Origin of the sequence: Pandoraea sp. CB10b_02, from assembly GCF_002216225.1 — a bacterium.
In the GTDB taxonomy this organism is placed as follows: domain Bacteria; phylum Pseudomonadota; class Gammaproteobacteria; order Burkholderiales; family Burkholderiaceae; genus Pandoraea; species Pandoraea nosoerga.
This window is the reverse complement of sequence record NZ_NJGW02000014.1, coordinates 1-57,290: the sequence shown is the minus strand read 5'-3', so window position 1 is coordinate 57,290 and position 57,290 is coordinate 1. Positions and strand designations below refer to the sequence as shown.

53 protein-coding genes and 2 pseudogenes (1 of these 55 running past the window's edge) are annotated in these 57,290 nt (G+C 64.8%); 12 read left to right on the top strand and 43 right to left on the bottom strand.

Translation table 11 applies throughout. From position 1 onward, the window contains the following. The 3 genes in view from CDN36_RS15500 to macA are tightly spaced (at most 37 nt apart) and all read right to left on the bottom strand, a layout consistent with a single transcriptional unit that may run on beyond the window. Window positions 1-763, bottom strand: partial view of an efflux transporter outer membrane subunit gene (locus tag CDN36_RS15500; protein ID WP_502920374.1) — the 5' portion only. 752 nt of this gene lie to the left of the window's left edge; the window shows 763 of its 1,515 coding nt (coding positions 1-763); the start codon lies at window positions 761-763; its stop codon lies beyond the left edge, outside the window. A gap of 11 nt (window positions 764-774) precedes the next feature. Beyond that, a complete protein-coding gene (locus tag CDN36_RS15495; protein ID WP_287497203.1) occupies window positions 775-2,850 on the bottom strand; it encodes a MacB family efflux pump subunit in 2,076 nt (691 codons plus the stop codon). Between the two features lie 37 nt (window positions 2,851-2,887). After that, a complete protein-coding gene (macA, locus tag CDN36_RS15490; RefSeq protein WP_287497202.1) occupies window positions 2,888-4,096 on the bottom strand; it encodes a macrolide transporter subunit MacA in 1,209 nt (402 codons plus the stop codon). Window positions 4,097-4,451: 355 nt separating this feature from the next. Between macA and CDN36_RS15485 the strand changes: the two genes are divergently transcribed. Continuing rightward, a complete protein-coding gene (locus CDN36_RS15485) occupies window positions 4,452-5,087 on the top strand; it encodes a trimeric intracellular cation channel family protein (protein WP_150556231.1) in 636 nt (211 codons plus the stop codon). 51 nt (window positions 5,088-5,138) lie between these two features. On the opposite strand, the gene CDN36_RS15480 is transcribed toward CDN36_RS15485, so the two are convergent. The 9 genes from CDN36_RS15480 to CDN36_RS15440 form a co-directional block, all read right to left on the bottom strand. Next, complete coding sequence (locus CDN36_RS15480) at window positions 5,139-17,324, bottom strand: filamentous hemagglutinin family protein (protein WP_502920373.1); 12,186 nt, start codon at window positions 17,322-17,324, stop codon at window positions 5,139-5,141. Window positions 17,325-17,565: 241 nt separating this feature from the next. Then, window positions 17,566-18,606, bottom strand: coding sequence for a FecR family protein (locus tag CDN36_RS15475; RefSeq protein WP_150556233.1), 1,041 nt, complete (start codon window positions 18,604-18,606; stop codon window positions 17,566-17,568). A gap of 91 nt (window positions 18,607-18,697) precedes the next feature. Beyond that, the gene (locus CDN36_RS15470) at window positions 18,698-19,264 is read right to left on the bottom strand and encodes an RNA polymerase sigma factor (RefSeq protein ID WP_150556234.1); all 567 of its coding nucleotides are present in this window, start codon (window positions 19,262-19,264) and stop codon (window positions 18,698-18,700) included. After that, window positions 19,261-19,992, bottom strand: a complete 732-nt coding sequence (locus tag CDN36_RS15465) for an STN domain-containing protein (protein WP_287497200.1) — start codon at window positions 19,990-19,992, stop codon at window positions 19,261-19,263. Before CDN36_RS15465 ends, CDN36_RS15470 begins: the two co-directional genes overlap by 4 nt. Before the next feature lie 246 nt (window positions 19,993-20,238). Further along, on the bottom strand, window positions 20,239-21,006 hold the full coding sequence (locus CDN36_RS15460) for an RNA polymerase sigma factor (protein ID WP_287497199.1): 768 nt from the start codon (window positions 21,004-21,006) through the stop codon (window positions 20,239-20,241). Between the two features lie 361 nt (window positions 21,007-21,367). Continuing rightward, window positions 21,368-21,817, bottom strand: coding sequence for a hypothetical protein (locus CDN36_RS15455; protein ID WP_287497198.1), 450 nt, complete (start codon window positions 21,815-21,817; stop codon window positions 21,368-21,370). Window positions 21,818-22,078: 261 nt separating this feature from the next. Beyond that, complete coding sequence (gene pdxA / locus CDN36_RS15450) at window positions 22,079-23,080, bottom strand: 4-hydroxythreonine-4-phosphate dehydrogenase PdxA (RefSeq protein ID WP_241013963.1); 1,002 nt, start codon at window positions 23,078-23,080, stop codon at window positions 22,079-22,081. Window positions 23,081-23,185: 105 nt separating this feature from the next. Further along, entirely contained in the window at window positions 23,186-24,475 is a 1,290-nt protein-coding gene (locus tag CDN36_RS15445) for a four-carbon acid sugar kinase family protein (protein WP_244958180.1), read from the bottom strand. Continuing rightward, window positions 24,472-25,455 carry a 2-keto-3-deoxygluconate permease gene (locus CDN36_RS15440; protein WP_150556238.1) on the bottom strand — a complete coding sequence of 328 codons (984 nt, stop codon included), beginning with the start codon at window positions 25,453-25,455 and terminating at the stop codon, window positions 24,472-24,474. Before CDN36_RS15440 ends, CDN36_RS15445 begins: the two co-directional genes overlap by 4 nt. A gap of 355 nt (window positions 25,456-25,810) precedes the next feature. Between CDN36_RS15440 and CDN36_RS15435 the strand changes: the two genes are divergently transcribed. Both CDN36_RS15435 and CDN36_RS15430 read left to right on the top strand, forming a co-directional pair. Next, on the top strand, window positions 25,811-26,575 hold the full coding sequence (locus CDN36_RS15435) for a DeoR/GlpR family DNA-binding transcription regulator (protein ID WP_287497197.1): 765 nt from the start codon (window positions 25,811-25,813) through the stop codon (window positions 26,573-26,575). A 146-nt stretch (window positions 26,576-26,721) separates the two neighbouring features. Continuing rightward, window positions 26,722-27,447, top strand: coding sequence for an ABC transporter substrate-binding protein (locus CDN36_RS15430; protein WP_287497196.1), 726 nt, complete (start codon window positions 26,722-26,724; stop codon window positions 27,445-27,447). 104 nt (window positions 27,448-27,551) lie between these two features. Here CDN36_RS15430 and mctP read toward each other — a convergent pair whose 3' ends face one another. The 3 genes from mctP to CDN36_RS15415 all read right to left on the bottom strand — a co-directional run bounded on the left by mctP (window position 27,552) and on the right by CDN36_RS15415 (window position 29,590). Continuing rightward, window positions 27,552-29,048, bottom strand: coding sequence for a monocarboxylate uptake permease MctP (gene mctP / locus CDN36_RS15425; RefSeq protein ID WP_150556241.1), 1,497 nt, complete (start codon window positions 29,046-29,048; stop codon window positions 27,552-27,554). Continuing rightward, window positions 29,049-29,228 carry a DUF3311 domain-containing protein gene (locus CDN36_RS15420; protein ID WP_150556242.1) on the bottom strand — a complete coding sequence of 60 codons (180 nt, stop codon included), beginning with the start codon at window positions 29,226-29,228 and terminating at the stop codon, window positions 29,049-29,051. Between the two features lie 221 nt (window positions 29,229-29,449). Then, complete coding sequence (locus tag CDN36_RS15415; protein WP_287497195.1) at window positions 29,450-29,590, bottom strand: hypothetical protein; 141 nt, start codon at window positions 29,588-29,590, stop codon at window positions 29,450-29,452. Window positions 29,591-29,610: 20 nt separating this feature from the next. Here CDN36_RS15415 and CDN36_RS15410 point away from each other — a divergent pair, with 20 nt between their 5' ends. The 5 genes from CDN36_RS15410 (at window position 29,611) to CDN36_RS15390 (ending at window position 33,492) form a co-directional block, all read left to right on the top strand. Next, window positions 29,611-30,045, top strand: a complete 435-nt coding sequence (locus tag CDN36_RS15410) for a porin (RefSeq protein WP_353846864.1) — start codon at window positions 29,611-29,613, stop codon at window positions 30,043-30,045. Beyond that, window positions 30,042-30,368, top strand: coding sequence for a porin (locus CDN36_RS15405; RefSeq protein ID WP_287497194.1), 327 nt, complete (start codon window positions 30,042-30,044; stop codon window positions 30,366-30,368). The genes CDN36_RS15410 and CDN36_RS15405 overlap by 4 nt, the downstream gene beginning before the upstream one ends. Window positions 30,369-30,638: 270 nt before the next feature. Then, entirely contained in the window at window positions 30,639-31,727 is a 1,089-nt protein-coding gene (locus CDN36_RS15400; protein WP_150556245.1) for a helix-turn-helix transcriptional regulator, read from the top strand. A gap of 98 nt (window positions 31,728-31,825) precedes the next feature. Continuing rightward, the gene (locus CDN36_RS15395; protein ID WP_287497193.1) at window positions 31,826-32,584 is read left to right on the top strand and encodes a hypothetical protein; all 759 of its coding nucleotides are present in this window, start codon (window positions 31,826-31,828) and stop codon (window positions 32,582-32,584) included. Next, the gene (locus CDN36_RS15390; RefSeq protein WP_287497192.1) at window positions 32,566-33,492 is read left to right on the top strand and encodes a hypothetical protein; all 927 of its coding nucleotides are present in this window, start codon (window positions 32,566-32,568) and stop codon (window positions 33,490-33,492) included. The genes CDN36_RS15395 and CDN36_RS15390 overlap by 19 nt, the downstream gene beginning before the upstream one ends. An 11-nt stretch (window positions 33,493-33,503) precedes the next feature. On the opposite strand, the gene CDN36_RS15385 is transcribed toward CDN36_RS15390, so the two are convergent. From CDN36_RS15385 to CDN36_RS15360, 6 genes are all read right to left on the bottom strand, one after another. Beyond that, a complete protein-coding gene (locus CDN36_RS15385; protein ID WP_287497191.1) occupies window positions 33,504-34,574 on the bottom strand; it encodes an SRPBCC domain-containing protein in 1,071 nt (356 codons plus the stop codon). Next, a complete protein-coding gene (locus CDN36_RS15380) occupies window positions 34,571-34,948 on the bottom strand; it encodes an ArsR/SmtB family transcription factor (protein WP_287497190.1) in 378 nt (125 codons plus the stop codon). Before CDN36_RS15380 ends, CDN36_RS15385 begins: the two co-directional genes overlap by 4 nt. 118 nt (window positions 34,949-35,066) lie before the next feature. Then, a complete protein-coding gene (locus CDN36_RS15375; RefSeq protein ID WP_287497189.1) occupies window positions 35,067-35,963 on the bottom strand; it encodes an oxidoreductase in 897 nt (298 codons plus the stop codon). 13 nt (window positions 35,964-35,976) lie between these two features. After that, on the bottom strand, window positions 35,977-36,804 hold the full coding sequence (locus CDN36_RS15370; RefSeq protein ID WP_287497188.1) for an EamA family transporter: 828 nt from the start codon (window positions 36,802-36,804) through the stop codon (window positions 35,977-35,979). 68 nt (window positions 36,805-36,872) lie between these two features. Continuing rightward, entirely contained in the window at window positions 36,873-37,784 is a 912-nt protein-coding gene (gcvA, locus tag CDN36_RS15365; RefSeq protein WP_150556336.1) for a transcriptional regulator GcvA, read from the bottom strand. 132 nt (window positions 37,785-37,916) lie between these two features. After that, window positions 37,917-38,837: an NAD-dependent epimerase/dehydratase family protein gene (locus CDN36_RS15360; RefSeq protein WP_287497187.1), complete on the bottom strand. Its 921-nt coding sequence runs from the start codon at window positions 38,835-38,837 to the stop codon at window positions 37,917-37,919. A gap of 104 nt (window positions 38,838-38,941) precedes the next feature. Between CDN36_RS15360 and CDN36_RS15355 the strand changes: the two are divergent. From CDN36_RS15355 to CDN36_RS15345, 3 genes and pseudogenes are all read left to right on the top strand, one after another. After that, a pseudogene (locus tag CDN36_RS15355) lies at window positions 38,942-39,388 on the top strand (MerR family transcriptional regulator). A 160-nt stretch (window positions 39,389-39,548) separates the two neighbouring features. Next, window positions 39,549-40,241 (top strand): type 1 glutamine amidotransferase domain-containing protein, encoded by a 693-nt coding sequence (locus tag CDN36_RS15350; RefSeq protein ID WP_287497186.1) that lies wholly within the window; start codon window positions 39,549-39,551, stop codon window positions 40,239-40,241. A 48-nt stretch (window positions 40,242-40,289) separates the two neighbouring features. After that, window positions 40,290-40,557, top strand: a pseudogene (locus CDN36_RS15345) (integrase core domain-containing protein); the annotation flags it as partial. Between the two features lie 533 nt (window positions 40,558-41,090). Here CDN36_RS15345 and CDN36_RS15340 read toward each other — a convergent pair. Further along, window positions 41,091-41,582: a hypothetical protein gene (locus CDN36_RS15340; RefSeq protein WP_287497185.1), complete on the bottom strand. Its 492-nt coding sequence runs from the start codon at window positions 41,580-41,582 to the stop codon at window positions 41,091-41,093. Between the two features lie 46 nt (window positions 41,583-41,628). Between CDN36_RS15340 and CDN36_RS15335 the strand changes: the two genes are divergently transcribed. Further along, window positions 41,629-41,928, top strand: a complete 300-nt coding sequence (locus CDN36_RS15335) for a hypothetical protein (RefSeq protein WP_287497184.1) — start codon at window positions 41,629-41,631, stop codon at window positions 41,926-41,928. A 95-nt stretch (window positions 41,929-42,023) separates the two neighbouring features. On the opposite strand, the gene CDN36_RS15330 is transcribed toward CDN36_RS15335, so the two are convergent. The 21 genes from CDN36_RS15330 to CDN36_RS15230 all read right to left on the bottom strand — a co-directional run. Next, window positions 42,024-42,434, bottom strand: coding sequence for a PIN-like domain-containing protein (locus CDN36_RS15330; protein ID WP_278648503.1), 411 nt, complete (start codon window positions 42,432-42,434; stop codon window positions 42,024-42,026). Further along, window positions 42,431-43,096: a DUF433 domain-containing protein gene (locus tag CDN36_RS15325; RefSeq protein WP_287497183.1), complete on the bottom strand. Its 666-nt coding sequence runs from the start codon at window positions 43,094-43,096 to the stop codon at window positions 42,431-42,433. Before CDN36_RS15325 ends, CDN36_RS15330 begins: the two co-directional genes overlap by 4 nt. A 46-nt stretch (window positions 43,097-43,142) precedes the next feature. Further along, window positions 43,143-43,646, bottom strand: coding sequence for a DUF2514 family protein (locus CDN36_RS15320; RefSeq protein ID WP_287497182.1), 504 nt, complete (start codon window positions 43,644-43,646; stop codon window positions 43,143-43,145). Beyond that, entirely contained in the window at window positions 43,643-44,119 is a 477-nt protein-coding gene (locus CDN36_RS15315) for a glycoside hydrolase family 24 protein (RefSeq protein ID WP_287497181.1), read from the bottom strand. Before CDN36_RS15315 ends, CDN36_RS15320 begins: the two co-directional genes overlap by 4 nt. Beyond that, window positions 44,106-44,387 (bottom strand): holin, encoded by a 282-nt coding sequence (locus CDN36_RS15310; RefSeq protein ID WP_287497180.1) that lies wholly within the window; start codon window positions 44,385-44,387, stop codon window positions 44,106-44,108. The genes CDN36_RS15315 and CDN36_RS15310 overlap by 14 nt, the downstream gene beginning before the upstream one ends. Continuing rightward, window positions 44,384-44,725, bottom strand: coding sequence for a holin (locus CDN36_RS15305; RefSeq protein WP_287497179.1), 342 nt, complete (start codon window positions 44,723-44,725; stop codon window positions 44,384-44,386). The genes CDN36_RS15310 and CDN36_RS15305 overlap by 4 nt, the downstream gene beginning before the upstream one ends. A gap of 69 nt (window positions 44,726-44,794) precedes the next feature. Beyond that, entirely contained in the window at window positions 44,795-45,550 is a 756-nt protein-coding gene (locus tag CDN36_RS15300; RefSeq protein WP_287497178.1) for a hypothetical protein, read from the bottom strand. Next, entirely contained in the window at window positions 45,550-45,852 is a 303-nt protein-coding gene (locus tag CDN36_RS15295) for a hypothetical protein (RefSeq protein WP_141571379.1), read from the bottom strand. The genes CDN36_RS15300 and CDN36_RS15295 overlap by 1 nt, the downstream gene beginning before the upstream one ends. Further along, window positions 45,852-49,016, bottom strand: coding sequence for a TipJ family phage tail tip protein (locus tag CDN36_RS15290; protein ID WP_287497177.1), 3,165 nt, complete (start codon window positions 49,014-49,016; stop codon window positions 45,852-45,854). The genes CDN36_RS15295 and CDN36_RS15290 overlap by 1 nt, the downstream gene beginning before the upstream one ends. A gap of 390 nt (window positions 49,017-49,406) precedes the next feature. Further along, window positions 49,407-50,015, bottom strand: a complete 609-nt coding sequence (locus CDN36_RS15285) for a tail assembly protein (RefSeq protein ID WP_287497176.1) — start codon at window positions 50,013-50,015, stop codon at window positions 49,407-49,409. Between the two features lie 48 nt (window positions 50,016-50,063). After that, entirely contained in the window at window positions 50,064-50,468 is a 405-nt protein-coding gene (locus CDN36_RS15280) for a hypothetical protein (protein ID WP_287497175.1), read from the bottom strand. 35 nt (window positions 50,469-50,503) lie between these two features. Next, a complete protein-coding gene (locus tag CDN36_RS15275; RefSeq protein ID WP_287497174.1) occupies window positions 50,504-51,217 on the bottom strand; it encodes a C40 family peptidase in 714 nt (237 codons plus the stop codon). Continuing rightward, window positions 51,217-51,921: a phage minor tail protein L gene (locus CDN36_RS15270; protein WP_287497173.1), complete on the bottom strand. Its 705-nt coding sequence runs from the start codon at window positions 51,919-51,921 to the stop codon at window positions 51,217-51,219. Before CDN36_RS15270 ends, CDN36_RS15275 begins: the two co-directional genes overlap by 1 nt. 6 nt (window positions 51,922-51,927) lie before the next feature. Continuing rightward, window positions 51,928-52,131, bottom strand: coding sequence for a hypothetical protein (locus tag CDN36_RS15265; protein ID WP_287497172.1), 204 nt, complete (start codon window positions 52,129-52,131; stop codon window positions 51,928-51,930). Next, window positions 52,128-53,162, bottom strand: coding sequence for a glycine-rich domain-containing protein (locus tag CDN36_RS15260; protein WP_287497171.1), 1,035 nt, complete (start codon window positions 53,160-53,162; stop codon window positions 52,128-52,130). Before CDN36_RS15260 ends, CDN36_RS15265 begins: the two co-directional genes overlap by 4 nt. Then, the gene (locus CDN36_RS15255) at window positions 53,163-53,501 is read right to left on the bottom strand and encodes a phage tail protein (RefSeq protein WP_287497170.1); all 339 of its coding nucleotides are present in this window, start codon (window positions 53,499-53,501) and stop codon (window positions 53,163-53,165) included. It abuts the gene before it with no gap. After that, window positions 53,501-55,606: a hypothetical protein gene (locus CDN36_RS15250; protein ID WP_287497169.1), complete on the bottom strand. Its 2,106-nt coding sequence runs from the start codon at window positions 55,604-55,606 to the stop codon at window positions 53,501-53,503. The genes CDN36_RS15255 and CDN36_RS15250 overlap by 1 nt, the downstream gene beginning before the upstream one ends. Next, window positions 55,603-55,836, bottom strand: coding sequence for a hypothetical protein (locus CDN36_RS15245; protein WP_287497168.1), 234 nt, complete (start codon window positions 55,834-55,836; stop codon window positions 55,603-55,605). The genes CDN36_RS15250 and CDN36_RS15245 overlap by 4 nt, the downstream gene beginning before the upstream one ends. Before the next feature lie 80 nt (window positions 55,837-55,916). Then, window positions 55,917-56,240: a hypothetical protein gene (locus CDN36_RS15240; RefSeq protein ID WP_287497167.1), complete on the bottom strand. Its 324-nt coding sequence runs from the start codon at window positions 56,238-56,240 to the stop codon at window positions 55,917-55,919. A 7-nt stretch (window positions 56,241-56,247) separates the two neighbouring features. Then, window positions 56,248-56,730, bottom strand: coding sequence for a phage tail tube protein (locus tag CDN36_RS15235; RefSeq protein ID WP_287497166.1), 483 nt, complete (start codon window positions 56,728-56,730; stop codon window positions 56,248-56,250). 63 nt (window positions 56,731-56,793) lie between these two features. After that, window positions 56,794-57,290, bottom strand: a 497-nt coding sequence (locus tag CDN36_RS15230; protein ID WP_287497165.1) for a DUF3168 domain-containing protein, incomplete at its 5' end; no start/stop codon positions are given.

The following is a 57,290-nucleotide window of genomic DNA, read 5'->3' as shown; positions in this document are numbered from 1 at the left end:
GCGTGAGCGCCGCGCGCTGATCGGCCAGCGCCTGTTCGGCCTGCGCCACGTCGAGCGCGGAGACCGCGCCCGCCGCATGGCGTGAGCGCACGAGGGCCAGCACGCGCTCGCCGTAGGCGATGTTGCTCTCGGAGTAGGCGATGATCTGGTTCAGATAGCCGATCGTCCAGTAGTACTGCGCTGTCTGGCTGATGATGGACAGCCGGGCGGCCTGCAGATCGGCTTCGGTCGCCTCGAACTCCCAGCGCGCCGCGTCGCGCTGCGCGGCGAGCTTGCCCCACAGATCGAGCTCGTAGCTCGCCGTCGCGTTGAGCGCACTGCTGCGCGACATGGCGTGGGTGTCGAGGCTGCGCGAGACGCCGCCCTTGCCCTCGATGGCGAGCGACGGCGTGAGGTTGGTGTCCGCCAGGCCCGCCTGCAACCGAGCGCGATAAGCGCGAATGCCCGCCGCCGCCAGATCGTTGTTGACGGCCAGGACGTCGGCGATCAGTCCGTCCAGTACGGGGTCGCCGAAGGCGCGCCAGAACTCGGGCGCCGTCACGTCGCTTGCTGCGGGGCCGCCGGCCTGCGAGGCGGCGGCTGTCACCGCGGTTGTCGCTGCATTGGGCGTCGCGCCGGCCCACTGCGCCGGAACAGGCACCGCCGGCAGCGGATCGTGGCGCACGCCGCCGGCACAGCCGACCAGCAGGGCGGCCGCGCTCGCCAGCGCGAGCGCCGTCCGGGACAGGCCCCGCGTGCGGATCATGGGAATCGTTCGGATCATCGGGCCATACCTCAATCGCGCGCCAGCGCTTCGACCGGATCCAGCCGCGCGGCATTGCGCGCCGGCATGAAGCCGAATACCACCCCGATGAACGTCGAGCACAGGAATGCCGTGACGACCGAGCCCATCGAGAACACCATCTTCCACTTGGCGACGAACAGCGAGAAGACGAAACTCGCGCCGAAAGACAACGCGATACCGATCGCGCCGCCCATCAGGCACACCATCACGGCTTCGACCAGAAACTGCTGCATGATGTCGCTCTGGCGCGCGCCGACCGCCATGCGAATGCCGATCTCGCGCGTGCGCTCGGTCACCGACACGATCATGATGTTCATCACGCCGATACCGCCCACCACCAGCGAAATCACGGCAATCAGCGAGAGCAGCAGCGTGAGCGACTGGCTCGTCTTCTCGACCGTCTTGACGATGCTGTCCATGTTGTACGTGAAGAAATCCTTGCGGCCGTGGCGCTGCGTCATGAGCGTCTCCAGGCTCTTCTCTGCCGCCTTGCTCGGCTGCCCGTCGCGCACGCGCACGGTGATGCTGTCCACGTTGCGCTGACCGAACAGGCGGCCGGCCGCCGTGGTGTACGGCACCCAGATGTTCAGGCTCTTCATGTCGCCGAACGCGCTTTTCTTCTCGGCCGTCACGCCGATCACCACGCACGGCAGGTTGCCCACGAAGATCACTTCGCCCAGCGGGTCAGGATTGGCGCCGAAGAGCTTGCGGCGCGTGTTCTCGTCGATGACGGCCACCTGGGCCTGCCGGCGCACCTCGTCCGCGCCGAAGGCAATGCCCTGTGCGATATTGAGGCCGCGCACCTGGAAGAAATGCTCGCCCACGCCGGTGACCATCGCGCTCGCGTCGATGTTGCGATAGCGCAGCAACAGGCTGCGCGCCGTCTCGGGCGTGGCGCTGTCGACGTAGACCTGCTCGGCGAGCGCCGCCGCGTCTTCGGGCACGAGCGTCTGGATGGTCGTGGCGCGGTTGTCGCCCCAATCCTTGCCGGGGTAGACGTTGATCGTGTTCGTGCCGATGCTGCCGATCTCGGCCAGCATGTAGCGTTTGGCGCCCTCGCCGATGGCCACGATGGAGACGACAGACGTAATGCCGATGATGATCCCGAGCATCGTCAGGAACGTGCGCAGACGGTGCGAGACCAGCGCGATCCACGCCATGCGGAACGCCTCGGCGAAGCGACCGATGCCGCCGGTCCAGCGCCGCGGCGGCACGGCGCCGCCGTGACTGGCGTCGGCCGCCGCCGGATCGGCGCCCTGCGCGGCAGCGGCGGCGCGCGCCTGCTCGACCGGCGTTTCCTCGGCCTCGTCCATCGGGCCAGGCGGCGACGCTTCGGCCGTCGGCGTATTGGGCCGGTCGGCCACGATCTCGCCGTCGCGAATCTCGATGATGCGGCGGGCATGCGCGGCGACGTTCTCGTCGTGCGTGACGATGATGACCGTATGCCCGAGTGCGTTGAGCGCTTTCAGAATGCGGATCACCTCGGTGCCGCTGCGCGAGTCGAGCGCGCCGGTCGGCTCGTCCGCGAGAATCACCTCGCCGCCGTTCATCAGCGCACGCGCGATACTCACGCGCTGCTGCTGGCCGCCCGAGAGCTGGCTCGGCCGGTGGCCGGTGCGCTCGGCCAGCCCCAGCCGCTCGAGCAGCTTCACCGAGCGCGCGCGGCGCACCGCGTGCGGCGTGCCCGTGTAGACGGACGGCATCTCGACGTTCGATGCGGCGTCCAGGTGCGGCAACAGGTGATAGCGCTGGAAGATGAAGCCGAAATGCTCGCGACGCAACTGCGCCAGCGCATCCGCATCGAGCTCGCGCGTCTCGCGCCCGGCCACGCGGTAGCTGCCCTCGCTCGGGTGATCGAGACACCCGAGGATATTCATCAGCGTGGACTTGCCCGAGCCGGACGCCCCCATGATGGCGACGATCTCGCCGGCCTCGATCGTCAGATGCACGTCGCGCAGCACGACGACATCGCGCTCGCCCGCCGGAAAGCGCCGGGTGACGCCCGTCAGTTCCAGCATGGGATGCGGGCTGGCTCGCGCGGCGGTGGGGTCGATGGTGCTCGACATGCTCGACATCCTTTATGTCCTTGACGATGCTCGACGGTTACTGCCCCTGCCCCGCGCCGGATGACCTCTCGGACCCTTGCGCACCGGCCGGTGTGGACTCGCCCGCCTCGCCGATCACCACGCGCTCGCCCTGCGCGAGGCCTTCGCGCACTTGCACCCGCACGTTGTTGTTCAGCCCCGTCACGATCTGGCGCGTGCTCGCCTTGCCGTCGGCGCCGAGCACGCGCACTTCGTAACGATTGGGCGCAACGCGCTTGCCCAGCGCCGCCACCGGCACGCTCAGCGCCTGCTTCGCGGTGCCGAGCAGCACGTTGACCTGCGCCGTCATCGAAATGCGCAGGCGATGGTCGGGGTTGGGCACGTCGAACAGCGCGTTGTAGAACACGGCCGTATTGTTGCGCGCGGCGCCGCCGCCCAGCGTGCTCTGCGTGTCGAGGTAGTTCTGCGGCGCGGGCTCGATGGCGCGCAGGTTGCCGTAGTAGCGCTTGTCGGCGTCGCCCAGGATCGTGAAATAGGCCGTCTGCCCCGGCTCCACGCGGATCACGTCGGCCTCCGAGACCTGCGCCTTGACGGTGATCGTGTTGAGGTCGGCGAGTTTCAGAATCACCGGTGCCTGCTGCTGTGCGACCACGGTCTGACCTTCCTGCGTGACGATGGCGACGACTTCGCCGTCGATCGGCGCCTCGATGCGCGTATAGCCGACATTGGCCTTGGCCGTCTCGATGGCCACAGCCGCCTTGAGAATCTGGGCGTCGAGCCCGGCAAGCGCGGCCCGCTGCGTGTCGAGCGCCGCCTGCGCGGCCTCGAAGTCCTGCCGCGAGGTCGACTCGTCGGGCAGCATCTGGCGCTGGCGGGCAAACGCCAGTTCGGCCTGCCTGAGCTGGGCCTGTGTCGAGCGTTTCTGCGCCTGCAGGTTCTGCATGTCGGCTTCGGCCGAGCGCAGGCCGTTCTGCGCGAGCACGGGGTCGATCTGCGCGAGCCACTGCCCCTTCCTGACCTTGTCGCCCAGCTTCACCTTGAGCGACTTGAGCTGACCGGTGACCTGTGCGCCCACGTCCACCTGCTGGAAGGCGCCCAGCGTGCCAGTGGCAAGTACGGTGTTCTCGAGGTCGCCGCGCTCGACGCTGGCGCTGATGTATTGCGGCGGCTTCGGGCTCGCGAGGCTGCGCAGCCCAAGCACCACGAGAACGAGGAGCACGACGAGGCTGGCGGCGAGATAGCGTCGGCGGCGAATGAACTGGATCATGGAACGAAGTGGGTGATCAAAAGGGCACGTCGAAAAGCGCGCTTGCCGGGTCCGCTGCCGCACAAGCGCCGGTCGATCCGCCGGCCGCACGCCAGGGCCGGATCACCGCTTCGAGGCATCGTTCGGGGCACAAAAGGCGGAGCCAAAAGTGGAGCCAAAGGTGGAGATTCTAAGGGCTTTGGCGCCCTTGCAGGCCATTGCCCCATAAATACCGCGGCAACGATATCCCGCCGACGATGGCGACGAACAAGGCGTGCGCGCGAAAATACGTGCGCATCACGGGGCCGGATGCGCCGCACGCCGCCGATCGATCTCTCGCAAAGTGATATATTCGCCCGGCAATCGAAGGGACATCATGAAAACAGAGATTTTCTACGCGCTGTACCTGATCGCCATCGTGACCGAGGCGATGTCGGGCGCCATCATGGGGATGCAACGCGGCATGGACCGCTTCGGTCTCGCCTTCGTCGGCATGGTCACCGCCCTGGGCGGCGGCACGATCCGCGACGTCCTGTTCGGGCGCCATCCGCTCGTCTGGATTGCGCACCCCGAATATCTGCTGCTCACGCTCGGGGCGGCCACGCTCACTTCCATCATCGCGCGCCACATTCACCGGCTGCGCATGACCTTCGTCACGGTGGACGCCATCGGCCTGGCCGCGTTCACCATCCTCGGCTGCGACATCGGCATGACCGTGAGTACGAGCCCAGTCATCGTGGTACTCGCCGGCGTACTGACGGGCATTGGCGGCGGCATGCTGCGCGACCTGCTGTGCGGCCAGGTGCCGCTGGTGCTGCGCCGTGAAATGTATGCAAGCGTGGCGTGCATCGCAGGCGCCATGTATGTCGGCATGCTGCACTGGGGCGTGGACAATGGCATCGCGACGGGCATCGGCTTCGTGGCCGGCTTCGTCATCCGCATGCTGGCCGTCTGGTTCGGCTGGCGCTTGCGCACGTTCGAAGACGAAACCCCGGCCGACCCGATGCACTGACGACCGACGGGCCGCGACCGCGTGTCCGCAGCCCGTCGATCGATCACCCGCTCAGCGCTCCGCCTGAAGCGCCGCACGCTCCGCAGGCGTGAGCAGCGACATCGCGCGAGAGCTGAGCTCGGCGCCATGCCCCACGATCTGCACGCGGCTGCGCCGGTCGTAGGCGCTTGCCTGCGGGCCCGCCCCGGAGCCGCCGCCGTCGTCCTGCCCACCGCCCGGGCCTGCACCTCGCTCTCCCGTCCCGCTCGCCGTACCGAGCATTCGCACGGTGAATATCGACGGCTGGTTCTGGCGCTGCGCGACGCGCTCGCGCGCCATCGCGTCCTGAGCGGCCGCGGCGGCCTGCGCTGCCGTGGCACTCGCGTTGGTCAGCGCACCGACGTTGACCGCCGCCACGAGCGGCAGTCCCACCGACTTGCCCTGCACCTGCACGTTGGCCGCATTGACCACCGCCAACGCCGCGAAGTTGACGTTGCCCGACACGCGAATCCCCGCTTCGCCGGCGTCGATGGTGCCCAGCGGCGCCACCAGGTCGACGTCGCCGGGCCTGACCTCGGGAATCGGATTGAGCGTGGCGATCCCCGCGCCCGAGGTCGGCACGTTCGGCGAGAGCGTGACGTTGCCCCACGCGTCGTACACGCGCCTGGGCGGCGTGTAGAGCACGGTGGTCTTCGAGCCGCGGCCCGCGTTGATGTCGCCTTCGGCCGACCAGCCCTGAATATCGCCGCCGAAGGTCGTCATCACGCGCGAGAGGCCGAGCAGGATGCTGCCCAGGCTGTACATCCGAATCGCGCCCTCGCCCTGCGTGAGCAGACCGGCCGGCACGGTGGCCGGGTCGGCGGAGGGCGTCACGCCTTCCACGCCCAGCGTGGTCTGTCCGGCAGGCACGAGCAGTTCGATGTCGCCGCCGGAGACGGTGCGGATCCCGCCGTTGGACGTTGCCCCCTGGAACAGGGTCAAGCCGCCGCTGCGGGCGATTGGCCGTGCGTTCGCATCGGTTTGCGGGAACAGCGTGGCGATGGCCTCGCGCCCGCGCAGGTAGCTGCCCGAGCGCTTGCCCGACGCGTCGTTGTACTCGCGGCCTGAGGCCAGCAGTTCCGCGTAGTACGCCTCGCGCACCATCACGCGCTGCTGTTCTGCCGGCAGCGTCAGGAACCAGGCGAGCGCGGCAGCGCCACCCTGCCCCGTGTACCCGAACCGCGTGCGAAGCCAGTCGAGCAGTTCCGCCTCATAGGTCTTTGCCACCTTGCCGGGCTGTGCGGCGAGCGGCTGCGACGGGTCGGCGAGGTTGGCCGGATCGAAATAGCGGCGCGCGAACGCTGCCACGTCGGTCTGCCCCTGGCCCGGCGCGCCGGCGCCCAGCCCCGCCTGCACGACGATGTTCGCGCCGGGTCGCTTGTCGCCCGCCACGAGCGGCCCGAGGCTGGTAAAGCCCGCGACGTTGCCGAGGTAGATGTCGCCGCCGGCGGACACTTCGAAGGTGCCCGGCCCGGCGATGGTGAAGCCGGTGTTGTTGTACGGGCCGTAGAGGATATCGCCTGCGGCCGCCATCATCGACACGTCGGATTCGCGCGTCTGATTGATCAGGCCGTTGGTGTTGACGATGTCGCCGCCCGCCTTGATCTGCACCGGCTTCGACGCCAGATAGTGGGAGGCGTAGCCGGAGGGCGTGTAGAACGTGCGGATCTCGCCGATGCGCGCACTCTGGACGCTGCCGTTTACCGCATAGAGGCGCGACAGGGCGCCGTTGCCGTCTGCGCTCGTGTCGGTGAGCGTGTTCGGACCGAATATCGCGAGTCCGCCGCCAAGTCCCGTGTAGGCGCCATAGCCCGGGTTGTAATCGGTGTTGTAGATGTTCTCGTAGGTGTTGCTGTCGTGATCGGTTCCGCCGCCCCAGTAGTTCGACGCGTTCGCCGTCTGCCAACCGGGCTGAGCGGGCGTCGCCAGAGACGACAAAGAGGTGCCGAGCGTGCCGAACGGGAACGCGCTCACGCTCGCGTTGTTGCGGTTCACGCCGGAGATTGCGTCGCGAGCAAGGAACTGGAAACGGCTGTCCGGCGACGGCATGAGGTAGTCGTAAAACTGCCGCGGTGCGAAGTAGATGCTGCCGCCGGCGGCCGTCACGTCGAGTATCGGCGGCAGATACGTCGTGATGCCGAAGTTGGACGTCACGTTGCCCAGCGGCGACGCGCTGCCTCCGGCCGCGAACAGCCGGATCGCGGTGTCGTCGCGCCACAGCGTGAACCAGCTTGCCGCGTTCGTGCTCACCCCGGCGAGCGTGGCCTGCGTCTGTACGCGCTCCTCGGCGCGCCCGGGGTCGACGACCTTGCCCATCACCACGTCGCCCAGCGCCTGCAGGACGACGTTGCCGTCGCCGGGTGCGACATCCGCGCCATTGCGGCTCAGCGCGGAATACGGCGTGTGGCTGTCCAGACCGCGCGGGTCCGATTGCAGGGCGACGCCGTAGTCACGCAGCAGCATCGCGCCGATATTGCCGTCGGCCGAGACCTTCGTGTCACCGCGAATATCGGCGTAGAGGCCGCCGAAGACGTTCCCGCCGGCCGAGACATTGAGCGAGCCGCCGCCCGTCTGCACGATGCCGGCATCGGTCACGCGGCCGGACCCGCCGACCGCCACGACCACGTTGCGGCTGGCCGTCGCGTCGTCCACGCCGATATTGCCGCCCGCGCGCACGTTGACGTTGCCGCCGCCGAGCGCGCCCATGCCCGAGAACGCCGAGAGGCCCAACGTCGCGGTATAGATGTTGCCGTCGAGCGCATAGGTGCCGAAGTTCACGCCCCATGCCGTCGGCTGGTTCAACGCCGCGCCGCCCTGGCGCAGCACCCAGTTGCCGACCATTTCGCTGTTGGGCTCCTGCCAGCCGAGAATGTTGCCGCCGGCCGAGAGCGTGAAGTCGCCGCCGTCCTGCGTGTACCACATGCGCTGGGCGTTGAGCGTCGCCTCGTAGCCCGCGCGCGCCGGCGTGCCGCTGCCCAGATACGTGCCATCCGGCGCCAGAGCGCGCGGCGCATTCCATGCCGTGCCGGCGCCGGTGCCCGCCACCGGGGTGCCCGCCGTGTACACGCCGAACGGCGAGAGCTGCTGGTAGTCACCGCCCGCATACAGCTCGAGGTCCCCGGTACCGGTGCGCACGACGCTGATGCCGGCCGCCGGGGTGCCGAGGCCCTTGCCCTGCACGTTCACGGTAAACGGATCGTTGAGCACGATGTCGCCGCCCTGGGCCGCGCCGTGCACGGCGCGCGAATCGGGGCTGGCAAGATCGCTGCCCCCAACGAGCCGCATCGACCACGATTGCACGCCCGGCTCGAGCATTGGTGCAATCGCCCAGATCGGCCGTTCTCCCACCTGCGCCTGCGCGGTCGAAACATACATGCCGCCAGGCAGAATCGCGCCCTGCGGGAGATCGAGCGGATTCGCGAGGGCGTAGTTCTTGATGGGCGCGACCGACGTGTTGGCAGGCCACTGCATCTCGGCGAGTCGCATGATGTACGGCCCGCTGTCCGAGAACTGGATCGCGTTCATGCCGGCCTTGAGGATCGTGCCGGGCGGCAGCAGCATGTTCGATGCCGTCGTGCCGACGATGCCCACCAGCGACGAGGTGTTCGTACCGGCCGCGATCCGATAGCCGCCGGGGCCGACGGTCGTACCGTTCTTGAGCCGATAGCCTTCGGGGAGAATGATATCGGCCGTGGTGACCACGTTGGCCTTGATCCGGTTCGAGTTCATATTCCCCCCGAGCACCACGTCGATGGGCAATCGGCTCGTGTCCGACAGGTAAAGCGGTGTGTTCGCGGCCAGATCCAGGCTGAAATTGAGCGTGCCGGTCGCCGGCAGCTTGCTTCCCACCCCGAGCGTGAGCCCGCCGGCCGCCACCGTGTACGGTCCGGTGAGCGTGACGGCCGAAAGTACCGTCTGGTACACCGCGCCGTCGGGTGAGGCCACCGGCGCCCCGAAGCCGTCCGTGATGCTGCCGTTGACCTTCAGGTCGCCGCCTGCGCGCAGCACGAGCACACCGGGCTCGCCCGCGCCGCGCACGCCGGCCGCCGCGCCCGGGCCATACCGGTAGCCCGACAAATCGAGGTCGCCCTTGGTGTTGATATCCGCCGCGCTCGCGATCTCGACGCCGGGCCGCAGGTGAAACGCGTCGCCGTAGCTGGCGAGCCCGGCAAGACGCGACTGCAGCGAGGCGTTGCGCGTCGCATTGTCGATGAATTGGCGGCTGCGCGCGTCGATCTGGGCGAGGCCGACCACGCCGTCGCCGCCCACGGGCGCGCCGGCGGCGTCGCCATTGTCCTGCGTCACGGTGCCATTGGCGTCGGTCGGCGAGTACTTCCAGAAGCCGTTCACGGCGATGCTGCGCGCGCCGGCAATGTCGGGCCGCGCCGACGCATCGATGCGAATGTCGCCGCTGGTTTCGTCCGCGCGCGGCGCGTTGATGTCGATCCGGCCGCGCGCCACGCCGTCCGGCGAACGCATGTCGAAGCGCACTCCGTCGCCGAGCCGCACCGTGCCGGTGCTCGACGTGAGCGCAACATGGCCGCGGTTCGACGCGTCGATGCTCGCGCCGTAACTGTCGGTCACGAGGCGGGTGGCATGCGTGTCGAGTACGGCGCCGCGACCGAGCGCGAGGTCCCCCAGCGCCGAGAGGATGATGGCGCCCGGCGTGGCGCCCGACGCGTCGATCGTGCCGATGACGGCGAGGCTGCCGTTGTCGGTCGCAATGCTCACGTTGCCGGCCCGTACCCCGTCGCCCACGGTGAGATCGCCCTGGCGCAAGCGGAACGCACGCGAGCCGAAGAAGCCGCCGTCGTTGAGCGACTGGTTGAGCGCGGCGAAGCCCTCGCCGCTCAACGAGCCGACGTCCAGGGCGAACTGAGCGCCGGTCTGCCCGGGCTCTGCCATGCCGAGTACGCTCGCATCGACGCTCACCTGTCCCTGCGGTGCACTGAGGCCGAGCGAGCCGGCTGCCGCATGCGGCGACGAGACGTCGATGACGGCGCCGCGTTGCAGCGCGATGTTGCCGTTGGCGCTCGCGAGCTGGATCTTGCCGCCCCAGCTCGGCTGCGTCACGTCGAAAAAGGCCGTATCGCGGCCGGCGAGATCGAGACTGGCCTGCGGGCCGATGACGATCGCCCCGTCCGCATCGATCGAGAGCTTGCCGCTCGGCAGGGCCAGGGCGGTCTGCACGTCGACACTGCGCCCTCTGAACGCCAGCGACGCGCCGAGATCCTGTACAGCCGCCGTGGGCGCCGGGCTTCCTCCTGCGGGCGCCGTGAGCGAGATGGTTCCGCCCGCGTCGTAGCGCATCGACGAACCGGCCTTGCCGGTGACGAGCGGCGCGACGATGTGCAGGTCGCCGCCACGGCGCGAGCCGTCAGCCGCCTGCGTGCCCCCTACCGTGAGTGTGCCGAGGTGGTTTGCCGTGACCCGTTCGGAGGCTTGCAGCGTCACGTCGGAGAATCCAAGCGTCAGGCGATCGAGCGCGCTCTGGCGTTGCGCCTGGCTCAGCTCGTCGTAGCCGAACTCGATCGTGCGCGCGTCCACGACGAGTTTGCCGGTACCGGTGCCGGGTCCGCCCGCGAGCACTGCGGCGGGCGCTTGCGAGCCGAACGGACTGTCCGTCGTGCCCGAGCCGGTCGAGACGCCGTTCCACAGGAAGTGCGACGTCGACAGGCGCACGACATCGGTGCTGCTGCCCAGTCCGTAGAACGCCGGCGAGTTGAACACCATCTGCACGGGGGAGTCGCCCGTGTCGAGGGTCGTCGTGCCGAAGAAGTTGAACGAGCCGCCGGCTGTCAGCGTCAGGCGCTCGAGCGCCGGAACGCCCGACGAAGCCGAGGGCCGCAGGAGGGTGTCGAGCGCATCCTGCGTGAGCTTCCAGCCAGCCGGCGCGCTCGCCATGGCGGCCGGCTCGCCGATGTTGATCTGGTCCTGCGACACGGTCAGATAGCGCGCGCCGAGATTGACGTCACCGAGTGACAGCGCCCCGGGCGCCGCAAAGGCGATGGTGCCCCGCGTGAGCAACGACGCCCCGTCGCCGACGCTCACCGTACCGTAGCCGTCCGATGGCAGGAACTCGAGCCATCCATTGCCGACGGCAAGCAGGCCCGGGTGATCGGCGAGGTACTTCCCTGCGGCCAGTCCCGTGGCATAGACATAGCCATAGCGCGAATCGATGACGTTCCCGTCAAAGCCGCGCGTGTCGATGCTTGCACCACTCTCGACGTTGACCGCCTTGCCGACGAGGAACACCTGTCCGGCGCGCAGCGCCGCGCCGCTGCGCACCGTCACACCGTTGTACAGCAACCCGTCGTTGCCGAAATACAGGCGTGCGCTGTCGCCCAGCGAGCTCTGTCCGTCGAAATACGTCCAGTACCCGCCCAGTCCGAGCGAGGGTGCCGCAAACGCGTTCAGATCGCGATCGACGAGCGAGACCATGCCTGCCGTTGGCGCCGCGCCCGGCGTGCGCACTTCGATGAGCGACGCGCCGCCCGTGACGAACAGCGCGCCGTCCACGCCCGTCACCTCGGGTGTCTGCACGCCGCCGAAGCGCACGGTGCCGGCAAAGTCGAGCGCGGGGCCGGCCGTCGTGGCGGGCTGGAACGCGATGTTGAGCAGTTTGCCGTCCTCGGGCAGACGCGCGCGCACCGTGCCGAACTGCTTTGCCTGCGAGAGCAGGAATTCGCTGAGCGTCGTCTCGTTGAATTGCGAGAGCTTGCGCACCGCCGCGCCGGGCGTGACGATCAGGCGCGTGAGCTGGTTGTCGTACTGCCCCGTGCCCGCCGTGCGCTGCGTGCCGGCGGCCGTCCACGAGCCGTCGCCGGTCGGCATGGCCGCTAACGCGGCGCCTTCACGCAGCGGGACCGTACCGGCCAGTTCCACGCGATACGCGCCGGGCATGAGCGCAAAGCTCGACGGCATCAACGTATAGGTGCCGGCGGGCAGCCCTGGCACGCCGTCGCCGATGGTGATCTGCCGGCCGACGGCGGGGTCGCCCGCGCCGTTGTCGAGCACCACCGGCGCATATTGGCTCTTGTAGCCCGGCAGGATCGCGTACACCCGGTTGCCGGCCGAGCTGTAAGCGTTGGCCGCCGGGTTCGCGTTGGCCAGTGGCGTGGCCAGCACGTTGACGGAGCCGCCGCGCCCGGAGACGAACCCCTCACCGTGCAGCGTGCCGCCGCCCGACAGGTCGATCACGGCGCCGGCTTCGCCCACGAGATGCGCGGCGCCGATGTTCACGCCCGTCGCAAGCACGCGTGTATCGCCGGACTTCACGCCGCTCGTGTCGCCGCGCGACACGAAGGTGTCGGCAAGGTTGTATTGCGTCGCATACCGGCCGCCGACGTTCAGACCGCGGTAAGTCACGCCGTCGGTCGTGCCGCCGTAGGGCATCTCGAGTCCCGCCGCGCTCACCGACGTCAGACTGCCGTTGCGCAGAATGACCGTGGGGTCGGTCTGCACGGCGTTGAGCACGCCGTTCTGGCCGAGCAACAGCACCTGTTGCCAGTCCGTGCCCAGATTGCCGCCCACGGTATTGAGCGAAATCACGCCGAGCGGCGCACGCACCACGCCGCCCTGATCGATGGCGCCGCCCATCAGAATGAGCTGCCCGAACACCGAGTACGGGGTGTCCGGCGTGCCCGCGCCGTTCGCGCGGATCGTCAGACGGCTGTCCGGCGCGATGCCCGTGTACCGGTCGCCCGCGATCACCGCGGCGTAGCCCGACGAGACCGGATAGACCTGCGCGGCCGTGAGGTTGATGTTGCCCTGCGCGTTCAGGCCGCCGGCAAGACGAATGTCGCCGGCGCTCACGAGCGACAGGTCGGCAAAGCCGTCTTGCGCCACGAACGTCGAAGGCACGGACGTACCGGCGATGTTACCGACCCCCTCCCATGCCGACGCGCCCGAGACCACGCGCCCCGCCACGTCGATGAGATTGCCCGAGAACGTGAGTGCGCTGTGGCCGGCCGACGCCTGCCCCGCACGCGGGCTGTAGACGCCCGGCACGAACGTGTCGTTGTCGAGCAGCGTGGGCGCGTCCCACGAGCCGCCGTCCAGACGGATGTATGGCGCCGCGATCCGGACCTGCGCGTCCGGCGTCCGGTCCGACACGGTGAGCAAGCCGCCCTTGAGATTCACGCTGCCCGCCAGCGACAGATCGAGGTCGCCCTGGAAAACGAAGCGATCGTGCGTGGAGAGCACCAGGTTGTCGAAGGCGCCCGCCCGCAGCTTGTCCACGCCGATGACCGCCTTGCCGTATTGCAGCGGGCTGACCGATGCGTCCGATGCCGGCGCATTCTGCACGAGCGTGATGTCATGCACGTTCGCGAACTGCGTGGGCAGATTCGCCGAATCGGTGTAGGTGCGGGTGTCGAAGTAAACGCCGAGCGTGCCGCCCGTGGCGCCCGCGCCGGCGGCGCCGGCCGCGGCCCGCAGCGTGCCCTCGAGCGCAAAGCCGTTGTTCGAATGCAGCGTGATGCTGCCGCCGTCTCCCGCGAGCGTCACGCCGTCCGGCGCGCCGGACGCCGCCGTGCCGGCGGTACGATCGACGCGCGCCGCTGCGCCCGACACGTCGAGCACCGCCCCCGGGCGGACCACGACATACGCGTCGCTGGGGTTCACGGTGATGCTGCCGCCATCGGGCGCGATACCGTAGGCCCGGCCGAGCGTGTCGTGGGCCACGTAGGCGCGCGCCGCGGCGTCGAGCCGCGCATCGTCGCCGATCCAGATCGCGCGCGTCGGGTCGTTCGCGTAGCCGATGCCGGCACTCTGCCCCGTCGCAGCCAGCGCAATGCTGCCGCCCCAGGCGTTGAGCGTGCCGTCGATCGTCAGTTGTCCTTCGCTGCTCAGGCGAATCGATTGCCCGGGGTCCACCGTGATCGTGGCGCCGCGACCGATCGTGAGCGGCGCGAGACCGTTCGAGCCGTCGTAACCGGCGCTGAGCGCCGCGCTCGCGCCCGCACGCCGGGCGAGCGTGGCGCCGAGCGGGTTCTCGGTGTACTGCGGCGGCGTCCACACGCTCAGCACGCGCATCGGATCGCTGCCGGTGGCCGCGCGCCCCGCGAGTTCGGGATCCGCACGCAGGACCGGCATAATCACCTCGAGCGCCGTGTTCTCGGCGACGACCAGCCCGTCGTGCCCGTTCACGCGATAGTTCGAGAACCCCCGCTGGAAGATCGCCGGATCCACGCGGACCTGAGACGGCGTCGCCGCATCCGCCTGCGGCGCCGGGCCGATGGCAAGCGCGCCTCCGGTCGAAAGACTCAGTGTGCCCCCGCCATTGACGCCATAGCCGCGCACGTCGCCAAGCCAGCTCAGGCGCCCCTGCGTGGGCACGCTGCCCACGCTGTGCCCGGCCTCTAGCGTGACATCGCCGCCGGAGCCGCCATCCACCGATCCGTTGGCGCGCATCACGGCGCCCGAGGACACGTCGATGCGCGCGCCTGCGCCGATGCCGACGTCGCCCGTGCTCACGACCGATACATCGCCCCCATTGACGAAGGGCAGCGCCGCCGTGCCGTTGCCGTCGAGCGCCAGATTGCTCCACAAGCCCGTCGTGTCGAGACGCACGCCGTCGGCGGCGGACACGGCGGCGGACACGGCGGCGGTGCCGGCCGCGCCGCCCGGGTCCGCCGCCGGCGGCAACACGATCTCGGTGCTTACGCCGCTCTCGCCCACATGCGAGACGACGTTGCCGAGCGCAATCGTGCCGCCGTGCGCAGTGAGGCCAGCGGCCACGCTCACGTGCGGTGCATACAAGGCGATCGTGCCGCCCGGCGTCACGCTCAGCGCCCCTTCGACGCGCAGCGAGTCGCTCGCGGCCGCACGAATGGCCCCCACGCCGAAGAGGCTCACGTAGCGGCTGTCGAGGGCGAGCGTGGTGCCCGCATCGCGCGCGGCGGCCTCGGCCGCCGGCGCATCGCCGGTGAAGACGATCGTGCTGGCGACAGGCGACAGATTGTAGAAAACGCCCGTCGCGCCGAGCGATGGCGTCCAGTTTGCAGCGGACTGATAGCTGCCCAGTATCAGCTCGGCGCCCCGAGCCGCCGCCTGCTGGGCTTGCAGGTAGCCATCCGCCAGGGTCGCGTCGGCGGCCTTGACCTGCGACGGGCCCTGATACGTGGCGGCGACCACGTCGCCGGCGAGCGACGCGGTGGGCGTCGAGATGATGAGACGTCCTGCGTCGCGGCCTACGGTGTAGCCGTTTTGCAGCACGCGTTGCGGCGCGATGAGCGGGCTCGCATACGACTCCGTCGCGCTCGTGCCCCAGCGCGGGTGCAGGGCGTCGAAGCCTGTGTAGACGCCGCTGTACGCGACATTCGCGGGCGCCGCGTTGGCGTTGTAGATCTGGCCGTCCGCACCGCGCAGCCACGTCTGGTTCAGATAGCCCGTCTGCACGTCGAGCGAGCCGCCCGACACGTTGATGGTCGACCCCGCCTGCGTCACGGCATTGCCGCCGCTGAACGCCACCGTGCCGCCCTGCGCGGCCCATTCGCCGATGCGATGGCCGATGTTGTCCAGATAACCGCCGACCTCGAGCAGCCCGCCTGGCGTGTAGTAGCGGTCCTTGTCGTAGCCGCCGGCGCCGGCCGCCGTGTGCAGCAGGCGCCGCCGGTCGATCCAGATGTTGGCATTGTTGAGCGCGGCCCGGTCGCGGTTGGTGGGCGAGTCGCGCTGCTCGTTGCCCTGCACGTTGATCTTGACGTTGTTGCTGTCCATCGACAGTGACACGCCCACCGCGCCCGAGACGTCGAGCTGCGCACCGGTCGCCACGAAACTGCGGCCCGTCGCGCTCACGGCGAGCTGGCCGCCCGTGGCGAGCGTCAGCGAGTTGCCCTGGAATTCGACGTTGCCGCCGCTCACGATTTCCACGCGCGACTGATCGCGGCGGTCGTCGAGACGAGACAGGTTGTCGAACAGGTCGACGGGGCTCTGACGACGGATGAAGTCCTGCGCCGCCGAGTCCTTGATGATGGCCGAGCGCTGGCTGTCGAGCGCCGTGGCGCCGTTGTCGCTGATCAGGACCGAGGTGAGCGCGCCGTTGCCGAGCGTCACCTTGCCTTGCGTGTCGCTTGCCGAGTTGAGCAGGTGGATCGTGCCGCGCGTATTGACCGTCGTCGTCGACACCGCCACGCCGAGTTGCTGCACGTCTCGGCCCGCCAACGTGATGTCGCCCTCCGGCGCCATCAACAGCCCCGTGTTGACGACTTTTCCTGCCGTGCTGTCTGCCACGAGCTGCGGCGAGATTTCGTTGCCGCGCGTGGTCGACGATGTGTTCGCATCCGTGCCCACACCCTTGCGGATCACGAAGCTGTCGCCGGCAGCGAGCGCGACCTGCCCTTGCGGCGTGACGATCGTCCCCGCGTTGCTCACGTCCTTGCCGAGCAACAGCACGTAGCCGCCGCCCTGCGTCACCGACGTGGGCGTGCGTGTCGTGATGCTCGCGCCGGCCTGCACCTCGACCTTGCCCAGCGCGTCGGTGAAGCTCGGCGTCGTTCCATTCGCGCCGTAGAGCCCACCGGTCTTGAACTGCGCGTCGCTCATGTTCGCCGCCGCAACTACCAGATTGCGCGTATCGACTTGACTGGCGCCGCCGAAGATCACGCCGTTGCGGTTGAGCACCAGCACGGTGCCGTCGCCGTGAATCTGCCCCTGGATCCGGCTCGGCCGCGCCTGCGGATCGTTCACGCGGTTGAGCACCGCCCAATCGCTTTGTTGCGCGAAGTTCACCGACGTGTTGCGACCGACGTTGAACGTCTCCCAGTTCAGGATCGCCTTGTCGGCCGTCTGCTGGATGTTGACGTTGGTCTTGCCGTTCGAGGTGCTTTGCGTGGGCGCCTGCGCGTTGATCCAGCCCTTGGTGAGGCTATTGGTATCGACCTTGAGACCGCCTTCGGCGAGGCCATCCGGAATCGTGGCATCGCTGTTGGCCGCGGCCGCACGCGCGCTCGCCTGCGCCGCCTGCATCGCGGCAATGCCCTGCGCCGCCGAGCCCAGATTCGCAATCGAGCGCTGCAGTTGGGCATTGGCCTGTTGCTGCTGCGCCGAGGGGTCCATGAGCGCGGTGACCGGCATGCCGTTCGGCAGGCGTCCCGTCTGTGAGGCCGTCGTCTGCGCCGCGCCGCGCGCCGCGAACCATGCACTGCTGAACGCTTGTTGCGCGTGGGCGCTGCTCCACAACCCGCTGCTGGCCAGAAAGACGGCCACGGCCCGCATGGTCGGGGAGATGATGGACGAAGGGATAGGAGAGCTGGCCGTGACGCGCCTGCGCGTCCGGAGGGGATGGCGTCGTCGGTTCGTTGCTGCGCCCTGGTGCCCGCGTGAGTTCATCTGGAATTCAGCCTGTGGTGGATGCGTCCTCCTAAAGACACGCGCACTGCACGAAATCCCCCAACTTTTTCGATGCCGCTCGAACGCAATTCCGCTGCGCCCCGCGCCAGACGCGAGCGCAGGGACTTCAACTCAGGATCAGCACACCGCCGGGCAACGCGCGTGACGTGAGGCCGAACGAGCGCTCGATCTGCAGCAGCGCTTCGTTCAGGATGGCGATGGAAAAACGTCCGCTCACGGGTTCGCCGCGGCGCGATTCGGCGAGCAGCACGACACGCCCGGGACGATAGCGGTTGATCTCGTCGATGACCTTCGCCAGCGGCGTCTGGCGAAACACCAGTTCGCCGCGCCGCCACGCCGACACGGCCGCCGGTTCGACGCCCGTCACGCCGCCGATCGCATCGTCGCGATAGACCGTCTGCTCGCGCGCTGCGAGCCGTCGTTCCCCAGCCGGATGCACGACGCGCACCGTGCCCTCCAGGCAGCTCACGCACACCCGGCCGTCGAGATAGCGCACTTCGAAGCGGCCTGCCCGCGCCACACTGCGCCCCACCCCGGCGCTCACGCCAAAGGGCTCGCGCGCGGACGCCAGATCGACGGCGACTTCCCCCGTAAGCAGATCGAGGCCGTTGGTGCGCCCGTCGCGCGTGTGTCGGCGCACGCTCGTCTGCGTGTTGAGCATGACGTCGACGCGCCCCGCAGCCGACGCCAGCGCGATATCGCGCTGCTCGCCGGTCGCGGTACGGTAATCGGCGGACCATGTGCCCACGGATGGCCACAGGCCCAGCGGCGGATACACCGCCGCCACGCCCGCCACCGCCGCTGCGCTCAGCCCCACACCGAGAAACGCCCGCCGGCTGGCCAATCCATTGCCGCGGGCGGCGCGCGAGCCGGCCGGGGGCCGACTCGCCAGACGACGATGGCGCGCCGCAGCCTCCGGGTCCGCACGCAGCCACTCGCCGATGGCCGGCCGCATCGCATGCCATTGCCGTTTGGCGTCGTCGAACGCCTCGGCGTGCGCCGCGCTCGTCCCCTGCCAGCGGCGAAATGCGTGCAGGTCCACCTGCCGCACGTCGCCACCGCTCAGACGGGCGAGCCAGATCCGTGCTTCCTGGCGAAGCACGTCGTCGTGATCGGTCCGCTCACGGGTTGCCTGCGGTGTGGTCATGGCGCGGTGTCTGCACTGGCAAGTCGATGACGTCGCACATTTTGCGCATGCGGCGCCGAAATATTTTTTGTCTTCATCGAGATGACATCTTTCATGGCGCGTTTCCGCCAACTTTTTTTGCGAGCCCGCGCCCGCCCGCCCGCGCAGGCCCCTCGCGGCGGGCCATCTGCTCGGCGCAGAAGTCCTGCGCGCGCCGCAGCTCGTGCTCCACGACGCTGACAGTTACCCCGAGGCGGGCAGCCACCTCCTTTTGCGACAGGCCCTCCCAGCGCACGAGCAGCAGCACGTCGCGTCGGCGCTGCGGCAGACGCTCGATGGCGCGCACGAGGGCGGCCATGTCCGCTCGCGCGCCGGTCGTCTGCTCCGGCCCGGGCGAGGCGTCCGGCATCTCGAGAATCTCGTCGATTTCGCTCGCGCTCGCCTGCTGGCTGTTGCTGCGCAGGTGGTTGATGGCGATGTTGGTCGCCATGCGCAAGAGGAACCCGTGCGGATTGAGGACCGTGGCCTGGTCCTCGAGGCGCGTCAGCCGCAGCCATGTGTCGTGCAGCGCGTCTTCGGCCAGCTCCGGGCTGCGCAGCGAGCGCACGAGATGCCGCTTCAGATCCAGATAGCGGGTGGACAGATAGGCCATGAGGGCCAGCCGGACTTCTTCCGTCATGACGCACGGGCCCCGGTGCGGCACGCCGGGCCGCCCCGCGAGGCCGGCAGGATCAGCATGGCGAACGGCTGCGGCATGTCGGGCAGCGGCGGCTGCGACACGCGCACGCGCGAGAGCGTGTCGACGAGCGTGCGGGCCATCGGCGTCTCGCTCGTCTCGGAGAGCACACGGACGTCGACCACCCGGCCGTCCGGCGCGACACGAAAGCGAAGCAGCGCGCGATAGCGCGTCGCCGACGTGCGCGTGTCGGCGCAGATCGCCTGCCAGACCTCCGTTTGCACGAGCGCATCGTAGTCGGCGAACCGCACGGCGGGGTCGGGCTCGTCGGACGGCGTGCGCGTGGCGTCCCGCGCCGCGGGCACCAGCACGAACGTCGACACGCCTGAGGTACTGGCCGTCTCCACCGCGAGACCGGTGCCGTCCACCAGACGACGCAACGCCTCGAGCGCCGTGTACTGGCCGGAGACGGGTGAGGCCGTGCGCCCGGCAACGAGCGCGCTGCTGAACAGCGCCGAGCGTCCGGAAACGGTGGAGAACAATTCCAGTGCCATGTCGAGGGGTTGCGCGGGGATATCGAACGTGAATCGTCTGTCGCCGGCGCCCGCCGCGGCCTGCGTGGCAGTCGTCTGCGCCTGTGCGCGGACGATCCCGGGAGCGCCCGCCAGGCTCAAGCCGCACACGAGGCCTGCCAGCACGAGCGCGCGGGCCGATGGCGGATTGCCTGTCATCTCGAGGGAACGATCGTCGGGGTACCGGGTGGGCGTCGAGCCGCTGTCTCGCCTGAAATGTCGTTGAATATTGTGACTTTTCAGTGACAAACGACATTCTTGCGGGGCGCGCCCCGTCTATACGCCAGCGGCTTCTCGCCGCGAGGCGACGGGCGTGCGCGTGCGCGTCGCCACGCAGGCAGGCACGTTGGCAGTCGTCGGGCCGCCGCGGACATGGACTTCCTCGTGCGGCGGCATTGCCGCTCGTCACGCGTCGGCGTGCGAGCCAGGCGGTTGGCGGCGCGCGGCAGAAGGCGCCGTCGGCGCCGTCGCCGCCTTCGGAGCGCTTGTGGCCATGCCGCGCCTGATGGGACGGCGCGACTCGCTGATCCCGCCGCTGGCGGTGCGCCCGGTGCGCGTGGCGCAGTAGTCGAGTGTCTGGCGCAGCAGCGTGTCCACCTTGCGCACCGACAGGCCGTGACGCGCGGCGACCTCCTCGCGGGTCAGATCCTCGACGCGCAACTCCATCAGCACGCGCCGGTGGTACCCCGACATGTCCTCCAGCGCCCGGGCCAGCGCGGCCAGCTCCGACCGGGCGCCGGCGACCGCCTCCGGCCCCGGGCCGCGATCGGGCAGCGCATCGAACACTTCGTTCTCGTCGGCGATCGACGCCCACATGCGACGACCGCGCATCTGATCGACGGCAAGGTTGTACGCCATCCGGAACACATACGTCTCGGCGCTGTGTACGGCATCGGGCAACGTGGCGCTGCCGAGCCGCACCCACGCCTCGTGCAGGCTGTCGCTGGCCGTGTCGGCGCAACCGATGCGCCGCGACAGCCGGCGCAGCAGCCTGTCGTAGTTCGACGCCAGGCATTCGCGCAGCGCCTGCGTGGCCGCACTCTCCAGCGCCGCCCCGTCGACATCTGATGGTTCCGTCCCATCCGGTGGTTCCGACCCATCCGGTGCTTCCGTGGCTTCCGACGCCCCGCACGCCTTTGCTGCGCCGCCGCGCACGCCGTGTGCCGTACTCATCCCCACGTCAGCATCCCCGTCGCCCGGAGTTCCCCGGACTTCCCCGTACCGCGCGTGCGCGAACATTGTGTGCCCCCGATACCCATGAACGCCTGTGTCTGTCATCCATTGCAGACCTCAATGACATGACGGATATCAAAGGGCAAATCCGCACACTATTTTTTGTAACGCGATGCCGGAGTCACGGGCGCGCCCGGAACGGCACGGCGAAAACGCGAAAATGCGAAAACGCCCCTCCTGCCCCTCCTGCCCCTCCTGCCCCTCCTGTCCCTCCTGTCCGCGTCATCGAGCGCCCCTGGACGCTGTGGAAAGCGTCAGGCAGCGGCGCTGCGGCGCGATTGACGCGGAGCGGGGTGCACGCTTAGCGTCCGAGCGCCCCGCATTGCACCTGGCCGGACACCGGGTCCTTGCGACACGCGGTGGCGCCCTGCCCGTCGAACGAAATCGAGCCCTGTGCATTGGCCGGCTCGCCGGGAAAACGTCCCGGCGGCGAGCGCTGCGGATCGGCCAGCTCGCGCATCTGCATGCTGCTGGCGGCGGACATCTCGCGCTGACGAAGCATGTCGCGCTCACCCTGCGCCATGCCCTGGCCGAATTGTGCGCCAACGCCAGTCGGGCGTTCTTGGCGAGGCGCCGGCGGCGTGAGCGCAATGCCCGGAGCGCCGTCCCCTGCGCTCTGGTTGGACTGCCGAATGCTGTCGAGCTCCCCGCTCTGCAAGTAGGACTGGGCTGCGGCAGGGCCGGCGACGCAGGCGCTCGCGGCGCCGAGACACACGCACAGCAGCGCTCTCGTGGACAGGTTTCGAGTCATTTTCGCTTCGGTTTCATGTCGCTTCGGTTTCATCTCGCCCCGGGCGCATCCGCAGATGCGTGAATCGAATTTTCGGGCGCACAGTTTAGCGTTTTGCGCCATGGAGTCCCGAACATCCCCAGAGGGGCGAAAAGAGCGACCGTGCGACGCCGGTGTTCGCCGCCTCACGAAAACGAAAAGCGCCTCGCGGGATACCCCGGAGGCGCTTGGGTGAGCGTCGGCAGCGCCGTTTTCTCGCGTGGCTGGCGCGGCCGGCGCTTCTCAGCCGCGACGCGTTGCGAGCTCGGCGCCCTGGCGCAGCGCTTCGAGCATGCTGCCTTCGTCGGCGATGCCCTTGCCGGCGATGTCGAACGCCGTGCCATGATCGACCGACGTGCGCACGACCTGCAGGCCGACGGTGACGTTCACGCCCGCTTCGAGGCCCAGCACCTTGACCGGACCATGGCCCTGATCGTGATACATGGCGACGACCAGATCGAAGTCGCCGCGCCCGGCACGGAAGAACAGCGTGTCGGCAGGCAGCGGCCCCTCGATGTCCCAGCCGCGCTCGCGCAATCGCTCTACCGCCGGCACGATCTTCTCTTCCTCTTCCCCGTAGCCGAACAGGCCGTTTTCGCCAGCGTGCGGGTTGATGCCGCAAACGGCGATGCGCGGCTTGGCGATGCCGGCCTTCACGAGCGTGGCATGACCGCGCTCGATCGTGCGCTGCACCAGGCCTGGCTCGATCTTGCGGATCGCGTCGATGATGCCGATATGGGTCGTCACGTGAATCACGCGCAGTTGCGGCGCGACCAGCATCATCGACACTTCGTCCACACCGGTCAGGTGCGCGAGCATTTCCGTGTGCCCGGGGAATTTGTGGCCGCCCGCATGCAGGGCTTCCTTGTTCAGCGGTGCGGTGCAGATCGCGTCGATCTCGCCCGCCTCGGCCAGCTTTGCCGCGACCGCGATGTATTGATACGCCGCGTCGCCCGCCACGGCCGAGAGTTCGCCGAATGGCAGATCTTCCGGAATGAGGTTCAGGTCGATGCACTCGATCACGCCAGGCGTGAAGGTCGCGTCGGCGATCTTCTCGATGCGACGCACCGTGAGCGCGCCCTTGACGATCGCGATCGCCCGTTCGAGACGGCGCGCGTCGCCGATGACGACCGGACGGCATTGCGCGTACACGCTGTCGTGCGCCAGGCTCTTGACGATGATTTCCGGGCCGACGCCGGCCGCGTCACCCATCGTGATGCCAATGACAGGGAGGTATTGATTCATGGCGTATCCGTTGGTATCCGTTTCGTTGAGGCTGCCCGGAGCGTTCTCCAGGCCATGGTGTTCTGTTGTCGCTTCAGGCCGCCGGCCGCACGCGATACGCGGCGCTCACCCGCCGGCCATGCCCGCGCGCAAATGGCGATAGGCGCTGTGCAGCGCGGCTTCACCGCCGAAGGCGCCGGCCTTCGTGACGATATGCACGGGGGAGCCGTCGGCCGGCCGCCCCACTGCCACGCCCGGCTCGACCTCCGAGAGCAGTTCCAGCGCACCGATCCCGGCCGCGCTCAGCATGGCGCGCGCCGTCTCGCCGCCGGTGACGACAAGGCCCGACAGGCGTGCGAAGTGCGGCGCGATCAGCGCTGCGAGCGCCGCGGACAGTTGCGCGCCTTCTGCAGGATCGAAGGCGTCGTCCCGGCCGATTCGCACAAGCAGGTCCGTTCCCGCGTCGATCGCCTCGCCGATGCGCTCGCACCAGCGTGCGGCGTCGGGGTGAGCGGCTCCTGCGCGCAACACCGCGGGCGGCACAATCCACTCGACCACCGCGTTCTCGGCGCACAGTCGCGCGCACTGCTGTTGCGCCACCTCCGAGAGGCTGCCGACCAGCGTGAGCACACGCGCGCCGCTAGGCGCGGGAGACGGGGCGGCCTCCGTGTCGTCGTGATGTGCGCGGTCTGCCTGGTTCGCGTGGTCCGCATGGTGGGCCGGGCCGAACAGAACCGGCAGCGCGGCCAGCTCCCGCGCGAGGCCGCCCGAACCTACCCAGAAGACGTCCGTCAGCGTCGCGCTCGCGCGCGCCAGCATGGCCAGATCGTCGTGCGTCTGCGCGTCGACGATCAAGGCCGTCACGCCTTGCTCGCGCGCCTGTGAAACAATCGCGGCGAACGATTCGATCACGGCGTCGGCATCGCCGCGCAAGCGATTTACGGACACCGTGCGCGTGCGCAAGCCGGCAGCGGCGAGCATCGGTGCGAGACGCGCTTCCTGGCCTTCGTGCTCCAGGCGCCACGTGTCCGTTCGTGCGAGCGGCACACCGCGCACAAACACTTCGCCGTTTTCCACCGTGCGTCCGGTCGCCGGAAATGCAGGCGCGACAATTGCCAGTCCCGCGAGCGGCTGCAGCGCCGCCACTTCCGCGACCCAGTTGCCGCGCAAGGTCGAGTCGATCTTCTTGTAGAGCCGACGCCCCGGCGCGGCCAGCCGCTGCCACGCGGCGACTGCGCGCAACGCCGCTTCGGCAGGCTTCAGGCGACGCGTATCCGTATCGATCGCCACCACCTGGGCGGCCGCACTGAAGCCGTCGACGTCGAGCGACACCACGCTGCGGCGGCCGGCATTGGTGAATCCGATCGCGCAGTCGGCGGCGCCCGACAGATCGTCGGCGACAATCAGCATGCTCACTGCACCGCTCCCTTGGCCGCGAGGCCGCGGGCGGCGACACGCCTGGCGACGGCCGCCGTCAGGATCGGCGAGACGATGGCCGTCACGACCACGCAGGCGGCCACCAGCAGCGTGGCGCTCTTGGCGGCCTCTTCGTAGACCGGATTGGCCGCCGCGATGAGCGCGGGTACGGCAGCGGCATTGCCCGCCGTGTTCGCCGCCGCAGTGCCGGCCACGCCCGTGCCGCCCGTAAGACGGTCGACGATATACAGCGGAATGCCCGTCACCACGACCACCGCGAAGCCGAGCAGGATGCCCAGCAGCCCGGCCTGCCAGACCTTGTGCAGATCGAGACCGGCGCCCAGCGCGAGCGCGAAGAACGGAATCATCACCGGCACGGCGCGGCCCAGGAAATCGCGCATCTCGCGATCGAGGTTGCCGAGCAGCATGCCTACAGCGAGCGGCAGGATACTGCCCACCAGCGTCGGCCACGGGAAAGCGGACAAGCCCGCCACACCCAGCGTCACCATCGTCAGGAACGGACCGGACTCGAGGGACATGATCGTGTAGGCGCCCACATCTTCCGAGCGGCCGTACTGCCCCATCAGCGCCATGTACAAGCCGCCATTGGTGTCGTTCATTGCCGCGACGACGGCCAGCGTGGAGATGCCCGCGAACAGGCCGGACGAGACCGGCGCCTCGCCAAGGAAGTGCCCGAGCACCACGCCGACGACAATGGCCGCGCCGACCTTGGCCGCGAACAGCGCGCCGCCCTTCTTGACGAGATACGGCGTGGCCTTCACATCGATGCTCGCGCCCATGCAGACGTAGAACACCGCCAGAATCGGCAACGCGCCGGTGAAGAGTGCGTTGGTAAACGAGCCGAAGAACTTCGGCATGCCCGGCATGAACGTGGCAATGAGCGAGCCGATCAGCAGCGGGACAATCATCATCCCGCCCGGCACGCGCTCGATGGCGCGCTTGATTCGAATTTGAGCCATTGTTGTCTCCCGACTGATTAATTTTGACAAATCAATCATTATTTTGATCGATTCGAGCAAACCGAAGTCTAATCGTTGCCAGAAATTTGTGCAAATTTTGTGAATCGGGGTTTATCCTCGGTGTTCCCCGCTCTGCCCCCGGTTTTCCAGAGGCAGCACCACGCAAAAATGATTGAATCGATCATTTTCGGGACGTCACGCGATCATCGCCGCACGGCGCGCTCGGGGCGGCCGGCATCGCGCGATCGGCGCTCGCCTCGGGCTACACTATGCGCGCGGCGCGGCCATCGCGGCGGCCGGCCGTCTCCTGTCACGCTACGACCGCAATGACCGCTACCGCATCCGTCCTGTCTTCATGAAAGTTGCCAACCGCCGCGAGGCGATCTACAAAGCCGTTCTGACGGGCATGACCGACGTTGCCGCGCTGTGCGCCCACTTCGGCATGTCGGAAGCCACCGTGCGCCGCGACCTGCGCGCATTGGCCGACGAGCGTCGCATCGTGCGCACGTATGGCGGCGCCGCCGCACCGGTGCGCATGCACGAACCCGAAGAGTCGCTCGAATTGCGCCGCGAGAGCTTTCGTGAACAGAAGGACGCCATCGCGCGCGCCGCCGTGGCGCACGTGGACGACGGCGACACCATCTTTCTCGACGGCGGCACCACGACCGAAGCCATGGCGCAGTTCCTCGCCGGACGCGAAGCCGTGCATGTCATCACGAACAACCTGCTGGCCGTGGGCGCGCTCGCGGCAAACAAGGTGCCCGTCACGCTCATCGGCGGCGACGTGCGCCCGTCGAGCATGAGCGTGCTCGGCCCGCTCGCGCAGCTGGCGCTCTCGCGGGTGTCCGTCGACAAGGCCTTTCTCGGCGCGGACGGCGTAGTCGCCGGCCGCGGACTGTGCGAAGCGTCGGCCGAACAGGCCTGGCTCAAGGAGTGCATCATCCGCCAGTCGGCGAGCGTCTACGTTCTGGTCACGGCGAACAAACTCGACCGGGCGAGCCAGCAGCACTGGACGCCGCTCGAGCGCATGTGGACGCTTGTCACCGACGCGCGGCGCGAGGATGCGGCGCTCGCGGGTTTCGTGGCACGCCCGGAGATCACCATCGAATCGGTGGGTTGATCCGGCCTCGATCCGGCCTGGGTCCCGCCCTGACCGGCTGTCGACATCACCGGACGCCCGTCGCGCGCCCGGTATGATGGCGACGGTGCCGCCCATGCTTCGCACCCATTTCCCCCGACTTCGCCTCATTCACTTCGACGACAGCCATGACACAAGACGCCTCGCTCATTGCCGCATTCGCGCCAACCGGCGTACTGCGCGCGTGCATCAATCTCGGCAACCCGGTGCTCGCCGGACGCGACGCGCAATCGCGACCGATCGGCATCTCGGTGGACCTGGCCGCCGCGCTGGCGCAACGTCTTGGCGTCGCGCTCGAACCGATCGTCGTCGACACCGCCGCCCGAGCCGTGGAGACCGTCTCCGCCGGCGACGCGGACGTGGGGTTCTTCGCGGTCGATCCGCGCCGCGCCACCGCCATCGCGTTCACCGAACCGTACCTGCTCATCGAAGGCTATTACCTCGTGCCGAAGTGCTCGCCGGTGCAGACGAACGCGGACGTGGACCGCAGCGGCACACGGGTGGTCGTCGGCAAGGGCAGCGCATACGACCTGTTCCTGACCCGCGAGCTGCAACACGCGGAAATCGTGCGCGCACCAACGTCGCCCGCCGTCGTGAGAACATTCCTCGACGGCGGCTACGAAGTGGCCGCCGGCGTGAAGCAGCAGCTTGAGGCGGACATTCAGGGCACGCCCGGCTATCGACTGCTCGGCGAACGCTTCATGGTGATCCGGCAGGCGATGGGCTTGCCGATCGGGCGCGGCGAAGCGGCGGCGAAGTATCTCGCGACGTTCGTCGACGAAATGAAAACGTCGGGCTACGTCGCACAGGCGCTGCAGCGCCACCGTATCTCCGGCGTATCGGTCGCGCCGTAAGCTGCATTCAGCCGCGTTCAGCCGCATTCAGCCCATTCAGCCATTCGGACTTCGCCAGGCTGCACACGGACTCATGCCATTCGCCGCCTGCGCTCCTACTTCCGTCAGGCTTCGCGCAAGGCCGGGTGGGAGCCCTTGCCCAGCACGACATTCGCCGCTACGGCAACGACGATGTTTGCCGCCAGCGCAATGAGACCGGTGTAGAGGGAAACCTTGTCGCCACCGAGCGTGAACGTGTGTACCGGCTTGATGCCATCCACGAACGCGAGCCAGCTTCCGCACACGATGCCGACCGCCCATCCGCACAACAGCGCGCGCGCACCGAACCAGCTCACGAACACGCCGAAGACGAGCGCCGGGAACGTCTGCAGGATCCACACGCCGCCAAGCAATTGCAGATCCAGCGCGAATTGCGTCGGCAGAAACAGGATGAACACCAGTGCACCGAACTTCACGACGAGCGAGACGATCTTGGCGACCTTCGCCTCTCCTTCATGCGAGATGTCGGGGTTGACGTAAGGCTTCCAGAAGTTGCGCGTGAACAGGTTCGATGCGCCAATGGACATCACCGCCGCCGGCACCAGCGCGCCGATCGCGATGGCGGCAAACGCAAAGCCCGCGAACCAGCTCGGAAACAAGCCGTTGAACAGTGCCGGGACAACGTCGTTGTTCGTCTGCACTTTCACGCCCGCGGCGTATGCCATGAAGCCGAGCAGCGCGATCAGCCCGAGCAGTACCGTGTAGGCCGGCAGGAACACCGCGTTCTTGCGAATCGTATTGGCGTTCTTCGCAGCGAACACGCCCGTCAGCGTGTGGGGATACATGAACGCGGCAAGCGCGGAGCCGATCGCCAACGTCGCAAAGGGCAGGAATTGCGCAGGTTGGAGCGTCAGCCCCGTCGCGCCGCCCTTCTTCGCGAAGACATCGCGCGCGGTATCGAACACGACGCCGTAACCGCCCAGCTTGGCCGGCACCACGATCACCGCGACGAGCACGACGATGTAGATCATCAGATCCTTGACGAACGCGATCAGCGCCGGCGCACGCAGCCCGGCGGTGTACGTGTACAGCGCCAGGATAACGAATGCCGCGAGCAGCGGGATCTCGCCCGCCAGGCCAAGCGCCTTGATGACGACCTCCATCCCGATCAGTTGCAGCGCGATGTAGGGCATCGTCGCCACGACGCCGGTGAGTGCCACGGCGAATTCCAGCGGACGCGACTGATAGCGCCCGTACACGACGTCCGCCGCGGTGACGTGCCCCGCTTTGTGCGCCGCGTGCCACAGCTTCGGCATGATCAGGAAGACGATCGGGTAGACGAGAATCGTGTAGGGCAGCGCGAAGAATCCGTAGGCGCCAACCGCGTAGACCAGTGCCGGCACGGCAATCACGGTGTACGCGGTGTAAAAGTCGCCGCCGACGAGAAACCAGGTAATCCACGTGCCGAAGTTGCGCCCGCCCAGCCCCCATTCATTGAGATTGGCGCCCTTGGGTCCGCCACCCGCCATCCAGCGCGAGGCCCAGAAACCCATCACGGTCACGAGGACAAAGAAAAACACGAAGACCGACAACGCGGTCCAGTTGATCGCGGAGGCGGCCATTTATTCCTCTCCCTTCCTCAGACCGTCGCGAAACACGATCCAGATGATCAGCGACGTGAGCGGCACCCAGGCAAACTGATACCAGTAGAAGAACGGAAAACCCCACAGCGACGGCAACTCCCGGTTGTAGAAAGGGACCCACAACAGGCCGATGAACGGCAGCAATAGCAATAACCGCATTTGAGCGTCTCTCCTCGCTTTCTGGTTGGACTCGTGCGTATCGACTCGCCACTGTTTTTCACTCTAGTCCAACGGCATGGAGTTTGCTCAGCACCCCGCAAAGCCCCGACGCACGGGGGCTGGCGGGATCTTGCCGGTGTTGCGCGTGTTGAAACGATCGGGTAGGTCCGGCCCGGTCCTGCGCCTCGCTTTTGCAGCGCGATCAGGCCGGTCGGTCTGCGTCAGGACAACGTCTGCGGCGCCTTGCGTTTTCGCCGGCCGTCTCCGGGCGTCGCCGCGCTCGCCACTGCCTTGCTCCCGGCGCGGTGTCTCGCGGCGCAGGCTTCGCCAAGGGCGACCATGGCGTCGGTGAGCTGCGCCATGCGGCATCCAGTCGCCCAACATGTTCGGTATCCGCGGTGATGAGGACCTGGGTGGCGGCACGCACCTCACCTTCGATCTCGTGAATCAGTTTTCGGTGGGCACTGGCGCCGTACAGCCGCCCACCAAAGGGCTATTCGGCCGCAATGCGTGGATCGGCATGAACAACGAGCGGTATGGATCGCTCAGGCTCGGAAATCAGTACGACTTCATGATCGACGCGCTCTTCTTCGGGCGAACCGACGCCGCACTGGCCGTGGGCGGCCTGTACAACTTTCGGGCCGGCCCGTTCCAGAAGCTCGCGCTGCCTTACAACCCGCCGTATGCCAGCCAGTTCGACTGGGACCGCATGTCGGGGCAGACGGTGACGAATTCGGTCAAGTATCTATCGCCGTCGCTCAGGGGACTTCGCTTCGGCGCTACGATCTCGGCTCGGTGGGCCTCAATGCCCTGGTGACAACGGTCCGCAACACCGCCAACGGAGCGGCCGTCGCACAGGGACAGGTCGGCGTGACCTACCAGTGGGACCCGCAGATGCAGGCTGGCGTGGATTACATGTACATGAAAGGCAACGGCTATCTGGACAACAACCACGCCCACCAGATTTCCGCCATCCTCAACTACTTCCTGTCCAAACGCACGAAGGCTTATACGGAAGTGGTGTATCAACGCACGAACGCCAGCGCACAAGCCCTGGTGAGCGGCATCGTCGAGCCGAACGGCACGTCCGGCGGGCCCACCCAGCTCGTCGTCCGGGTGGGCGTGTTGACGAGGTTCTGAGCATCGAAAGCCGGCGTAACGCCTCCCTCGCGAATGGCTGAAGGATCCTCGCGCGGGCTGTCAATACGGAGCTCACCTACCGTGTCGGCGCCGCCTCGGCGGCCGCCGGCGTCCGTTCGGGCTTGGTAAAATTCGCGTCGGCGGCCGGCGCAACATTGAGGACTGGCCGTTTATCACGGGTCCGATCGCGCGTGCGATCCCGCATCCGATCGCGCGTCCGATCCCGCATCCGAGCTAGTATTGAGGTGAGTGCCCTTCAGAGGACCGAACGTGTCAAGCCGCCCGCTCTCCCGACACAGTCTGCGCCGTGCTCGCGACGCCGCCCTCGCCTTCGGCGCGGGCGAAGCGAGCTGGAACGACGTCATCCGCACGGCGCGCGACTTCTTCGGGGCGGACGCCGCCGCCTACGTCTCGACCGACAAGGACACCCGCACGCTGCGCGCATTCGAGCAGATCGGCCACGACGACAAGGCCAGCCGGGATTACACCGAGCACTATCATCAGTACGACGACTCGCGACGCCGGCATTGGGAGGCGGGCGCCGGGTCCTGGTTCGAGTCGTCCGTGCGCGAGCGCCACGAGACCACGAACGACCGCTTGTTCTGGGCGGATTTCATGGCGCCGAACCACATCGGTCAAATCACCGGGATCATCCTCGCCAACGACGACGAACTCGCCGCGCTCAGCGTCCAGCGCATCACGCCCGCCACGTCCAGCTTCACCCATGCGGCGGCCGTAGCCGACTACGGCCGCCTGATGAGACGAGCCTTCCTCGCACGGCGCTCGGCCACGCGAGAGCGCATGGACGTCCTCGGACAAGTCCTCGATCCATCCCGGGAAGGGTATCTGGTCGCAGCGGGCGACGCCCGCGTGATCATCGCGGCGCCCGGCACGCAAGCGCTGCTCGGCGGCGATCACCAACTCGTCATCGACCGCAGGCAGCTCACGCACCGCGTTCCCGCCTGGCAGGCACGGCTGCTCGCAAAGCTTCGCGAGACGGCCGTTACCGGGCAACCGTGCCGCATGGTCCTTCCCGACGGCTGGGGTCGCGCATGGCGGCTCGGGCTGCGCCGCACCGACGCGGGACTCAATCTGGGCCTGGGCGTGAGCGTCGGCGTGCGCATCGAACGCCGGGACATCTTCGACCTGCCCGACATCGCCGCCTTCGCCGAACTGTTTCGCCTGAGCGCGGCCGAGGCGCGCCTTTGCCACTATCTCGTGGCGGGCCTCACCATCGACGACTGCGCCGAAGTCGTCGGCGTCAGCGCCCACACCCTGCGCAAGCAGCTTGGCTCGGCCCTGCGCAAGACCGGCTGCACCCGCCAGCCCGAGCTCATACGCCTGCTGTCCGGCCTGTGAGCCCCCGGCCGCCGTCAATGGCAGATTTGAAGTATTGATCGCTCGTTCCCCCAGGAGAAACACTCGCCCTCATGAACGAGCGAGGAGAAAGCCAGATCATGCCCCCGAGATTGAGCCACCCGCGCGTCGCCGCCGCTGCCGCCGTCGCCGGGATTGCCCTGTGCGCGAGCAGTGCGGCCGATGCCGAGATGCGCATGTGGAAGCGCGGCGCCAGCGCCTTCAATGCCGTGATCTTCCTGCAGAACAACGGCAGCCAGGTGCAGCACTGCGACGTGTCGTGGGGCAACGCGAACGGCGGCTTCGGCAACAGCCGGAACGTATTCGTCAAACCCGGCGAAACCGTACAGATCGAGACTCAGGTCGTTGCCGTCAACGAGCAGTACCAATGCTGGCCGTACACCGACCCCTTCGCCAAACGGCGAGACGACGAGCGCCGCCGCCAGGAGATCGAAGCGCAGAAGCGGCAGAAGGAGGAAGAAGCCAAACGCCGACAGGCGGCGATCTGGCAGAACCGGCCGAACGCTAACGCGCTCACGCAAGGCAATTCGCAGCCGGCGACCGCGGCTCCCATGGCCGCTCCGCAAGTCATGCCGGCACCGGCTTACACCCCCGCGCCCGTCTATCAGACCGCACCGGTCGTCGCGGCGCCGGCGGCGTCCGGCAATGCCTCGACGCTGGGCGCGGCCATGGCCGTGCTCGGCACGGTCGGACAAACGCTGGACTCCATGAGCCGCGCCGCCGAAGCGGAAGAAATGCAGCGTTCGCGCGATGCCGCGCTGCGCTCGCAGATCGAGGCACAGGCGCGGCGCTCGGCCGCCGGCGCGGCAGAGACCGATCCATGGAAGGTGTCGCAATGACTCGCCGAATCCGCCTGATGCACGCCGGCGCGATCGGCCTCGTGGTTCTTGCGATCGGCGGCTGCGCGTCGCCGTACTCGCGCGGACTGGACGCCGAAAAGTGGGTCCGATCCGAAGTCATCCCTCTGGAGAAGAGCCAGCCCGAACGCGCCCTCGCCCTGCTTCGCCAGCGGTTCGACGATGAATGCGTGCCGACCGAACGCTTGGGCAAGAGCTCGTTCCGGGCTGCGCTGCGCGGCACGAACCGCGAGAACAACAACCTGGCCTGTCAGGCCTACAACGAGGAAATTGCCTGGCTGCTGTACAGCACCGGCCAATATCAGAAGGCCATCCCGCACCTCACTCAGGTGTGGTGGAGCCGGGAGACCGCACGAACCTACAACGAGACCGACTGCATCAAGCTCAGCTACCTCGGCGTCTACGACAGCGTGCGGACAACCGTGCCGTTCTCAAAAGCCTATTTCGATACACTGGACCGGGCGCAGAATGCCAGCGCCGGAAAGTTCCTGCACAAGGCCTACTTGTGCGAACTCAAAATGTATACCAGCCCGGAAAACCTGAGCACGCGCGACGCCTTCGCCGCTGCCGCGCGAAAGTATTTCGGCGAGCAGGCCGAGCGCGACGTGCGGACGTATGTGGATGTCATTCACGTAAAGATGGCGGCTGCCTCATACAACCTTGTCGTGGGTAACGGCGCGCTGGGGCAAGGCTATCGCGAAAGCGCCGGACGCTATGCCAAGGCAGCCGAGCTCTACCGCAATGCGATCGTCGCCTCCCAGCGACTCGGGCTCGACCGGCCCCTGAACGGCCAGCCGTCTCCCTATGTTGCCCATCTGGGCACGCTGGTGGCGGAGGCAGACAGGAGCGTTCAGGTCAATTCGTCGCTGGCGGTGCAATACAACGAATAAGCGATCGCTGCCTAGCGCGTCGCGATGAAGCTCTTGCGCTCGGCCATCACCCGGTGCCCGCGTTGCACGTTCGGATATTTCTTCAGCAACGCGGCGCCCTCGGGAAACATACCGACGTAGGCGAGAATTGGCGCCAGGAAAAGATCAGCCATCGTGACGTCGTTCTCCACCAGGTAGTCCCGGTCGCCATAGGCCTTGTCGAAGGCCGCCAGTTGCGCATCGATCTCCGGCAGCGCGGCCTCGATCACCGCGCGCTCGGGTCCGCCGTCGCCGCCTTTCGGGAAAAGGTATGGCATGACGTAGCGGCGCACCATCGCGTCGTAGGCGTGGCAGTTGATCAGACTGATCCATTGCGCCACGCGCGCCGGTGCGCTCGCTCCGCCCTTCGGCGTCAGGCTCGGACCATCGAAAGCGCCGTCGATGTATGTCACGATGCCGTGGGTTTCGTAGAACTCGAGCGGACCGTCGGTGAATGCCGGCACGCGGCCGAACGGCTGGTGCGCCAGCAACTCCGGCGTGTGAGGCGCCATTTCCGCGAGCGTGTAAGCAACGCCCTTTTCCTCCAGCGCCATGCGCACCGTGCGCACATACGTGCTGCGCGCGTCGCCGTAGACCGTTACCGTGCCCGCGCTTGCCCGCGGGTCCAGATAGTCGTTCAGGCGATTGAACACGGACTGCCACCCCCCCATGTGCGAGTCGCGCGTGCGCTCGTCGGGGAACCCCGTGTGCAGCATGTGCAGTCGCGTGCCCTGGTTTTCGTCGGTCAACGTCACTTCGATCAACGTCGTGATCCGTGCCGGCATTTCGCCCGTCTCCCACGACCAGGTGTAGGCGAGGAAGTCCGCGCGCTCGAGCTTCTGGTATTCGCCGGTCGCGGCATGCCGCACGCCGTCGCGCGTGCCCATCACCACGCGGTACCGTCCGCCGACGCGAGCGTCCGCGCTGGCCTCCACCACGCTCAAGCCGCGCGGACAATGCCACGCGGCCAGAGCCGTCTCGTCCGTGAACGCGTCGAAGACTTTCTCGCGCGGCGCGCGAATGAAGCGGCTCAACTCCAGTTGAAACGTCGCTGCTCGATTCATGATCCTGTCCCTCGATCGTTTGTCTTGCCACGCGCCTCGGCGCCCGCGGCATGCGTGCGTTCGACGAATTCCACGAGCCGGTCGAGATTGCCTTCCCAATGCCGGCGGTACGCCTCGAGCCACGCGTGGGCATCATGCAAGCCTTCCGCGCGCAGATGACATATGCGCCAGCACGCGCTCACTTGCCGCTCGATCAACCCCGCCGCCGCCAGAACCCGAAGGTGCTTAGAAATCGCGGCGCCGGACATGGCGAACGGGCGTGCCAATTCCCCCACTGGCGCCTCCCCCTGCGCCAGCCGCGCCAGAATGGCGCGCCGCGTAGGGTCGGCCAGTGCCGCGAATATCGTCGAGAGGGTGTCGGTGGTGGGTGGCATGGCTTCATTTAACTTAATGGTTAAATGAAAGTCAAGGTGAAATTTGACTCCGCGTGGTAGCGTCGAGCGAGTTGGCTCGCCCCCCCGTACTGCGTGCTCCGTACCCCGTCCCCTGGCCTCAGCCCGGCCCCTCGCTGCCTGCCGCCAGCAGCGGCACGAGTACGTCGCTAATCGGCGTGGGAATACCCCGAAGGCGACCATAGCGCTGTATCACGCCGTTGCGGATGTCCCACTCCATCGGGCGGTTCGCTTGTCGGTCGGCAAGGATCGACGTGCCCAAATCGGCCGGAGCACGCTGCAGGCCGTCGACGATCTGCTGCGAAACATCATCGCCCAGCGACGCCCCGTTTGCGCGCGCCACGCTCAGGCACTCGCCCAGATAAGCCAGGGCCAGCGCAGCCACATCGCTGCGCGAGAACATTCCGGCACGGCGATTGGCAAGGACCATCAGCCCGGCAACGGCGTTCTGCAGGAGTTTTCGCCATGCGACGGAGACAAAATCCGGGGACAGCTCCACCGCACAGCGTGTGCCGTCGAGCGCCTGCGCTACCCGTCTTGCCTGGGGCAGATCGGGCAGGGTGAGGCGGGGCGAGGCACGCAGCCACACCGAAGCATCCGGCTCGCGCTGCGCGGGAAACCACACGACCGACGGCAGCACCGTTGCGCCGTTGGCATAGGGCGCGAGCCGGGCCTCCTGCTCGACACCGTTTTGCAGCGCGCACACCAGCGTGTTGTCATTGCAAAGCGCTGCCAGCCAATCGGCGCAGTCGGCTACCTGCGTGGTTTTCACCGCGATGAACACCAGATCGAACGGGCGATGAATCGTTGCGGGGTCGGTCAATACAGGACCGGGCACCACGATTTCACCGCCGTCGTGACGCAATCGCAATCGCGGGTGTGCGGTGCGACCACAAAGCACGGGCGTGCGGCCGACTTCATGGAGTGCGGCGGCAATCGTGGTGCCGATGGCACCCGGCCCAATGAGCGCAACGGCGGCCTGCTCAGACATTGGCATTCCCCAGATTTGATCAACCGATCATCAGCGTGCCGACGGCAATCACCGCGCACGCCAGCATCTTCCTCGGCGTCAGCGTTTCGCCCAGAAAGCAATAGCCCAGCACCGCGGCGAAGAGCACGCTGGTCTCTCTGAGCGCCGAAACGGCGCCCATGGGCGCCGCTGTCATGGCATAGATGACGATGCCGTAGGCGAGCAGCGATATCAGCCCGCCGGCCGCCGCGTGCCATACACCGGCACGCCAACGCAGCAGCGTCCTGCCACCACGCAGCACGACATAGAGCGCCGGCATCAGTGCGCCCCACAACGCGCTCATCCATACAATATAGGCGAGCGCGTTGCCGGACATGCGCACGCCCATGCCGTCCACCACGCTGTAAGCCGCGATAAAGGCGCCGGTGGCCAGGGTATATCGCAGCCCCGACATCGCCACCTTTCCGCCTTTCAGGGCGAGCATCAAAATCCCGCCTGAAACCAGCGCAATGCCGCCGGCGGTACTGAATCCGATTTTCTCTCCGGCGAAGACGGCCGCCGCGCATGTCACCATCAGCGGCGACGAACCACGCGCGATCGGATAGGTTTGCCCGAGATCCCCGGACCGATAGCTGCGCACCAGGCACAGGTTGTAGCCGACATGCAGCAACGCGGAGAGCAACGCGTAAGGCCAGCTGGCGCGGGCGGGCACCGGCAAAAACAGTGCGACGCCCGCGCAGGTGACGGCGATCGTCAGGCACATGATGGTCATGGACCACAACCGGTCGGCGCCCCCGCGCAGCAACGTATTCCAGCCGGCATGCAGCAGCGCGGCGAACAGGGTGAGGAAAATGACGTATCCGGGCATGTGCCGATACTAGACAGCACCTTTGCGGATGAAAAGTGATGTGTCGTCATCCCGGCATGAGCAACGACTCATGCCTGAGCGTACCTGAGCTGCGCCTGCTGCGATTGCGCCAATAGCCAGCTTCGGAATTTCACGATGTGCGGCTGCGTCTCGATGCCTCGCGGGCAAACGAAGTAGTAGGCGGCCGGGGAGGGAAACGGGATGTCAAAGAGCCGGATCAGACTGCGCTCAGCGATCTCCTTTTCCACATGGCCGCTGCGCGCCAGGGCGACGCCGTGCCCCAGTAGCGCGGCCTCGATCGTCATATTCGTGTCCGCGAAACGTACACTTTCGTGCAATACGTCCGTATGGATGCCTACCCGCTCGAACCATACGTCCCATTTCGGCACGAGGTCTGCGCCGTCGCGTGTCAGAAGCGGGTAACGCAACAGTTCGGCCGGTTCGGACGGCGCCCCGAAGCGCCTTAACAATGCGGGGCTGGCCACCGGAAAAAGCTGCTCCCGGAACATGAACTCGGTGTGCAACGCGGGGTAATTGCCGTGGCCGAAGCGGATCGCCACATCGGAATCCGTGCTGGCGAAGTTGATGGCTTCGTCCGAGCTCTCCAGCGTCACGAGAATCTCGGGGTGCAGGCGCGCCAGACCGGGCAGGCGCGGCAGCAGCCATTTCAGTGCAAAGGAATAGGTGGTATTGACGCGCAGGCGCACTCGCCCGTTTTGCTCGCGAAGGTCCGCAAGCGTTGCTTCCAGCTTGCTGAAGAACTCGCGCACGAGGGGGGCGAGCGCGGCGCCCGCGGGCGTGAGCCTGAGCGTTTTACCGCGCTCGAAAAGTTGCAGCCCCCAGATTTCCTCCAGGTTCTTCAACTGATGGCTGACCGCGCTTTGCGTAATGAACAGCTCCGCGGCGGCGGAGGTAAACGTGGCGTGGCGAGTCGCGACTTCAAAAGTACGCAGCGTCGCCGTCGGGGGAAGATCGCGCATCTTTGCGCTCCTGTCAATGAGCCAACACTCATGACACGATATGCCGGAATCTGCGGAAAAGATACGGCCAACGATGTTCCGGGGTGTACCCCGGGTATTGCGGATTGCGGATTGCGGATTGCGGATTGATTGTCACTTCTTACGAATCAGCTCCAACCCCTCTCGATAGGTCGTCACTTCGAACCCGGTAAATCGACGCTTGAACTTCGTGGAATCAAAAAGGTTGTCCTGCTCGTAGCGGGGCAGCAATTCCCTGATCTCGCGCACCTGCTTCGAGAACAGCCCGGCAGCGGTCAAAGCGCACTTGCTGATAACCGAATAACGGGGGTCGCGCCCGAAGACCTGACTGGCCATCACGACGAGTTCCTTGTAGGTCGGCCGGTCGTCGCTGCATGGCAGATGCCAGGTTTGGCCAAAGGCATCGGGAGTATTTCCCAAGGTCGCCAGGGCCCGGCTCGCGTCGGGAGTCCAGATCAGCGTGCGCAGCGTATCGTCGCGCACGGGCACGCGCGGCTTCTTGCCGGCCTGGAGCTTTTCGATGATCAGCGCATTCGTGAAGCTCTGCGTCTTACCGGGACCATAGAACTCGGGTGCCCGGCCAATGAGCACCGGAATCTCGCCGCGCGCCATTTCTTCGAGCACCATCGTGGCCATCGCCGCGCGTACCTTACCCTTGCGGCCCACCGGGGCGAAGGGCGCTTCCTCCGTCAGTAGCCGCGCATCCTGCGGATACATGTAGGTGTTATCGAAATAGGCGAAGCTCGCGCCCGCCACGCGGCAGGCGTCCAGGGCATTCTTCAGCATCGTGGGGAACTGCGCTTCCCATAGCGCCGTGTCCGGTGGCAGGCCGGCCGTGAAGTACACGATGCGGCTTCCCTTAACCGCCTCCAGGGTCTGTTTCGCATCAAGCAGATTGGCGGACACCAGCGTGTCGGTGTCGTTGACTTTGCGCGGATGGCGGCTGACGAGCCGCACGTCGCTGGTGTATTTGCGCTGCAGCTCCCGTGCCAGTTCTACCGCTATCTGACCGTTTGCTCCCAATATCGTCTGCATGCAGTCCACCCTTATGAAGTTGCGCCTGATCGTGCGATGGACTCAAGGCTAACCTTGAAGTAATGTTTAACGTCAAGCCTGTGGACACTCGGAGCACCTCGGTCATGAAAATTGGAGAACTTGCAGAGCGCACCGGCCTGGCGACCTCGCGCATTCGCTTTTACGAGCGCATTGGCCTGCTCAAGTCGGTCGAGCGCTAGACCAACGGCTATCGCAGCTATCCAGACGATGCGGTATTGGTACTCAAGCTGATAGCGACGGCGCAACGCGCGGGCTTCAGCCTGGACGAACTGCGCACGTTGCTGCCTCGCGACCTCGGCAACTGGGAACACGGCGTCCTGCTCGACACGCTGCGCCGCAAAGTGCAGGACATCGAAGCTCTGCAGGCACAGCTTGCACAAAGCAAGGCTCAACTGGTCGAGCTGATGGCGCAGATCGAAGCCAAGCCGCAGGACATGGATTGTGCTGCCAACGCGCGGCGTGTTCTGTCTGAAATCAAGTTGGTGGAGACTGAAAGACCCCCGACAAACGCGAGGCCCCGTCGCCATTAGAGGGGCTTCACGTCGCGCAAAGGCGCATATTTCACTTGGCATTAACGCTATATTCAAATTCAGCGTTCTTCCGTTGGTTCGTTGCCGGAAAGGTCTTCAAGATGGACATGCATTTCGCAGGCGTCCGTTTCGCTTCAAACACGGCTCCAGGAGGCACGGCATGACAAGGAAAATACTCCATGTCGTCAGCAACGTCGCTCACTACCGGGATCCGACGCAGCCCACCGGTCTGTGGCTATCGGAGCTGACCCATGCGTGGCAGGTCTTTGCCGCCCATGGGTACGAGCAACGCATCATGAGTCCGCTGGGTGGTCGCTCGCCGCTCGAGCCTCGCTCGCTCAAGTGGCCGCTCGCCGATGCGTCCGTGAAGCACTGGCTGGCCGATCCGGCGCGGATGGCGCTGCTGTTATCCACCGCGCGACCGGATGAGATCGATCCGGTAGAGTTCGACGCGATTTACTTCACCGGCGGACACGCCGTCATGTGGGACTTCCCCGACAGTGAAGACTTACAGCGCATTACCCTCGCCATCCACGAGCGCGGCGGCATCGTTTCATCGGTCTGCCACGGCTATTGCGGGCTGCTGAACACACGGTTGAACGACGGCTCACTGCTGGTGGCCGGGCGGCGTATCACAGGGTTTTCGTGGCGGGAAGAAATGTTGGCAGGAGTCGCTGCGAAGATGCCCTACAACGCCGAGGAGGAGATGAAAAAGCGTGGCGCGCGCTACGAAAAGGCATGGCTGCCTTTCGTTTCGAACGTCGTTGTCGACGGCAGGCTGGTGACAGGGCAGAACCCCATGTCGGCGAAGGCGACGGCTCAGCACGTCGCGGCAATATTGAATCGTCCTTGAACAACTGTCAGCCACTCCCGCATGGAGGTGCGCGACGGCCTTCTCGACGGGAAGCCGACGCAAAATGCGTACATCAAATCGTTCAACGACAAGTTCCGCGACGAATGCCTTGGCAAGCACTGGTTCAAGACGCTTGTGCACGCGCGGGCGGTCATCGCGGTATGGCGCCGGGACTACGACAAGCCAAGGCCGCACAACGCTGAACTACCTGTCGCCAGCAGAGTTTGCGGCGAAACATCGGACAACGGCGAATGCTCCTGCCGCCTTCCCGGAACTGGTTGAAAGGGACTTTGCTAGAAGTCCATTAGCCCTTTGAAGGGGGCAGGTCATGATGAGGAATATCCAACGCAATTTGGGCGCGCATCTGCTCGGCAATTGGCCCACAAACGGTCGGAGTGTACGTTGGAGCCGTGACCGCAGGAGTGCTATTGCCGGATGGCTAGGATGAGTTTGATGTCAGTCACATCACCCACGCCACCACCGACTTTCTCGTGATGGGCCAGTTGATGGGCTGAAAAACAAAAATCCCCGCAAATCATTGACTCTGCGGGGATTTCTGAACGGTCTTGGCGGAGAGGGTGGGATTCGAACCCACGATACGGTATAACCGTATACCGGATTTCGAGTGCGACACTATCCAAGGCCAGTCGATGTAACCATTTGATTTTAAACGATAGCCATGCGCCGGTCAGCACGAAAGTTATCGTAGTTTTACACGTATTTCGAGCGGTTCACGTATAGTGTGGACACGTTCTGGTCACACTACCGCCATGATAACCATCCACGTCTGTGGCCAACTAAATGGCCGCTGAGTATCGAACCGAATAGTATTCTTCCAGCTACATACATCTAAAAGAATCCCATGACAAAAAGAGAATCAGTCTGGAAGACACTATTCGTTTTTTCACTGACTGTGACAGGGGTTCTCGCTGCGTTCGCCCTAGCCAACTTTCTTGAAGCCACATTTGGACTGGCACCAGCAGTCACGATAATGTGCGCGCTATTGATTCTCGGATTACTCGTGCCCGTCATATTTCGAGCAGCATGGAAGCTATGGAACGACGGGAAGAGTCGCGGAGCATCCATTGGCGAGCGACTTTTCGACATATCGGAGTTGATTCTATTGCCTATTGGTCTGCTCGTATCGAAAGGTGCCAGTTGGATTCTTGGCGCTGGCGCGATTGTGGCGGCGATCTTCATCATCGGGCTTCTGATCGCTGGCATAGCATCGCTGCCGGTAAGCGCTGCAATAATCATAGGCGCGCTCATCATTTCCTCGTCAAACAAACGCCGATAGAACATCAGCAGCGCATGAAGAAGAACTGTATTTTTATACAGCACTTTGTGCTAGTTTACCTCCCTCACCAGCACCACGAGGGAGGCCGCCATGCCATTACATCCGCGTCCATCCGACCTGACGATTGATCAGTTGCGCAGCCTATGGCTCACCAACAAGGATCCGGGTGTTCGGCAGGCTCTCGAAGAACTGGTCTTCCGGCGGGAGCAGGTTCGACGCAAAGAGGATGTGCTTCAGCGGGTAGAGTCGCTGTACGTCATCATCCACCAGGCGTGGCGTGACGAGGTCGGCGGCACCCTCATCGCGCTTGAATGGCTGAAGTCAGCGCTCGGGGAAAACCGAGAACTCAGGGGGGAATTGCCGCAGATTCCCGGGGCACCTTCACGTTGAGATGCGTCGCCAAAGATAGCAAATATGAGCTTTTTACTATTTTTGATTATTCTCGTTATCTTTGTTGCGTCAGCGAATCGTAGCTGCGCTCGCTGCTAAATTTTTATCTGCTCGAACTGCCCTGACCCATAACGCCAAGGCACGCGAAACGCGGCGCCGCCGCGGATCCGCCGACTCTGATCCATTATTGCCGGCCACCATTTGACCAGATTCTGGGCTTTGTCCCAGTGGCGCTTTTCCGACCACTGACGGTGAAGTACGAAGACGATCAAACCCGATTCTCTCAGGGCTTTTCGTTCGAGATCATTTTTGCGAAGACCGTCTTGCGACAGAATGATCCAGTGTCCTTCGGTAGCTAATGCGGCAATCCAATCATGATCCTTCGCGTTTGCTTCGAAGCGATCACGCAAATGCGTGACGCACTCCACCGCATCCTCGACCTCGCACAACTCGCTCACGGCACGAGCAAGATGAGGAGAAAGATTGTTGTCGAAAAAATACTTCATGCTGCCAGCCGCTCGTAGCGGATGGCAGCATCAACGGCAGCAACTGGTATGCCGAATATCGAGGCAGCCATTTTTTTACTTTTTTCTACCTCATACGTCTTGAAGACTAGATCAGTCCTCACCCCGTAGTCAGCTAGTATTGGCTTGCCAAAGGAAATCTCCGGATCCAGAACGACAATATTGCTCTTTGGCAAAGGGAACCAGCGCCGCGCACGTCCATCCGCCGCAAATTCGATTCCAACGTACAGCTCCGGGCGGACGATATGCTCAAATACCATCTGACGCTTTACAAGATCGGTAAGTTCGGACTCGCCATGCTCATGAAGCGCCTCGTAAAATACTGACTTTCCGTCAGTGAGGAAGCGATTTGCGGTGAATGGATAGTCCATTCCGAAAATTGCTTTCGCGTTCTCAATCGCTGCCCGAATTACTCGCAACGGGACGTTGTGGCTACGGAAAGCCTTGACTACCCTGAGTTCCAGAAGATCACGGAAGCCAATGGCCTTCTCGCCGAGTTCTGCCAATTGTGTCGTCCACAGGGGCGGACTAGAACCATCCTTGAACGTATAGCCGAACAGCCACCGGCTCACCTCGCGCGCGTCAGCGCCTGTGAGCCTTTCCGCTTCCTTAAGCGTATAGAGGCCAATTCCCGTGAGATCCATGTCGTTAGTGTCCACCCCGATCTGCTGAAGATTGTAACATCTCACCTCAGTCGCCCGAATGGGCTTTGCCATTGCCCATTAGCGCGTCGTAGCTGCGCTCGCAGGCGAGGCCGGCGATGTGCGCAGCGTCAGCGAATTTAGCGAGGTCTCCCGCAGCTTGGTCAGCCCGGCTGAACAGCCCTGCGAGCAAATCAAGGGGATCTGCTCCCCCACCGGCTGGCGAGCCTCCGCTGGAAGCGGCGGAATGTCGCGCGGCAGCGGTATATTCGGTAAGCTGCTTGCGCATCCGGTCATAAGCAGCGTCAGAGGCGCGAGCCGCAGCGCTCGCAGTGTCAGCAGATTTTTTCGCATCGATCGAGATCCCGGCCAGCGTTGTCGTCATCTGGCGATAGAGGTTGTTGGAAGCGGTCAGGTCTTTGATTTGCTTCTCTTGCGCAGCGACCGTGGCTGACTGATCGGCATCGTGGTGCCCTTTCCAGTAGCCGGCGCCGGCCGCCAGCACCACCGCGAGCAATAGTCCGCCCCACACGCGAGGATCAAGCCACGTCACATTGCACCTCCGGCTTTCAGATACTGCTCGAGCAACGGCCCAAGTGTGTGCTCCACCTGGCCGTAACCGGCCCCCGGAAGACTCGCCCAGATGTTCCGGCACTTCGAAATTGCTGACTCGATCCTTCCTGCCTTGATGTCGGCCAGCGCGCCGCGCTCACGAATCTGCTGGATCGCAATCTTGTCCTGGCTTACCGGCGAGAAGTCCGGGAGCCCCAGCTGCTTCTTGTACGCGTCGTAGTAGCGTGAAAGCAGTTGGTACCGCCCCGCCGCGGTCGACCAAACGTTGAACCGCTTGATCCACACCGATTTCCTGGGATGGTCCGCGTAGCTGTCAAACAGGTCGCCGCCGACGATCACGTTGTAGCCGTCGTCCGAACCGGCGATGCGCGACGTGAATTCAGACCAGGCCAACATGTCGAGGAACGCGCAAACGTTTTGCCCGCCCGCCGCGGCTGCGTCAATTCGAGCCATGCCCCCTCCCCTTGTTTGTCCAGTACACCTTCCTCGCCATTACCCAGATCGAGACGATCGCAAGCCCGACAAGCATCAGGACTTCCGGTCCATCAATTGCGTGGCGCATCCAGACGGGTTTGAAGAGGTTTCCGACAGACGCCAGGCCGATAGCTGAGAAGCCCGTCGTCCCCCAGAATCCCGTTTTGATGGCGTCGCTCAGTGCCACCCAGATGCAGGCGGCGAGCACGACGACGTTCGCGATGAAGAACACCAACACCCAGATCATTTTTCGAGCCCTCCGAAGAGTCGCCGCTTGAGAGCCCCGATCAGGTCGGCATCGTTGATTTCCTTGAAAACTTCCTTTGCCAGCGCCAGGCCAAACAACCCCATCAAGAAGCCAAACGCCTGCTGTGCGCCGGCATCCGTGATCGCGAAATACATCACGACCAGCGGGCTGAGGTAGTAGGACATCGCCGCTCCGGCTGCGAACGACATCGCTTTTTGTTTTCGTGTCAGGCCTTCGCCAATGAAGCGGAGCGCAATCAGAGATCCGACCGCACCCGGAAGCACCTTCACCGTCACGGCTACTGCGGCCGCCACGGCGCCCGACGTTGGTTCCGCCATTGGATTGTTCCTTTGAGCGCCCCCGCGCCCTGCTCTGGAAATGAAAAAGCCGCGCGAAGGCGGCCATGGTCAAAGGTTGCTCACGTCTATCAGAATGCCCCCGTAGTCGAGTGCCGACTGATAGTCGTATTGGAAATTTGGAGGATTGGGTGAGCTGGGACCGAACCGCCAATTGAACGTCGAGAATGTGGCCACGCCCACCCCGGACATCCAGCCACCGAGGCCGATGTTTCCACGCCATTCGCCCGACAACAGACTTCCGTTGAACTGCGTCGATGGCGTGCGTATCGCACCCACCCCGATGCGTCCGCCGCCAGGCGAGAACGAAGCGGAAAAGCTCGTCGCTGCGCCGTAGTTGTACTGCCCATAATCGGGGCCCGCGCCGATCACGTTCCCCGCGATCACCTGCTTGATCAGTGGGTATCGCATGCTCGACGTCGCGACCGGCTGCCCTGCCGAGTTGTAGACGACGAGCAGTTCGGAGCCGTCAATCAAGACATCCGACGAAAACACAAAATAATTGATCGACACTGGCGAAAGCGCCATGACGCGCGTCACCCACGAGTTGCCTCCCGTATTCGTCGTCGAAATGACCACGACGGGGATGCCATTCGTGTTCTCCATGACGAAAAGCGGATTGGTCGCGGAATAGGCAATGTCCGCTACGTAGCACGTGGCATACACGTCACCCGCTCCCGAGGCACCGAGGTACAGGCTCTGCTGAACCAAGGTCGCCACGCCCTTTTTGGAGAGGCAGTAGTTCGTCGACTCGCCGTCGATCTGGAACACGCCGGCGTCGCTAATCGACTGAAACCCGTATGTCATCAGCGAACTCCAAAGACGATATATCCCGCCATGGTCACCTGCGTGCCCTGGGGAGCCGGGTAATACCAGGAGAGCGTGTTGCCTGAGACCGAGATTCGGGGAAACCTGCGGTACGCGCGCACGTCGTAAAACAGTTGCTGAAGGTGAAACGACGCGAATGGCTCGCCGGTCAGCAATCCGTCGTTTTGAAGGCTGCCACTCGTGCCGTTGATATACACGGATCCAAGCACGCGCCCGACTCGACTGAACGGATTGAGGATCTCATTGCCGGCCGGATCGAAAAGCTGAAGTCCGGCGACCATCAGAGCAACCCCAGGCGCACGCGCAGCACGTTGTTCGCGTCATAGACGCTGATTCCGTTGGGCGAGAGGACAACACGGCCCTGACCGCTGGCCCCGCCGTTCATATACAGCGTTCCCGACTTGTCCAGGCGCCACCCGCTCACCCCGGCCTGATAGTTGTTGGACTGGATGTAGTCGCCGATCATGGCATTGGTGATCCAGCCGTTGCCGATGAACGCCTGGCTGATGAACGTCTGGCCGTTCTGGATCACGAAAGGCGTGCTCACCTGATCGTTCGCCGTGTTGAGAAAGGCGAATCGATCTGCGAGAAACAGGATTTGGGACTGCACCGGCCCCGTCTCATTGCTGACGCCGATCCCAATGCCAGCGCCGTAATACTTCCCGCCGGATGTCACGCCCACCTTCATCTGGTAGGACGCGGACACCTTGCCGTCGAGGCTGGCCAGCGCCTGAGCGTTCGTCTGCACGAGCGCGGTGTTCTCCCCCACCGTCGCCTGAAGCGTCGTCACCTGCTGCGCGACTGCTCGATCGCCATCCTGAATCAGCGATTGCACCGACAGGATACCGGCGTAGATGTTGACCGAGCCGGCGTAATCCTCCTCGCTGCCGGCGAACGGCGGCTGGATCGTCGCAATCGTCGCGAGCAGATCCTGCGAGAGTTGCGTTTCGCCAATCTTGCCGTTGAGGTAGCCGAGGATGTCGTCGGCATCAGCGCTGGCCTGCCCCATAACACCGTTCGTGGCCGGATACCACGCGCCGACGTTTCCGGACTTGTCGATCAGGCGCGCCCAGAAAAAGAACGTCGCGCCCGCCGCGAGCCCCATCATCGTGTGAGTGTTCTGCGGAAACGCGAAGTCGGCCAGTTTGATGGCCGTCGCGCGGTCGTTGGTCTGGCTGTACCAGACCTCCGTGCGTTCGACGTCAAGCGGCCCTGTCGGGAAGCCCCAGTTGACCTGGATGCCGAAAACAATGCCCGTTGCGATGAGGCTCGTCACCGTAGGCGGCGGCGAAGTCTTGCCGTTGAGCGTGGTCTCCGCCGAGTAGGCTGGAATAGACGGGACATCGAGCGCATTCAGAGCCGTCACGCGCGCCACATACCGGCCTGCATAGAGGTTCGGCACCTCAAGACTTTGCGAACCTGTGCGACCGGCCTTTACCCACTCGCCATTGTCCCGGCGCCATTCGACTTCATAGGCGATCGCCTTATCTGCAGGCGTCCATTTGATGACGCCTGTCGTCGATGCGAAGCCTTGCGCGATGACCGAATACGAATCCCATACCACGTCCCTCGCGGGCGGCTGCACGGAAGGCGGAATTACGCTGATCGGGCGCTGTTGCAGCCGAGTGCCGCTATCAATAGCGCCATACTTGTCAGGGTTGTGCTGGATGGCCGACACATCCCACTGAAGACCTTCACCCTGCGAGATGCTGAGAATCCGAAAGAGCTGCGTCTTCAGTTGAGAACTCTCGACCACCCATACCGATTGCGGCTGCACCGCCTCGGTCCATCCTGCACTGACCGTGACGGCGTTCCCCGATACCGATTGAACGGTTCTCGTCTGGCGCGCCCCGCTCGGCAGAATCACCGTCAAGGTGTCACCGGGAGCAATCTGTTCCGCCTTGTCGAGCACGACCGTCGTACCGGACGCCGACTTCACGCGGCCACCTATTCGGCGCCCGGCGCGCGATGCATCGGCGACGCTGACCACACTTCCTGGCGAAACCATCGCCTCCTCGAGCCCGACGGAGAACGATACCGACTCCGTTTCGAGGCGGCTGCTCAGAAGCGTCCAATGCCCCACGCGCTGCGCTTGGCCCTGGCTCGCGCATCCGAAGGCGGTAGTCTCGGTCTGCTGCACGCCATAGCGCGCAATGCCATCCTGATCCTCGACGTATTCGACCTTCGCCTTATAGAAGTCGCTCGGATCGTTCCATGTGACCAACGCGACTGTCTTGCGGGCCTTCCAACTAGTTCCCGTGTAAGTGAACTTGCCGTCGATGACGTTGGCGTTGGTGAAGCTGTACACCGGATCGCCGGGCATATCCGACACAGCAACCACGTTTCCGTTAGCCCAGTAGGCCATGCCTCGGAAGATCGTCGCGAGATCTTGGAGCACCTTGTAGGCGTCTGCGCGAGCCTGCAGATAGCAATTGCAGGTAAAGCGCGGCTCCCGGCCGCCTTTCCCATCGTCAACGAGCTCGTCGCAGTACTGCCCGATTTGATACAACGACCACTTGTCCACCTGCGCGGCATTAATCCGGTGCCCCAGGCCATAGCGAGGATGCAACACGAGGTCATAAAAGACCCAGGCGGGGTTGTCGGTCCACGCAGATTTAAACGTGCCATCCCACGAGCCGCTGTAGGAGCGCGTCGTAGGGTCGTAGTTGGATGGCACTCGGACAATCCGGCCCTTGAGGTCCGCTGAGCGCGTAGGGATGCTCTTGAACTGCCGCGCGTCGACCTGAATGCCAATTAGCGCGGTATTCGGGTACCTCAGCTTCGCATCGATAATTTCGGCGATGCTCTCGATATTGGTCGTGTCAGCGATGGTGCTACTGTTCGCGTTCGGTGTAATCCGTCGGACGCGGACCGTCCAGCCGGTAGATGCCGCTGGGAGATTTACTCGGTGGCTCCGCTGATAGTTCGACGTCGTCTTCCCATCGAATGCTGACGACAAAACCTGCTGAAAGGCACCTCCGTCTGTCGAGAGATCTATCGCATACTCGACGCGGTACCCGGTAATATCGCCGTTGCTCGTATTTGCCTGGGAGAGCGCTGGCACCGACAAGGTGATGCGGACGGCTGACAACTGCGTATTGGTGACGGCATGCACCCAAGGCGTCGACGACGTCAGCGGCACCCCGACTGACGACTCGCTCTCTACAGATGGGAAGCCCGGGATATAAGGCTGATCCTGCGTTCCGGTTCGGACGTCAACGCTGACGTTCTGGAAGTTCGATGAGCCGTCCGGATTCAGAATCGGCGTGCTATCGAGAAAAACACTTTGCAAGCCGTTTACCAACCCGGCAATCTCCCCCTCAGACACCGCATCCAAGACCTTCGCGTACGAGATCGAGTGAAGACTATCGGGGCTCTCGGTGGGCGCGCGACTCTCGCCGCCCCCCTTCCCTCCGCTACCGCCATAACCGATGATGTATTTCATGGGCCCCAGAAATGCAAAACCCCGCTTTAAGCGGGGTTCAGGATTGCAAATCGACTTGTATTTGAATGGCGCGCTACCACCAACGAATCGCATAAATGACCGCAGCCAAAGCAACGCCGACGGCCAGAATAAGCGCGGCGTTCGCGAGGCGCCGTCCTACGATTCCGGCGTCGTCAGTACTCATTTTCCCGTCCACTTTTACCTGATGTTTCGGCGTATACTTGAACAAGGTTCTTCCTTCTGGGCGTACAGAGGGTTGAAACAGAAAGCCCCGGCTGCTGCTAACAGTCCGGGGCTTTCGCTTTTTTGGGGCTGGCGCTTGCGTTCTACTATCGCAAGAATGCCGTTTCAGAAAAATCTGTCCATGTTGTATAGGACGCTCCTACAACATCACGCCTGATCTTCTGCATAGACACCCGCCGATATGACAGCGCCGCCGACGATCATTCGCCCGTACAACACCGGCACCGGATTGCCCTGCGCCTGAGTGTTCACCGGCCCGTTAAAGTTGTAGCTCGCGCCGTTGTCGGGACTGTCCTTCACCGAAAGCCCTTGCTGTGCCGGAGACAACAATTGCGTGATACCGCCCACAAACATCGCAGCACCGAACATGGCACTCGCCTGCGTCACGCCACCAGCACTGAACGTACCGGCGAGCGAAGAGGACGGCCCGAGATACCAGGCTGAGGCGATGATTGCCGCGCCAAGAAGGACTTGAAACAAGCCACCGCGCTTCGCCCCCAGCATCACCGGCGCAATGCGAATGTCATCATTGCCGGGTGGCATGTCGAGCTCTTCGCAGCTCAGATGACGCTTGCCTACCAAGACCGCATATCCGATACCGCGGGCGCGACTGCCCACCAGGTCCTCATAGAACCCCTTGCACTGGCTTGCGAGCGCTCGGAATGCCTCTGCCGGGCTGTTCACTGCGAAGCGGTGGATTCGCCCATACTTGGCCCCAAGCCAGCCATACAGCCGAACGTTTCTGATCTTTTCCAATTTCAGCGCCCAATAAAAAACCGCCCCGCAGGGCGGCCAGTGTCTTCGCTACTGACGGGAGATTCGCCAATCCCCGCCATCCATCGATATTCGCACGTCCACAGTCTTTCCTGATTGAACATCCACGGCGATCTGCTGAATCTTCGCTGTCGGGCTATCCACCTGCATCCCGATGTTACGTCGGCCTTCCGGTAGGTTCGCCACCAGCACCGAGTTAGATTCCATGTTTGCAACATGGCGCCCGTCGATGTAAATCAAAACGTCGAGGCCGGATCCATAAGCGCCACTATCACGCGCGATGCGCACAGCGCCCTTTGACGCGGCCCCTTCGAGGATGCTGCGATCAATTACGTTCTCGGTTCCGACTTTCGGCGCCGAGGCAGGATCGATTTTCGATGTAGCGCAGCCAGCTAAGACAGCAAGTGTAAATGCCGAAGCGGCAAGAATTTTCATCGTTCACCCCGTCAACAATGCTCAGGGCAACGATATTACCCCATCAGTGACTTGTGCCTCAGAACGCATCGCGTGATCTCGCGCCAGTACCCGCCGTACACCTCCCGCGTTGAGAGACGGCCGTGCATGTGGTGCAGCATCAGCCCGTCTCCAAGGTAGACGCCGGCATGGTTCGGCACATCGGCGCGGCGCTGCATCAGGATCACGTCCCCAACCTTCTCTGGGTTGTCCTGATTCAGATGCACGAAACCCGCTTTCGGGTATCCCTCCATGTACAGGTTTTCACCTTTCGTCCACCAGTCGTCCCGCCGCGGGAAGTCCGGCAGGTCGATCCTGAGCTCGCGCGCGTAGAAGTCCCGCACGAGCGACCAGCAGTCCAGCACCCCGTGTGCGAACGTTCGTCCCACGAGCGGCGCCTGGTACCCCCTGGGCTCGATCGTTCGAAAGTCGTCCGCTGGCCACGACAGGATGTGCCACGGCAGCCCGGTGGCCTCGCAGCTCACAAGATCCGCTTCGCTTGGCGTCGCTGGGGCGTCGGGGTGCGAATGCACCACCGCGACCACGTCTCCGATGTCTTCGGCCGCCGCGTAATCCTCCGGCGCCATCACGAAATGCTCGGTGCCTTGTGCGAGATTCCTGCAGCGCACATACCGTTCGCGCCCCTTGGCGATCACGACCAGGCCGCAGGCTTCGCGCGGGTAGTCCTCCGCAGCGTGCTCGCGGATGGCCTTCAACGTTCTCTGATTCATCAGGAAGTCCGCACGAGGTCAGCGGCCGGAAAACCGCCATACGGCAGTTCGTTGTTCTCGCCGAAGCGGCACTTGCACGACGAGACGCGCCCGCCGCACTTATCGAGCGACGAGTCTGCCACGGGGTTGTCGTCGCGGTCGAAATACGCAGTGCCCGTGTACCCGCAATACGGGCCTCGGTATCCGCCGATGGTCAGCCAGATGCACACGTTTGCGATGATCTGCCGCCGCGGCAGTTGCTCGCCATTGAAGTCGAGCGCGCTAGCAAGCTCGAACGTCACCGATTCATTCGTCTCTTCCGTCTTCTGGTTGATGTACCAGAGTTCGGGCGGCAGTTGTTCGTTAGGATCGGCCGTCGGGTTCCCTTCCGGGAAGTTACGTGCGTCCAAGTACTGGCCGAGCGTGCGCATGCGCGTCAGCTTCGCCCCAACCATGTCGTCAAGGTACAGACACAGCGCCGTGATCGATCCGTCGATGTTACCCACCGACAGTGACGGCGTCGGTTGCTGGCCCTCTCCGCTGCGTGCGAAGCCTTGGACCTCGATTGGCCAAGGCGAATATTCATTGCCTTGCCACCAGATTGGACCGACCTGAGTGTGGCCGTGAAAACGCAGAATCTCGCCTCCTTGAGCGGTCGCATCCAGCTCGAATAGTTCGACCAGTGCACCGGGCTCGAGACGCTGGATATCAGCAACGATCGACATTGACCTTCAGCGCCCCATAAGCTCGGCGGCCAGGTCAACTACCGGTACCGGTGGAAAGAAAGCGCCATCCAAATAGCGGTAGCCGGGGCACACTGTCGAATCGGGCTCCAGCGGCACAGCCCCATCCAGAATGGGGCATTCCGCCTCACCATCCCACAGCGCGACGTTAACGACAACGCCATTCTCAATGACCGCATATTTTGACGTCATGAATACTCCGTAACGATTACCACGCCAGGCGCACCGTTCGCTCCGGTAGTCGGCCCCTGATTAGCTACGAGAACGACACCACCGCCACCGGAGCCATAGCCGGTGCCGGGTGATGCGGCACCTGCGCGCCCTTGTCGACCACCAGTGCCGAGCGGCGAATTCGCGCCCGGAAAGCTCATCAGGATGTTCAGGGTGTAACTGCTCAGGCTGACCGGTGCAGACGTTCCGGGCATGTTCAGGAGATTGCCGCCCGTCGCCGTGCCGCCGGCACCGCCGATCGCGGAAACTACATCAGCGCTCGCGACCGATGGATTTCCACCCGAGCCGCCGCCGGCCGTCACCGAACCAAACGACGTCGCACCTCCATTCCCGCCATCCCCTCCGGATACTCCAACACCGCCAGCGCCGATGACGACCGCAGTAGCCGTCGGCGACTGGACGTAGAGGCGGATGTAGCCGCCGGCACCACCAGCGCCTGCTGCCGAGCACTGTCCTGCCCCAGTTGCCGGCGCCCCCGCGCCAGCACCGCCAGCGCCCTGAATCTCGACGATCGCGTACGTGCAGCCCGGCGTCGGCGTATACGTGCCACTGGTCGTGATCACTCGAACGCCGAGCAACCGGCCCGTCGATGGAGCAGGCATTGCCGAAAGATCAACAATGTTCGTACCGTCGGAAAACACCACGGTCGAACGACCTGCTGCCAGCTGAATCCCGGAACCGGACGACGTCTGAAATGCGAGCGTGAACGCACCGGTGGTGCTGTTTCGAATCGCCCATACCTGCGTCGGGCTAGGCGGAACCGTGACAATGCGGTTGCCCGTAAGAGCGCCCGTCATGTCGATTATGCCGTTGATAGCCTCGGCCGGAGATAGCGCGAGTGTGCCGGCTCCGCTGACATCCTTCGTCAATTTGCCTTGCGCTCGCGTGTAAAGCTCGTCGAAGTTGTCGCTAGTCTTTTCAAAAGCAACACGCGAAGTGTCCCCATCGGTCCCACCAGGCGGCGTACCGAGATTGATGATTTGCTGTGCCATTTATGGAGCGAAGGTTTGTTGAAGCGTGGCGCTGATCGTGAAGACCTGATTCCCCTCACCGGAGAGCGTGTAGGTTTCGCAGTAGTACAAGCCCTCGACGCCCATCGGGGGCGTCCAATAGAACGACTTGTAGCCGCTGTGACGGTCCAGGAAGTCTTTGAGGCGCTGGAGCTTTTCCGCTGTGTTCGTACTGCTCACGGACCATGAGGCCACGGCCGTATTCAGTCCGTCCCCAACGCGCTGCTCATATCCATCGCCAAACTGGGCTTTGCGCGTTCGGAAGTTCGTCGTTCCAGACGAACCGACCTTGACGCAGAAGTCAAACGTTTCCGTTGCCATCAGCCCATCCCGGTTCGCGCGCGCCAGAGCAAGCCGCCCTGCCGCATCTGTCGAGAGAGTTCGTCCGTCACGACGGTGCGGATAGCGGATGAAAGCTGCTTGCCGGTCCGGTCCGCGTCACCGCTCGTCTGCGTCGTCGCGTTCCCGTTGTTGTCGATCTGCGTCACGATGCTGACGTTCACGCCGCCGCCGGACGGGAGCGATGGGAGGATAGTTCCCGACGTGTTGGGTACGAACAATTCAGCCTGCCGTTCGCCAACGATGTATGGCTGGCCGGCCGTCACCGGGCCCCCGTTCGCTCGCAAACTCACTTTCGAGATAAGGTCATCAAGACCAGCCTGCGTCTGAGGCCCGTAGATCCCGTTACCAACGGCAGTGCCCGTGGCGTCACCGTATGCCCCGGCGACGGCTCCGAAGATCGAGCCGATCAGGCCCGTGCCAGCGCCACCGCCCACAAGACCGCCAAAGAGCGATTGGGAGAGATTTGCTGCAGCAGCGTTCGCCAAGGCTCGGCGCAGGAAATCCAGGAAGCCCTTGAGCATTCCGTCGAGTCCTTCCTTGAACGGATCGAAGAGGAATTCGGCGAACGACGACTGGATGTTCTGTGCCGCGCTCTTAGCGAATTCGTCGAGCTCGCTCTGCGAATCCTTTGCCTTGTCCGTCAACTCGTCGAATTTCTTCTGGACCTGCGTGATGGCACGGTCATACGTCTGCGCGTCGATGTAGCCGCCCTGCAGAAGCGTGTTCAACTCCTGGTAGTCCTGCTGCATCCGCTCGAAGGGCGAAAGAGTCTCCTCGTAGACTTTCTTTCCCTTTGCGATCAGTTCCTGCCGCTGCCGCTCCTGCTCGATGCCATCCTTCGCCAAATCGACGAGCGTCGCCGCCGTGAGGATCTGCTCCTTCTGCGCTTCGGTCACTGTGCCTAAACGCCCAGACTGGATCATTGCGAGCGCCTCTTCGGCGGCCGTCAGGTTCTGGACGGTGATTACCTGCTTGTTCAGGGACTCGAGGTAGCGGTCAGCTTCAGTTTTCCTGTCCTTCGCCGACTTCTCCGCCTTTCCCCTGCCTGACTGATAATCAAGCACCTGTGGTGGCGACTTAAGCAGCCTGTCCCACTTGTCACCGCCTGCCGAATCGCCGATCGCCAATGCTTCGCGCTGCTGCTGCAACTTGAGGAAACTGAGCTTCTTCTGCGTGTCCGAAATCGCGATGTCAATGCTGCGCACATCGGCACCGCGCGCCGCATATTTTTCCCGGTCAGCTTGCAGACGATCCAACTTGTCGGTGTAGCTTTTGATGTTCTCACCAGCCGTCTTGAACGGATTGATGGTGGACATCGTCAACATCGCATCTAGGAACCCGCCGCTTGACTTTATGCCGTCCTGCAACTGGCCAAGGAGGGTGTTCAACGTGGGCAACACATTGGATATCACTTCCTGCACCAAGACCTTGAACTGAGCGGTCAGCCTATTCAAGTTGTCTTGGAACGCAGCGGCATTTGCGGCGGCTTCCTTCGATGCACCTGTGAAACCGTCTACGCTCTCAGCCATGTCATTCAGCACAGGCAGCAGGTTCGCCCCAGACTTTCCGAACAAGTCCGTAACCAGCGCCGTCTTGGCCGCGCCATCTTGATAGTTCTGCAGACTCTTCGAGATGTCGATGAGTACCTGTGCAGGGTCGCGGAGATTGCCGCCGGCATCCCGCGCCGACACTCCCAGCGCCGCCAGGGCCTTGTTGGTCTTGTTAGACTCGTCGTCGACTGTGGCCATGCCCTTGGCAAGCTTGCTGATGGCCGACTCGACCTCGTCGAAGCTGTGCCCATAGGACATCGTCGACTGCTGAATCTTGGAGAGATTCTCGACTGAGGATCCGGTCTTCTGCGCTGCATCGTCGAGCGCGGCCAACTGATCGATTGCGTTCTTTCCCAGCAGCACTGCCGCGCCGCCGGCCGCGGTCAGCCCAAGACCTATCCCAACGCCGAGCTTTGCGAAAGCAGCATCGATTTCCTTCGCTCGCTTCTCGGCCAGCTTGGCGGCACGATTCATGTCCGTCTCGAAACTGCCCGTTTTCGCGAGCAAATCGACGGTGATTGTTCCAATGCTCATACTCGGCGCCCCGCTGCGCGGAAGAGGTCGATATCGGCCTGGGTGTGTTTGGGCTTCACTTCACTGCTTGGCTGGAGCCACTCAAGGCGATTCCTCATCGTGGCCTCCGGGTCATCGCCCGACGACATCGCGCCGGCCACCAGCGCAGCAGGCCGATAAAACCTGTGGTAGTCATCGAACGGCCACTGTTGATAGAAGTCGACCCAGCGCTGGAATTCGTGGTCGCTCATGGCTGCCTTCCACTCGGCGACCGTTCGGCCGCCCAGCGCGAGCGCAAGGACGTGCCAGAGCCATTCCTCGCCCCGGGCCTTTATGCGTTTCCCGGCTCGTCCTCCTGACGCTTGTTCAGCTCGAGCGCGGCCGCGAAGAGACGTTCGAGCACGCCTTCTTCAAGCTCCTTGGCCTTTTCAAGAGTCAACGCGACCTTCCCGTCCGCATCACAAAGGCTGGCCGCGACGAGCACGTGATATGCCATGCCTCGGTCATCAATCGACGGCGAGCGCAAGCAATTGAGGAACCGCTGATAGTCGTAAGACGAGACACGGCGGAAATAGAGCTGGTGGGTCGAACCGTCCTTAAGCTGGATGTCCTTGCCGACCACTTCGGGGCTCACGAAAAACTTGCGATCGAGCATGGTCACCTCACACCGTGCTCAGGTCGAAGTCGACTTCGCCGGAGCGCTGGATGGTGATCGTCCCCTTCCAGATGTCGTTGCCTTGAATATCGATGTTGATGTCCGACACGTAGCCGTTGAAAATCGCTGACGCCCGACCGACGACCGTCTGCAGCGTGCCGGTGCTGTCGGCCGTCGGGGTTGTCGTTCCATCCGACGAGTAGATGCCCCACGAGACCGTTTCCCCGCTCTTCTTCAGGTTCAGCAGGTCTTCGTGAGCAACTTCGTTTTTGTGGACGTTGAATGCCACCGAAACTTGGCCCGGGTTGCCCAGGCCGCCGACAAACTCACGGTCCCCCGTGTTGTCCAAGCAGGTGATCTCGATCTGATCGCGCGCGCCACCAAGGCCCGAGATCGACGTTGCGCATACCACGCGCTCGACCGTATTGCCCATCGGGTTGACGAAGTAGAGTTCAGTCCCTTGGGACTTGATGATTTCTTCAGCGGCCATTTTCGGCTCCAAAAAAAGAAAAACCGCCCGAAGGCGGTTCAGTGCAAAGCAAGTCGGCAACCGTCAGCGCGGTAGCCACCAATCGAAAACCATCGAGATTCGGTATTTCTCGGTCTGAGCGTCCCGCTCGTCTGCCACGTATCCAACACACAATGCGTATGGCTCAAGGGCCGATCGAACTGCCTCTGCGAGCGCCTCAACCTCGGCGTCGCCGATCGACCAGCAGTCGACCTGCGCACGGAACTGGTCAGCACAGGCGCCTTCGAGCGCATTTTCGGGCGCACCGCCAGGGAAAGAGAACGTTAGATAGGGTGAGGAAACACCTTGCGGCGCGCTCCCATGGCGATAGGCGCGCACCGGCGACGTACCAACCAATGCGGTGACTGCCGCGCTTGCCGAAAGCGCCTTGAATATCTTCGGGTACACGTCGCTGCCTCGCCTCACGTCGGACTGGACTTCGACAATCGACGAATATTGATCCGGCCCCTGTGAACTTGTATCAAGCTGCATAGCGAACAGGGCCGTGCTCGAAATACTTGCGAATTCGTTCGGGCTGGCGT

Bases quoted from the DNA above. Each gene is read 5' to 3' on its own strand.
- CDN36_RS15495 (WP_287497203.1), bottom strand. From the start codon at position 2,850: ATGTCGAGCACCATCGACCCCACCGCCGCGCGAGCCAGCCCGCATCCC.
- macA (WP_287497202.1), bottom strand. From the start codon at position 4,096: ATGATCCAGTTCATTCGCCGCCGACGCTATCTCGCCGCCAGCCTCGTC.
- CDN36_RS15485 (WP_150556231.1), top strand. From the start codon at position 4,452: ATGAAAACAGAGATTTTCTACGCGCTGTACCTGATCGCCATCGTGACC.
- CDN36_RS15480 (WP_502920373.1), bottom strand. From the start codon at position 17,324: ATGCGGGCCGTGGCCGTCTTTCTGGCCAGCAGCGGGTTGTGGAGCAGC.
- CDN36_RS15475 (WP_150556233.1), bottom strand. From the start codon at position 18,606: ATGACCACACCGCAGGCAACCCGTGAGCGGACCGATCACGACGACGTG.
- CDN36_RS15470 (WP_150556234.1), bottom strand. From the start codon at position 19,264: ATGACGGAAGAAGTCCGGCTGGCCCTCATGGCCTATCTGTCCACCCGC.
- CDN36_RS15465 (WP_287497200.1), bottom strand. From the start codon at position 19,992: ATGACAGGCAATCCGCCATCGGCCCGCGCGCTCGTGCTGGCAGGCCTC.
- CDN36_RS15460 (WP_287497199.1), bottom strand. From the start codon at position 21,006: ATGAGTACGGCACACGGCGTGCGCGGCGGCGCAGCAAAGGCGTGCGGG.
- CDN36_RS15455 (WP_287497198.1), bottom strand. From the start codon at position 21,817: ATGACTCGAAACCTGTCCACGAGAGCGCTGCTGTGCGTGTGTCTCGGC.
- pdxA (WP_241013963.1), bottom strand. From the start codon at position 23,080: ATGAATCAATACCTCCCTGTCATTGGCATCACGATGGGTGACGCGGCC.
- CDN36_RS15440 (WP_150556238.1), bottom strand. From the start codon at position 25,455: ATGGCTCAAATTCGAATCAAGCGCGCCATCGAGCGCGTGCCGGGCGGG.
- CDN36_RS15435 (WP_287497197.1), top strand. From the start codon at position 25,811: ATGAAAGTTGCCAACCGCCGCGAGGCGATCTACAAAGCCGTTCTGACG.
- CDN36_RS15430 (WP_287497196.1), top strand. From the start codon at position 26,722: ATGACACAAGACGCCTCGCTCATTGCCGCATTCGCGCCAACCGGCGTA.
- mctP (WP_150556241.1), bottom strand. From the start codon at position 29,048: ATGGCCGCCTCCGCGATCAACTGGACCGCGTTGTCGGTCTTCGTGTTT.
- CDN36_RS15420 (WP_150556242.1), bottom strand. From the start codon at position 29,228: ATGCGGTTATTGCTATTGCTGCCGTTCATCGGCCTGTTGTGGGTCCCT.
- CDN36_RS15415 (WP_287497195.1), bottom strand. From the start codon at position 29,590: ATGGCGCAGCTCACCGACGCCATGGTCGCCCTTGGCGAAGCCTGCGCC.
- CDN36_RS15410 (WP_353846864.1), top strand. From the start codon at position 29,611: ATGTTCGGTATCCGCGGTGATGAGGACCTGGGTGGCGGCACGCACCTC.
- CDN36_RS15395 (WP_287497193.1), top strand. From the start codon at position 31,826: ATGCCCCCGAGATTGAGCCACCCGCGCGTCGCCGCCGCTGCCGCCGTC.
- CDN36_RS15390 (WP_287497192.1), top strand. From the start codon at position 32,566: ATGGAAGGTGTCGCAATGACTCGCCGAATCCGCCTGATGCACGCCGGC.
- CDN36_RS15385 (WP_287497191.1), bottom strand. From the start codon at position 34,574: ATGAATCGAGCAGCGACGTTTCAACTGGAGTTGAGCCGCTTCATTCGC.
- CDN36_RS15380 (WP_287497190.1), bottom strand. From the start codon at position 34,948: ATGCCACCCACCACCGACACCCTCTCGACGATATTCGCGGCACTGGCC.
- CDN36_RS15375 (WP_287497189.1), bottom strand. From the start codon at position 35,963: ATGCCAATGTCTGAGCAGGCCGCCGTTGCGCTCATTGGGCCGGGTGCC.
- CDN36_RS15370 (WP_287497188.1), bottom strand. From the start codon at position 36,804: ATGCCCGGATACGTCATTTTCCTCACCCTGTTCGCCGCGCTGCTGCAT.
- gcvA (WP_150556336.1), bottom strand. From the start codon at position 37,784: ATGCGCGATCTTCCCCCGACGGCGACGCTGCGTACTTTTGAAGTCGCG.
- CDN36_RS15360 (WP_287497187.1), bottom strand. From the start codon at position 38,837: ATGCAGACGATATTGGGAGCAAACGGTCAGATAGCGGTAGAACTGGCA.
- CDN36_RS15350 (WP_287497186.1), top strand. From the start codon at position 39,549: ATGACAAGGAAAATACTCCATGTCGTCAGCAACGTCGCTCACTACCGG.
- CDN36_RS15335 (WP_287497184.1), top strand. From the start codon at position 41,629: ATGCCATTACATCCGCGTCCATCCGACCTGACGATTGATCAGTTGCGC.
- CDN36_RS15330 (WP_278648503.1), bottom strand. From the start codon at position 42,434: ATGAAGTATTTTTTCGACAACAATCTTTCTCCTCATCTTGCTCGTGCC.
- CDN36_RS15325 (WP_287497183.1), bottom strand. From the start codon at position 43,096: ATGGATCTCACGGGAATTGGCCTCTATACGCTTAAGGAAGCGGAAAGG.
- CDN36_RS15315 (WP_287497181.1), bottom strand. From the start codon at position 44,119: ATGGCTCGAATTGACGCAGCCGCGGCGGGCGGGCAAAACGTTTGCGCG.
- CDN36_RS15310 (WP_287497180.1), bottom strand. From the start codon at position 44,387: ATGATCTGGGTGTTGGTGTTCTTCATCGCGAACGTCGTCGTGCTCGCC.
- CDN36_RS15305 (WP_287497179.1), bottom strand. From the start codon at position 44,725: ATGGCGGAACCAACGTCGGGCGCCGTGGCGGCCGCAGTAGCCGTGACG.
- CDN36_RS15300 (WP_287497178.1), bottom strand. From the start codon at position 45,550: ATGACATACGGGTTTCAGTCGATTAGCGACGCCGGCGTGTTCCAGATC.
- CDN36_RS15295 (WP_141571379.1), bottom strand. From the start codon at position 45,852: ATGGTCGCCGGACTTCAGCTTTTCGATCCGGCCGGCAATGAGATCCTC.
- CDN36_RS15290 (WP_287497177.1), bottom strand. From the start codon at position 49,016: ATGAAATACATCATCGGTTATGGCGGTAGCGGAGGGAAGGGGGGCGGC.
- CDN36_RS15280 (WP_287497175.1), bottom strand. From the start codon at position 50,468: ATGAAAATTCTTGCCGCTTCGGCATTTACACTTGCTGTCTTAGCTGGC.
- CDN36_RS15275 (WP_287497174.1), bottom strand. From the start codon at position 51,217: ATGAATCAGAGAACGTTGAAGGCCATCCGCGAGCACGCTGCGGAGGAC.
- CDN36_RS15270 (WP_287497173.1), bottom strand. From the start codon at position 51,921: ATGTCGATCGTTGCTGATATCCAGCGTCTCGAGCCCGGTGCACTGGTC.
- CDN36_RS15265 (WP_287497172.1), bottom strand. From the start codon at position 52,131: ATGACGTCAAAATATGCGGTCATTGAGAATGGCGTTGTCGTTAACGTC.
- CDN36_RS15260 (WP_287497171.1), bottom strand. From the start codon at position 53,162: ATGGCACAGCAAATCATCAATCTCGGTACGCCGCCTGGTGGGACCGAT.
- CDN36_RS15255 (WP_287497170.1), bottom strand. From the start codon at position 53,501: ATGGCAACGGAAACGTTTGACTTCTGCGTCAAGGTCGGTTCGTCTGGA.
- CDN36_RS15250 (WP_287497169.1), bottom strand. From the start codon at position 55,606: ATGAGCATTGGAACAATCACCGTCGATTTGCTCGCGAAAACGGGCAGT.
- CDN36_RS15245 (WP_287497168.1), bottom strand. From the start codon at position 55,836: ATGAGCGACCACGAATTCCAGCGCTGGGTCGACTTCTATCAACAGTGG.
- CDN36_RS15240 (WP_287497167.1), bottom strand. From the start codon at position 56,240: ATGCTCGATCGCAAGTTTTTCGTGAGCCCCGAAGTGGTCGGCAAGGAC.
- CDN36_RS15235 (WP_287497166.1), bottom strand. From the start codon at position 56,730: ATGGCCGCTGAAGAAATCATCAAGTCCCAAGGGACTGAACTCTACTTC.